This window comes from Bacteroides sp. AM32-11AC (assembly GCF_003603515.1).
GTDB classification, from domain to species: Bacteria; Bacteroidota; Bacteroidia; order Bacteroidales; family Bacteroidaceae; genus Bacteroides; species Bacteroides uniformis.
Map to the genome: position 1 here is coordinate 1 of NZ_QTNH01000006.1, position 57,671 is coordinate 57,671.

44 protein-coding genes (1 of these 44 running past the window's edge) are annotated in these 57,671 nt (G+C 46.1%); 17 read left to right on the forward strand and 27 right to left on the reverse strand.

The window, feature by feature from the left end; all coding sequences use genetic code 11:
• Window positions 1-51 precede the first annotated feature (51 nt).
• From DW800_RS07615 to DW800_RS07630, 4 genes are all read right to left on the reverse strand, one after another.
• A complete protein-coding gene (locus DW800_RS07615; RefSeq protein WP_374937105.1) occupies window positions 52-1,962 on the reverse strand; it encodes a family 43 glycosylhydrolase in 1,911 nt (636 codons plus the stop codon).
• A gap of 140 nt (window positions 1,963-2,102) precedes the next feature.
• Window positions 2,103-3,230, reverse strand: a complete 1,128-nt coding sequence (locus DW800_RS07620) for a glycoside hydrolase family 88 protein (protein ID WP_119957947.1) — start codon at window positions 3,228-3,230, stop codon at window positions 2,103-2,105.
• Window positions 3,231-3,247: 17 nt separating this feature from the next.
• Window positions 3,248-4,579 carry a BNR repeat-containing protein gene (locus DW800_RS07625; protein ID WP_119957979.1) on the reverse strand — a complete coding sequence of 444 codons (1,332 nt, stop codon included), beginning with the start codon at window positions 4,577-4,579 and terminating at the stop codon, window positions 3,248-3,250.
• Window positions 4,572-5,825 (reverse strand): DUF2264 domain-containing protein, encoded by a 1,254-nt coding sequence (locus DW800_RS07630; RefSeq protein ID WP_005833273.1) that lies wholly within the window; start codon window positions 5,823-5,825, stop codon window positions 4,572-4,574. The genes DW800_RS07625 and DW800_RS07630 overlap by 8 nt, the downstream gene beginning before the upstream one ends.
• A gap of 505 nt (window positions 5,826-6,330) precedes the next feature.
• Here DW800_RS07630 and hemW point away from each other — a divergent pair.
• The 6 genes from hemW to DW800_RS07660 all read left to right on the forward strand — a co-directional run bounded on the left by hemW (window position 6,331) and on the right by DW800_RS07660 (window position 13,376).
• Complete coding sequence (gene hemW, locus DW800_RS07635) at window positions 6,331-7,461, forward strand: radical SAM family heme chaperone HemW (RefSeq protein ID WP_119957948.1); 1,131 nt, start codon at window positions 6,331-6,333, stop codon at window positions 7,459-7,461.
• 20 nt (window positions 7,462-7,481) lie between these two features.
• Window positions 7,482-8,027 carry an RNA polymerase sigma-70 factor gene (locus DW800_RS07640; protein WP_057097576.1) on the forward strand — a complete coding sequence of 182 codons (546 nt, stop codon included), beginning with the start codon at window positions 7,482-7,484 and terminating at the stop codon, window positions 8,025-8,027.
• 286 nt (window positions 8,028-8,313) lie between these two features.
• Window positions 8,314-8,832, forward strand: coding sequence for a DUF4974 domain-containing protein (locus DW800_RS07645; RefSeq protein ID WP_119957949.1), 519 nt, complete (start codon window positions 8,314-8,316; stop codon window positions 8,830-8,832).
• A 2-nt stretch (window positions 8,833-8,834) separates the two neighbouring features.
• The gene (locus DW800_RS07650; protein WP_243634911.1) at window positions 8,835-11,573 is read left to right on the forward strand and encodes a TonB-dependent receptor domain-containing protein; all 2,739 of its coding nucleotides are present in this window, start codon (window positions 8,835-8,837) and stop codon (window positions 11,571-11,573) included.
• Between the two features lie 15 nt (window positions 11,574-11,588).
• Window positions 11,589-12,731 (forward strand): DUF4249 domain-containing protein, encoded by a 1,143-nt coding sequence (locus tag DW800_RS07655; protein WP_119957950.1) that lies wholly within the window; start codon window positions 11,589-11,591, stop codon window positions 12,729-12,731.
• A gap of 291 nt (window positions 12,732-13,022) precedes the next feature.
• Window positions 13,023-13,376: a hypothetical protein gene (locus DW800_RS07660; RefSeq protein ID WP_005830102.1), complete on the forward strand. Its 354-nt coding sequence runs from the start codon at window positions 13,023-13,025 to the stop codon at window positions 13,374-13,376.
• Window positions 13,377-13,514: 138 nt separating this feature from the next.
• Here the strand turns inward: DW800_RS07660 and DW800_RS07665 are convergent, their stop codons facing one another.
• On the reverse strand, window positions 13,515-14,267 hold the full coding sequence (locus tag DW800_RS07665) for a LytR/AlgR family response regulator transcription factor (protein WP_005833286.1): 753 nt from the start codon (window positions 14,265-14,267) through the stop codon (window positions 13,515-13,517).
• A 132-nt stretch (window positions 14,268-14,399) separates the two neighbouring features.
• A complete protein-coding gene (locus DW800_RS07670) occupies window positions 14,400-16,430 on the reverse strand; it encodes a histidine kinase (protein WP_119957951.1) in 2,031 nt (676 codons plus the stop codon).
• A gap of 345 nt (window positions 16,431-16,775) precedes the next feature.
• On the opposite strand from DW800_RS07670, the gene DW800_RS07675 reads away from it, so the two are divergent.
• From DW800_RS07675 to DW800_RS07705, 7 genes are all read left to right on the forward strand, one after another.
• Complete coding sequence (locus DW800_RS07675) at window positions 16,776-18,221, forward strand: serine/threonine protein kinase (protein ID WP_119957952.1); 1,446 nt, start codon at window positions 16,776-16,778, stop codon at window positions 18,219-18,221.
• Complete coding sequence (locus tag DW800_RS07680; protein ID WP_119957953.1) at window positions 18,208-18,978, forward strand: BACON domain-containing protein; 771 nt, start codon at window positions 18,208-18,210, stop codon at window positions 18,976-18,978. Before DW800_RS07675 ends, DW800_RS07680 begins: the two co-directional genes overlap by 14 nt.
• A gap of 72 nt (window positions 18,979-19,050) precedes the next feature.
• Window positions 19,051-19,875 carry a double zinc ribbon domain-containing protein gene (locus DW800_RS07685; RefSeq protein WP_016273066.1) on the forward strand — a complete coding sequence of 275 codons (825 nt, stop codon included), beginning with the start codon at window positions 19,051-19,053 and terminating at the stop codon, window positions 19,873-19,875.
• A 12-nt stretch (window positions 19,876-19,887) separates the two neighbouring features.
• A complete protein-coding gene (locus DW800_RS07690; protein ID WP_005830090.1) occupies window positions 19,888-21,162 on the forward strand; it encodes an FHA domain-containing serine/threonine-protein kinase in 1,275 nt (424 codons plus the stop codon).
• A 16-nt stretch (window positions 21,163-21,178) separates the two neighbouring features.
• Window positions 21,179-22,921 (forward strand): FHA domain-containing protein, encoded by a 1,743-nt coding sequence (locus DW800_RS07695; RefSeq protein ID WP_005830088.1) that lies wholly within the window; start codon window positions 21,179-21,181, stop codon window positions 22,919-22,921.
• An 8-nt stretch (window positions 22,922-22,929) separates the two neighbouring features.
• The gene (locus DW800_RS07700) at window positions 22,930-23,988 is read left to right on the forward strand and encodes a PP2C family protein-serine/threonine phosphatase (RefSeq protein ID WP_016273068.1); all 1,059 of its coding nucleotides are present in this window, start codon (window positions 22,930-22,932) and stop codon (window positions 23,986-23,988) included.
• A gap of 16 nt (window positions 23,989-24,004) precedes the next feature.
• Window positions 24,005-25,483 (forward strand): serine/threonine-protein kinase, encoded by a 1,479-nt coding sequence (locus DW800_RS07705; protein WP_005833302.1) that lies wholly within the window; start codon window positions 24,005-24,007, stop codon window positions 25,481-25,483.
• Between the two features lie 59 nt (window positions 25,484-25,542).
• On the opposite strand, the gene DW800_RS07710 is transcribed toward DW800_RS07705, so the two are convergent.
• Entirely contained in the window at window positions 25,543-26,673 is a 1,131-nt protein-coding gene (locus tag DW800_RS07710) for a DUF2027 domain-containing protein (RefSeq protein ID WP_005830082.1), read from the reverse strand.
• A gap of 127 nt (window positions 26,674-26,800) precedes the next feature.
• On the opposite strand from DW800_RS07710, the gene DW800_RS07715 reads away from it, so the two are divergent.
• Together DW800_RS07715 and DW800_RS07720 are read left to right on the forward strand one after the other, a co-directional pair.
• On the forward strand, window positions 26,801-28,030 hold the full coding sequence (locus tag DW800_RS07715) for an S-adenosylmethionine:tRNA ribosyltransferase-isomerase (protein WP_005830078.1): 1,230 nt from the start codon (window positions 26,801-26,803) through the stop codon (window positions 28,028-28,030).
• 5 nt (window positions 28,031-28,035) lie between these two features.
• On the forward strand, window positions 28,036-28,539 hold the full coding sequence (locus tag DW800_RS07720; protein WP_005830075.1) for an NUDIX hydrolase: 504 nt from the start codon (window positions 28,036-28,038) through the stop codon (window positions 28,537-28,539).
• Between the two features lie 16 nt (window positions 28,540-28,555).
• Here the strand turns inward: DW800_RS07720 and DW800_RS07725 are convergent, their stop codons facing one another.
• From DW800_RS07725 to DW800_RS07765, 9 genes are all read right to left on the reverse strand, one after another.
• Entirely contained in the window at window positions 28,556-29,911 is a 1,356-nt protein-coding gene (locus tag DW800_RS07725; protein WP_119957954.1) for an alanine/glycine:cation symporter family protein, read from the reverse strand.
• A gap of 99 nt (window positions 29,912-30,010) precedes the next feature.
• The gene (gene glmM / locus DW800_RS07730) at window positions 30,011-31,399 is read right to left on the reverse strand and encodes a phosphoglucosamine mutase (RefSeq protein WP_005833310.1); all 1,389 of its coding nucleotides are present in this window, start codon (window positions 31,397-31,399) and stop codon (window positions 30,011-30,013) included.
• Window positions 31,400-31,424: 25 nt separating this feature from the next.
• Window positions 31,425-32,036, reverse strand: coding sequence for a DUF4827 domain-containing protein (locus DW800_RS07735; RefSeq protein ID WP_005830068.1), 612 nt, complete (start codon window positions 32,034-32,036; stop codon window positions 31,425-31,427).
• Window positions 32,037-32,139: 103 nt separating this feature from the next.
• Window positions 32,140-33,177: a DHH family phosphoesterase gene (locus DW800_RS07740; protein ID WP_005830066.1), complete on the reverse strand. Its 1,038-nt coding sequence runs from the start codon at window positions 33,175-33,177 to the stop codon at window positions 32,140-32,142.
• An 86-nt stretch (window positions 33,178-33,263) separates the two neighbouring features.
• Window positions 33,264-35,300 carry a ComEC/Rec2 family competence protein gene (locus tag DW800_RS07745; protein WP_117703979.1) on the reverse strand — a complete coding sequence of 679 codons (2,037 nt, stop codon included), beginning with the start codon at window positions 35,298-35,300 and terminating at the stop codon, window positions 33,264-33,266.
• Between the two features lie 58 nt (window positions 35,301-35,358).
• A complete protein-coding gene (gene rpe / locus DW800_RS07750; protein ID WP_005830060.1) occupies window positions 35,359-36,009 on the reverse strand; it encodes a ribulose-phosphate 3-epimerase in 651 nt (216 codons plus the stop codon).
• Between the two features lie 265 nt (window positions 36,010-36,274).
• The gene (fmt, locus tag DW800_RS07755; RefSeq protein WP_005833316.1) at window positions 36,275-37,246 is read right to left on the reverse strand and encodes a methionyl-tRNA formyltransferase; all 972 of its coding nucleotides are present in this window, start codon (window positions 37,244-37,246) and stop codon (window positions 36,275-36,277) included.
• A 173-nt stretch (window positions 37,247-37,419) separates the two neighbouring features.
• On the reverse strand, window positions 37,420-39,210 hold the full coding sequence (locus DW800_RS07760) for a chloride channel protein (protein WP_016273078.1): 1,791 nt from the start codon (window positions 39,208-39,210) through the stop codon (window positions 37,420-37,422).
• A gap of 8 nt (window positions 39,211-39,218) precedes the next feature.
• A complete protein-coding gene (locus DW800_RS07765; RefSeq protein WP_005830050.1) occupies window positions 39,219-39,782 on the reverse strand; it encodes an L-threonylcarbamoyladenylate synthase in 564 nt (187 codons plus the stop codon).
• Between the two features lie 80 nt (window positions 39,783-39,862).
• On the opposite strand from DW800_RS07765, the gene DW800_RS07770 reads away from it, so the two are divergent.
• Together DW800_RS07770 and DW800_RS07775 are read left to right on the forward strand one after the other, a co-directional pair.
• The gene (locus DW800_RS07770; protein WP_025834051.1) at window positions 39,863-40,297 is read left to right on the forward strand and encodes an acyl-CoA thioesterase; all 435 of its coding nucleotides are present in this window, start codon (window positions 39,863-39,865) and stop codon (window positions 40,295-40,297) included.
• A gap of 67 nt (window positions 40,298-40,364) precedes the next feature.
• Window positions 40,365-41,537, forward strand: a complete 1,173-nt coding sequence (locus DW800_RS07775; RefSeq protein WP_025834049.1) for a xylose operon transcription regulator XylR — start codon at window positions 40,365-40,367, stop codon at window positions 41,535-41,537.
• A 1-nt stretch (window position 41,538) separates the two neighbouring features.
• Here DW800_RS07775 and DW800_RS07780 read toward each other — a convergent pair whose 3' ends face one another.
• The 11 genes from DW800_RS07780 to DW800_RS07830 all read right to left on the reverse strand — a co-directional run.
• Window positions 41,539-42,987, reverse strand: coding sequence for a PA14 domain-containing protein (locus DW800_RS07780; RefSeq protein WP_119957981.1), 1,449 nt, complete (start codon window positions 42,985-42,987; stop codon window positions 41,539-41,541).
• Window positions 42,988-42,999: 12 nt separating this feature from the next.
• Window positions 43,000-45,321: a glycoside hydrolase family 20 protein gene (locus DW800_RS07785; RefSeq protein WP_119957955.1), complete on the reverse strand. Its 2,322-nt coding sequence runs from the start codon at window positions 45,319-45,321 to the stop codon at window positions 43,000-43,002.
• Entirely contained in the window at window positions 45,318-46,769 is a 1,452-nt protein-coding gene (locus DW800_RS07790) for a glycoside hydrolase family 125 protein (protein ID WP_025834045.1), read from the reverse strand. Before DW800_RS07790 ends, DW800_RS07785 begins: the two co-directional genes overlap by 4 nt.
• A gap of 14 nt (window positions 46,770-46,783) precedes the next feature.
• A complete protein-coding gene (locus tag DW800_RS07795; protein WP_119957956.1) occupies window positions 46,784-48,388 on the reverse strand; it encodes an MGH1-like glycoside hydrolase domain-containing protein in 1,605 nt (534 codons plus the stop codon).
• A gap of 19 nt (window positions 48,389-48,407) precedes the next feature.
• A complete protein-coding gene (locus DW800_RS07800) occupies window positions 48,408-49,550 on the reverse strand; it encodes an alkaline phosphatase (protein WP_119957957.1) in 1,143 nt (380 codons plus the stop codon).
• Between the two features lie 111 nt (window positions 49,551-49,661).
• Window positions 49,662-50,531 carry an endonuclease/exonuclease/phosphatase family protein gene (locus DW800_RS07805; protein WP_025834044.1) on the reverse strand — a complete coding sequence of 290 codons (870 nt, stop codon included), beginning with the start codon at window positions 50,529-50,531 and terminating at the stop codon, window positions 49,662-49,664.
• Between the two features lie 17 nt (window positions 50,532-50,548).
• On the reverse strand, window positions 50,549-53,479 hold the full coding sequence (locus tag DW800_RS07810; RefSeq protein WP_119957958.1) for a GH92 family glycosyl hydrolase: 2,931 nt from the start codon (window positions 53,477-53,479) through the stop codon (window positions 50,549-50,551).
• Window positions 53,480-53,704: 225 nt separating this feature from the next.
• Window positions 53,705-54,514: a hypothetical protein gene (locus tag DW800_RS07815; protein ID WP_119957959.1), complete on the reverse strand. Its 810-nt coding sequence runs from the start codon at window positions 54,512-54,514 to the stop codon at window positions 53,705-53,707.
• 12 nt (window positions 54,515-54,526) lie between these two features.
• Complete coding sequence (locus DW800_RS07820; protein WP_025834039.1) at window positions 54,527-55,348, reverse strand: endonuclease/exonuclease/phosphatase family protein; 822 nt, start codon at window positions 55,346-55,348, stop codon at window positions 54,527-54,529.
• A 20-nt stretch (window positions 55,349-55,368) separates the two neighbouring features.
• Window positions 55,369-56,958 carry a RagB/SusD family nutrient uptake outer membrane protein gene (locus DW800_RS07825; RefSeq protein ID WP_119957982.1) on the reverse strand — a complete coding sequence of 530 codons (1,590 nt, stop codon included), beginning with the start codon at window positions 56,956-56,958 and terminating at the stop codon, window positions 55,369-55,371.
• Window positions 56,959-56,991: 33 nt separating this feature from the next.
• Window positions 56,992-57,671, reverse strand: the end of a protein-coding gene (locus tag DW800_RS07830; protein ID WP_119957960.1) for a SusC/RagA family TonB-linked outer membrane protein. The gene runs 2,485 nt beyond the window's last position; only the last 680 of its 3,165 coding nucleotides appear in the window; its start codon lies off the right edge, out of view; it ends in the stop codon at window positions 56,992-56,994.

The window sequence follows — 57,671 nt, forward strand, 5'->3', positions numbered from 1 at the left end:
TAACCGACTAGTGACCAAAAAATTTTTAGTGGACACTAGTGTATCATTAAATTAAAAGGTAGGCACCACCGGCCTGATGGTTCCGTCTTCATTGAACTCCATCCGGTCTATGCAGACTTCACGATGAACGCCGGGGCCATCTTTCAAGTACCATTTATTAATACGGTGGTAAACGATTCTCCACTCATCTGTACCGGGAATCTGCAATACAGCGTTGTGTGCCGGACCGTAAATTTCCTTTTCCGGATTCTGAATCAGCACAACGGGTTGCTTGGCAACTTCGATAGGACCGAGCGGCGACTTGGATGTACCGTATGCCACATGGTAATTGGGCGAACCGGTATCGTCTACCGACCACATGAAATAGTAGAGCCCGTTGCGATAAAAGACATAGGCTGCTTCGCGGAAAGCATAGTCCTGCAAGGTGCCTCCCGCCGGTGTCATCACCGTAACGGTATTTTCCTTGATGGACACCATATCGTCGTTCAGCTCGGCACCTGCCATGTAGCCGTTGCCCCAGTAAAGATAGGATTTGCCCGAAACAGGGTCTGTAAACACATCCACATCAATCTGTTGCCCGCCACCGACGGGTGAAGCAGTAACGACAGGGCGTCCCAAATCGGTGAAAGGGCCGGCCGGAGAATCGCTCGTAGCCACTCCAATCTGCTTGCCGCCGCCATTCTTGGGGTTTCCACTGTAATAGAAGAAGTATTTATACTTACCGTCCACTTTTTTCTCTTCAATGCAAGGCGCCCAAGCATTGCCATCTGCCCAGGGCACTTGCTCCGACTTCAAGTCCAGCATGACGCCTTCATCCTGCCAGGTCTTCAAATCCGTGGAGGAGAATACGGTGAAATACCAGCCTCCCCAACCCGGCTGTCCGTCCGTAGTAGAATAGATGTAATACTTTTGGGTCTGATGGGAATAAAGGATTTCCGGGTCGGCATGGAAACCCGGCAATACGGGATTGTTGGGCAATGCGCCCAGTTCTGTCGGCTTGCCCCATTCATCGGTAATGCGCAACAGCTCATGGCGGGTAATGGGGATAATGGTCCCATGACGGGGATGGAAGTTCATCTTCACCTCGCTGTCTATCACCTTAAAATTCTTCAAGTCAGTGGTTTCCGTAAACTGATAGCTTCCTTTCATATAGACGTCGTACATCAGGATATACTTATCCTGCCCTATCAGTTTGAAAGTGCCCGCACCCTCTACGGCTTCCTTAGTCTGTTGCTTGTAATCGGGTTCTTCCGTCCATGCCCCGGAGGTCAGGGAACGGGTGGTGGCCACCTTTATGCCGTTTCCATGCCCTTCCGTCTTATAGAAAAGGTGGAAAACACCATCCTTATAGACAATGTCTCCATCGATGCACGATTTCCCGTTCTCCGGCAGAAACAATGGCTTGGGCTCTCCTTCCAAATCCGTAAACTCCGCATTGGCATAAGCATAATATATGACATCGGCTCCATCGCCATGCAGCATGGACCAATACACCATGTACTTTCCCGCCTCCGGGTCGTAGATAGTCTGCGGAGCCCATACACGCTTCAAATCCTCCTGACCTGAATAACGTTTCTGTATATTGATAACGGAGTGGGACCAGTTGACCAAGTCGGTAGATTTCAGCAAAACCATGGCACGGTTGGAACTCCATCCATTGGCTGAAACCATATCTGTCACTACCATATAGAAAGTCTTGCCATCCTCACAACGAAGGATATGCGGGTCGCGGACTCCCCCGGTGGAGCTGATGACTTTCGAGTCGATTACCGGTTCATTATCATTCAATGCCCAGTAGGTATAACCGTCCATGCTTACAGCATAGCGCACAGCCTCTTCATCGCCACTATTCCCAGTGAAATAAGTGAACAAATAAGCTACATAATCTTTTTCGGGAAAGGATTTTTGCCAGGAATATCCCGGAAGTGCAAACAACGACAATAACATTGCCGCCAAAAGCATCCGGAAAGTGTTTTTCATCCGTACAATCATAATCTTTTTATATTAAACCTTTTAACGGGTGTAAAATTAACACTATATACATTATAATACAAAGAAAGTGTATATGTTGTGTAACATATACACTTAATTAATCTCTCCAATCAGTCGGCATTCAAAAAACGCACCATCTCACAAGCTGCCAGCAGAAATGCCCCTACCCCAAAGTTAGCAGTAGAGTTGGCATCAACCACCTGTCCGGGAATGGCTTTCTCGCCAATCGGCTGTACATACCCTATGCGGCCATCGGGCTGCAAGGCTACAGTAGTCAGATAATTCCACGCCTTCATCACTACGGGTTGATAAGCAGCCTTGTCCAGCAAGCCGTTGTTCATCCCCCATAACAGACCATAGGTAAAGAAAGCCGTACCGCTGGTTTCAGGACCGGGAGCATGCTCAGGGTCGAGCATACTGCGTGTCCAGTAGCCTTCCGGCTGCTGGCAGGCAGCCACGGATTTGGCCATCGTCTGGAAGCGGTCTATGTACTCCTGGCGGTATTGGTCTGTTTCGGGCAGGTCTTTCAGTACCTTTGCCAAAGCAGCCAGCACCCAACCGTCGCCACGTGCCCAGAAGTCTTTCTTACCATTCACACTTTTGTGTTTTGGATAAATATATTTGCCGTCGCGATAGTATAGGCCTTCCTCCGAATCGTACATGATACTGTTGGCATAGGTCCAGTATTCATGCTGTTTCTCCAGATATAACGGATTGCCGGTCAGCTTGTACATCTTTGTCATAACGGGCATTACCATGTAAAGTCCGTCCGCCCACCACCAATAATCGTTCTTGTCCGTACTCATCTGGTATTCCATCACTTCGCGCGCACGGGCTATCTTCCCGGAATCCGGCTTCACGGTATACAAATCCGCATAAGTCTGGAAACAAATCTGATAATCACCGAAAAGCACATAATCATCACTCTCCCCATAGCTGTACTTCCACTCTTCCTTGTTGTCACTCTTCGCGCCTTTCCATTCATTATGTTCTGCCCACGCCTCGGAATAGGCATAGCATTCCGGATTACCGGTCAGGAAGAACACCTCCATGTTTCCCGTATGATAGGCGGCATTGTCCCAGAAAGAGCGCCCATGTTGCGGATGGGTCTCCTGCCAATAGTTGTTCACCCGATTGATAATCTCAATCACTTCTTCCGGTTTCGGCTGCTGAGCGGTGCATGAGGACAGTCCCCAGCAAAAAGCCAAACCCAATAAAAATAAGCATGTCGTTTTCATATACTAATACTGTTCTTTTATCTTATCACTTCCAATACATATACCGATTGCGGTGCAAACTCCACAACCCGCTCTCCGTCTCCTTGCTTGGCATGCTGCACAAACAGATGCAGCCGCTTCCTGCTCTTCCACAATTCCGTGTCATGAGACGGTTCCCAGGCATCGACAGTGAAGTCGGTCAAATCGCTGATGCTCCACTTACTGTTTGCCACATCCGTAGCGTGCGCCAAAGAGACTTTGCTCCCCCGTTCTTCATCCCTGAATACATAAAATATCTCCCCGCCATCTACTACGATGCGCGGACGGGCCATCGGAATCATCTTCGTGCCTCCACCTTTCAGGGAAAACGGAGTGGTACGCCCGGAGACCTGGCGGCTGTGCCACATCTGCCCGTCATGCCAGACAATCCGGTATTGCGGGACGTCGCTGTCCGGGTCGCGCCAATAGGAAGCAATGTACGGATTGCCGCCTGCATCGGCACTCATGCTGGTCTGGTTTATCAGTTCCGAATTCTGAGGAATGCGGCAGGCATACTCTGCATTACCCAGACGGATGGGCAAATCATATTTCTTGCCATTTGCCTTATACCATGTTACGCCATTGTCAAAGGAACGGGCATAGCATAGGTCGTGGTTGGTTTCCACATGCCAAGTCTCGCGCCAGACCCACGACAGATGGATGGTTCCAAGCTCATCTACATATAGCTGCCAGTAAGCATTGCGCTTGTTCTCGCCATCAATCAGTACATCCTGCACACGGCTCCATTTCTTCTCCTTCAAGGAATAGCGGTTCATCACCAGGTTGCCCCGGCCGGAAGAACCGGAACGGTATGCAAACAGCAGGTCGCCTCCGGACAGCAGATAAAACTCCGGATAGGTTACATTGCCTTCATCCACGCCCGTCATGGGCTCCTTCTCACCCAATTCCAGTGAATGGGGTGCAATGCTGCGACAGTAGTTCAAGAGCTGTCCGTGATGGTCGAAGGCTACATGAATATACCCGTCACCGTCCAGCATCATGCTGATGACGTTATGGGCATCCTTCACATTCCCTTTATACTGTGTGCGGTGCAGTGTCCACTGTCCGGCATGGAGGTTCCGTTTTCCAAGAGTCAGGAACCCTTCCGCATCATAGTAACTGATGTATTGCTCGTCACCTTGCGTCACCAGCGAATTATTACGGAATACGGCAGTGTTGACGGAAGTCTGGCTGTATCCTTTCCCCACTTCCACCAGATGCGTTTCGGGAAGGACACCGGCAGCACCCTGTGCACAGAGTGCCACCGGAAATCCACCAATCCCCCAAACAATTAATATAAATACTATAAAAAATGAATCAGTCTTACTCATAATAGGCATGGTCTTTGGGGAATTCTTCACCACCCCACGCCTTTTTCGAGGTCCATGCCTGCGGAGCATCTGTCCAGAACGGATGGTCGGCGGGCAAGCCCAGGGGCAAGAATGCCAGGGAAGCCATGTAAAGGCTGCCGTTGTTAGTATACCAGTCGGAGATATGAGGCTGGGAACCATTGAATCCCAATGTCAGAAAACCTTTCTCGTTGAAGTTCCGGTTGTCACCGAACATACGGTTGATGACAGCTGTCATGGCAGCACGTACCTGTCCGTTCGACAATTCCTTGGGCAACCATCCACGCCATGCCAACAAAGCCAATGGTTGGAGGGTACCGGTGCGGTAGGTAATGGAACGCCCGAATACGGGGAAGGCCCCCTCGGGAGAGATGAAACGTTCCAGAATCATGCCGAAACGCTGCATGCGCTTCTGGGCACGCTGGAAATTGCAATCCGGCGCATTCCATATCTTATTTTTTCCACTGTTCGTAAAGACTTCCAGACACTCCACATACATGGGATGGAGCACGAAGCTGTTGTAATAGTCAAAGGCAAATCCCGGTCCGTCGCTATAGAAGCCGTCACCTACATACCACTCTTCCACCTTGCGCAGAGCGGAGACAATACGGTAAGCATCACTCTTAGCACCAGCCTTGCGCAGGAAACATTCTACCGTAGACGAGAACAGCAGCCAGTTGGTATAAGGAGGGTCCACACGGCGCAACTGGGTAAACTCTTCAATGTAACGCCGTTTAGTCAAACTATCCAGAGGCACCCACAAAGCATCGTATCCTCGCAGGAAGCTTTCAGCAACATAAGCGGCATCGACCAGCGGCTGCCCCTCTTTCCGCCAAAGTAGGTAATCCTGACTTTCCGGGTCTACCGCCTGCGCATAACTTTTCAATGCCCATTCGCGGAGCTGCCTGCGCTGCTTGCCTTCGGCAGTGTCATCGTCCGGCAAAGAGAGCCAGGGCGCCAACCCCGCCATCAGACGGCCGAAACATTCCATATAGGTCACCCGTTTGTCGCGTCCATCCCAAGTGGGACTAAGCTCCACCTGCATATTTTTCTGGAGCTTCCCTTCACTCATATTGCTCAGTACCGGAGCAGCCATTTGATACAACACCCCGGCCCAAAGTTCGCGGTCTGTCACTTCCTTCTCTTTTTTCTTCTTGGCAGCCATTTCCTGAGCGGGCAGCAATAAAACTGCCACTAGCAGCAGCCATAAGTAGTTACTTTTTCTCATGATATTATTTAAGTTTGTTTTTCAATACTGCAAAATTACCCCATTCCCGGTAATTTCGGGGGCACTATTGTTTCAAAAAGGGGTAAATATCGGTCATTAGTACCCCAAAAGCTCAGAAATCACAAGAAAAAGCCTAAGATTAAGCCGTGCTACGACGGAAGTGAATAAAGTATTTGCCGCTATATTTGTTTCTTCATGAACTGCACCAGTACGAGGGCAATGCAATAAGCTATAATCTGTTCAAACCAAAAGTCAAGTCCTTCAAACATATTACTCATTATTTTAATAGACACCCATTCCTTTTTCTGATAACAAAGGAAAGGAGTTTATTCGGAATAATGAATTTCCATACGACTCAAAAAATGTTCTATTTTTCCGGATTACAGACAAAACTGAGAATATCCACCAAGACACTGACTACTTCCATATTACATTAAATGTCCCGAAAACCGATATATTCTCCTGCCAAAAGACTATTTTTGCAACAAATATCCATAAGCATACCATGGCAGGCATCTATATTCATATACCTTTTTGCAAGACGCGCTGTATCTATTGCGATTTTTATTCCACCACTCGCAGCGAATTGAAGCAGCAGTACATCCGTGCCTTGTGCACTGAACTGAAAACCCGCAAGGGTTATCTGAAGGAAGAACCGATAGAGACCATCTACTTTGGCGGAGGAACTCCCTCACAGCTCGCTCACGAAGATTTCGAACAGATATTCCGGACTATCAAAGAGGTGTATGGAACAGAACATGCCGAAGAAATTACCCTCGAGGCCAATCCCGACGACCTGACGGAAGAATATGTGTCCATGATGCGCACCCTCCCCTTCAACCGCATAAGCATGGGGATACAGACATTCGACGCCCCCACCCTGAAACTGTTGAACCGCCGGCACAATGCCGCGCAAGCCATCGCAGCCATACACCGCCTCCGCCAAGCCGGCTTCCGGAATATCAGCATCGACCTCATCTATGGGCTACCGGATGAAACAGACCAACGGTGGGAACGCGACCTGCAACAAGCCGTCGGCCTTGATGTGGAGCATATCTCCGCTTATCATCTGACTTACGAAAAAGGCACCCGCATCTACGAAATGCTGCAGAGCCATCGTATCAGCGAAGTGGACGAAGAGAGTAGCCTGCGCTTCTTCTCGGCGCTCATGGACACCCTGGGAGCCGCGGGGTATGAGCATTACGAAATATCCAACTTCTGCAAGCCCGGCATGTACTCACGCCACAACACTGCTTACTGGAAAGGCATTCCGTATTTGGGCTGCGGCCCTTCCGCCCACTCCTTCAATGCGGAGACAAGGGAATGGAACACAGCTTCTCTGGAAGGATACATAAAGTCCATTGAAGAGGGGCACCGTTCCTCCGAAACAGAAATTCTGGATAAAGTGACCCGTTACAATGAATACATCATGACTTCCCTGCGTACCATGTGGGGAATCTCCCTGACATATACGGAAGAAGCCTTCGGCACAGAGTTGTGCCAATATTGCACGAAAATGGCAGCCCCCTACCTCCAAAGCCACAAACTGGAGATGCAGGCAGACCGCCTGCGCCTGACCCGGGAAGGCATCTTTGTTTCGGACGGCATAATAAGCGACCTGATGTTCATTGATTAACAGCAAAACCGGGAGACTGCATGACCGAACAAGAAGTCAGACGCTACTTGCGCCAAATGAAGGAAGAAGACTCGGAACGGGCTTTCCACAGTTTCTACAATCTGTGCTACGACCGCTTGTTCCGTATTGCCTGCTATTTCGTGAAGCACGAAGAATGGGCGCAAGAAATTGTGCTCGACGTCTTCATGAAGCTTTGGGAACAACGCGCCCGGTTGCCGGAAGTGAACAACATAGAGGATTACTGCTTTATCCTTACCAAAAACGCCTCCCTCAATTACCTGGAAAAAGAGAACCGACACCCTACACTCTCGTCCGAACAGCTTCCCGAACTTTCCGGCCAGGCCGATTCTCCCGAAGACACTCTTATCAGCGAAGAACTGTTTGCCCGATATGTCAAGGCGCTCGACCGCCTGCCGGAGCGTTGCCGTGAAGTATTCATCCGCCTGCGCGAAGAGAAACAAAGCTATGCACAAGTGGCGGAGGAGCTGAACATCAGCACAAAGACAGTAGACGCGCAACTGCAAAAAGCACTCACAAGACTCAAGGAAGCATTGCTGACGGAGTGAACTCTGCTTCATCTTCCTCGCAAGAAGCCCCGTATGCATATATGAGATGCACATCTCGAACCGCATGAGATGCACATCTCGCACAACATGAGATGCACATCTCATGCAGACTTTCCCTATTGATTGAAACAGAGAAGCAAGGAAGTCACACGTAAGCAGGACGGACTTTCACGGACAAAGAGCTTCAGATTAACATTATTTCAGGATATAGGCATAGGGAATTCCTGAAAAGCAGCTGTCTTTACATACGGAAAAGGAGTCATAGGCTCTTAATAAATTGCCAAAAATGAAAGTGAATAACGAGAATTCCGACAAGGTACTGAACAAACTGGTTGCTTCTACCCGTTCCCCACGAGGACGCTTTACGGCAGAGAACAGCTGGAGGCTGCTGGAAAGCCGTTTGCTAAAGCGCCGCAGCATGAAGCGGTTCTGGATGCGTACAGCCAGTGCCGCAGCCGTAGTCCTGCTCTGTGTAACGAGCTGGGCAGCCTATCAGTTCTTATACGTAGCACCACAACGGGAAGCCATTCCCACAGAAGCCATACATACTACCGAGGAAACCCAAGTAATCCATAGCGTACTGACATTCGATCAGCACCCCTTGCAGGAAATCGTCCGTCAACTTTCCGAAACGTTCCGTACCGATATACGTATCGAAGGAGACAGCCTGAAGAACTATCATATGACAGCTACCTTCCGCGAAGGGGAGAGTCTTACAGAAATCCTCGACCTACTGAAGGACGCCGGCAACTTTACCTATAAAAAAGAAAACAACACTATTATCCTTACTACTAAACTTAACTGACAATGACCAGCTCTACTATCTGTTCGCACCACCGCATCAGAACCGTACTTCTGATGTGTGTGGTTCTTTTAAGCGCCTCACTCCATGCACAGGCACAAAACAAGGAAACACGTATAAACCTGAATATCCGTAACGCAACTTTAGAGAGTTTCGTGAAGCAACTGGAAAATGCAACCGGATTCTCCTTCATCTATGGGGAAGAAGTAAAGCTCACGCACCGCATCACACTGGAGATGAAACAAAAGAACATCAGTGAGATATTGCAACGTGCCTTTGAAAACGAACCCATCACGTTCGAAATATCCGGAAAGCACATTCTACTCCATAAGCGGCCCGTGCCGCAGAAACCCGTTAGCCGTAAGTTCACCATCAGCGGATACGTGACCGACGGAGCGTCTTCCGAGACGCTGATTGGTGCCAATATCCTTGAGAGTCGTCGTTCCACAGGTACTGCCACCAATCCTTTCGGTTTCTATTCCCTCACCCTGCCGGAAGGGGAAACGGAACTGGTTTTCTCCTACCTGGGCTACGAAAGCCGGCATAGCCGGTTCGAACTGACGAAAGACACCTTACTCAACGTCAGGCTGGACAGCAATAACCAGCTGGCAGAGGTCGTGGTGCTCTCGGACAAGCGGGAGGCCGGCATAGAAAGCACAGCCATGGGAGCGCATGAGATACCGATGACACAAATCAGGCATACCCCGTCCATATTGGGAGAAGCCGACCTGCTGAAGACCATTCAGCTGATGCCGGGTGTGCAAGCCGGTATGGAAGGTTTTGCAGGCATGTATGTGCGAGGGGGAGGTCCCGACCAAAACCTGGTTATGCTGGACGGAATTCCTGTTTACAACGCAGACCACCTGCTGGGAGTATTCTCCATCTTTACGCCCGAAGCGGTAAAGAACACCACACTCTTCAAAAGTTCTTTTCCTGCCCGCTACGGCGGGCGTCTTTCGTCTATAGTAGATGTACGGACCAACGACGGGGACATGCATAAATACCACGGCGCATTCAGCATAGGCCTGCTGACGGACAAACTGCATATCGAAGGCCCTATCTGGAAAGAACGGACCTCTTTCAGTTTCAGCGCACGAGCCATCCCCACCCTATTCTTCAAAAATCTCATTGTAGACAAAGACGACACCTATTCCGACAAATACAACTACTATTTTTACGACGTCAATGCAAAGGTCAACCATAAGTTCAGCGACCGTAGCCGCATCTTCCTCAGTTTCTACAAGGGGAAAGACCACTATCATTATGACAGTTACTACCACGGTGACAATTACGACAACAGCATTAAGAATTATTCCAAGGACAACAGCCATCTGAATTGGGGAAACACCATCGCCTACGGCCGCTGGAACTATGTATTCAACAGCAAGCTGTTTTGCAACACCACCGTCTCATACAACAAATATGAGATGGGGCTGGACGGAAACATGGAAGATACCTATACTGTCGCCAATAAAGTACAAGACAGATACTATTACTCCTCCAAGTTCAACTCCGGTATCCGTGACTGGAGTGCGCGTATGGACTTTGACTACACCCCCATGCCGCAGCACCACATCAAGTTCGGTGCAGAGTACATCCACCATACGTTCCGTCCGGGAATAGCTACCTCGAAAATACAAGATATAGATAATGGCGCCCTCCAGGAAGATACGGTTTACAATACCAGCAACAGCCATGCCATGCGCGGACAAGAAATCTCCCTTTACGCCGAAGACAATTTCAATGTAAACGCCAGGTTCAGTCTGAATGCAGGTGTACGCACATCGCTGTTCCACACACAAGGGAAAAGCTACTATTCGCTGCAGCCCCGCCTTTCCGCCCGCTATGACCTCGGACAAGGATATTCTGCCAAAGCATCCTATACGTGCATGGCACAGTATGTGCATCTGCTGTCCTCTACTCCGCTGTCTATGCCTACCGACCTCTGGGTACCCATTACCAAAGACATCAGTCCGATGTATGCCAACCAGTTCTCCATAGGAGGCTACTATTCCGGACTGCCGGGTTGGGAGTTCTCCGTCGAGGGATATTATAAACAGATGAAACACATACTTGAATATCAAGACGGTGTATCCTTCTTCGGCACCTCTACCAACTGGGAAGAAAAAGTGGAAATGGGCGAAGGCCGCTCCTTCGGTCTGGAACTGATGGTACAGAAAACATTGGGCAAGACTACCGGCTGGCTGGCATATACCCTATCCAAGACCGATCACCGTTTTAAGAGCGGAACCATCAACCAAGGCCGATGGTTCCCCTACAAATATGACCGCCGCCACAGCATCAGCCTCAATCTCAGCCATAAGTTCAGTGACCGCATTGATGCAGGAGCTTCCTGGATATTCAATACCGGTGGATGTATCACTATCCCCGAAAAGGCAACAATCATCATCCGGCCCGATGGCTCTATTGAGGAAACCGGTTACATCTCCCGGCGTAACAATTACCGCCTTCCCGCCAGCCATCGTTTGAATCTCGGCGTCAACTTCAACAAGAAGACCAAACATGGTATGCGTACCTGGAATATCAGTATCTACAATGCATACAATGCCATGAATCCGAACATCGTTTACAGCAAATACAAAAATGGATACAACGTATACTACGATGATTTCTACGAAAGTATTTATCATGGAAATACCGGGCAGAAGAAAGCTCAAACTGTCATCAAGAAAATAACAATACTGCCTTGTATTCCTTCTGTTACCTATACTTATAGATTTTAAAAACAAATCCGGCATATGAAAACAAAAATGAAATTACACCTTATTATATACATAACTATTGTAGGCTTCCTAACAGCCTGCGAAAACGAGATTCCTTACAATCCCGGACAACAAGATCCGCAAATCATCATGAACGCCTTGCTCGAAACCGGACAAGCTGAGAATGATGTCTATCTCCATTTAGGCGAGGGCTATAGTATTGAACATTTGAACGAAGCAACTCTTTTCCTCTACATCAATGGCAAAATAGCAGAAACTCCGAAAGCGGTTTCCCCGGAAGAAATTTATGGGCATCTGGAAAGAGAACTTGATAAGGACATTTATGAATCATTACTGAAAAGTATACGTTTCAAGAAATATCGTCTGACCAGCACACTGCATCCCGGCGACAACATACGTCTGGAAGCCACTGCCGAAAACGGGAAATACCATGCCAGTGCCGAGGTCACCGTGCCACAACCGATAGAGAGCCTGCACGTGGACACTTGCTTGGCCTACCTGCGCGAGTACAGCGGACAAACCCTTTACCGCCAATACAAAATTACATTGCAAGACCGCCCCAACGAGAAGAACTACTACCGGCTGGACATTTGGAATGACCGTAGTTACTATTGCAAATGGAAAGAATACCTGGAAGATGAAAACGGCAGCCTCATCAAAGTGGAAGACGAGGACGGCTCTTGGCATTGGGCCTCCATACCCAGAGACACTACCATCCTTGCTCCCCGACAGAACGAAATCATCAACCGGGAAGATGTTATACTGACTGACGGCCACCCTGGCAACTATGATGATGAAGAAAATGAATTGTTTCCCACCATAAATAACAAATACAACATATTCAATGATAACACTTTCCGTGATTCGTATGCCACATTAAAAGTATATACCCCTCTCTACCAAGAATATTATCCGGTAGAGGGACACTACTACTACCATATATCCCGCAAACAAACCATCACCGTACGGCTGCTTAGCATCACTGAAGCCGAATACCGCTACCTGAAAGCCTTAAACTGCCTGGATGATGGGGATTACGACGATACTTTAATGGAACCTATCAGTCTGCCTTGCAACGTCATAGGTGGATTAGGCTTTGTGGGAGTCTGCTCTGAAAGCAGAGTAATCATAGAATTGCCCGAAACTGTTTGGCAATAACATTTTGACTAATAAAAATCCTTTTATCCATTACAATAAACTGAATTTCATTTAACCTACATTACATTCGTATTACAAAAAGCATCCAAATAAAGCATTTTCACACTACAAAATTGATTTAAGTCAAGAAATGAAGGTATAAACTACACTTTTTTACGTATTCATTTTTGTGTTATAAAACATATACCTATATTTGCATAGGTAAAAAGAAAAAGCTAAGCGCTTAGAGAGTTTTCAATAGGTATTAGATTGAGATTAGTTTTTAGGAATAACAATTAAAAAGTAGGTATTATGAAACGTTTAGGATTAACATTAGTGGCAGCAGTCTGCCTGACTGCTACAACATTTGCAGCAGGAAACCAACCTACAACTGCAAAATGGGAAGGTAATATCAACATAACAAAGTTGAGCAAGTATTTGAATCTGGATTCCAACCAGCATGAAGAAGTGGCAAACATCTGCGAATATTTTACAGAACAGATGGAACGCGCTACAAATTCCAAGAAGAATCAGGAGAAGTTACTCCGTAATGCAGTTTATGGTAATCTGAAGTTGATGAAAAAGACTCTGAATGAAAAGCAGTATGCTGATTATGCCAGAGTATTGAACGTCACACTGCAGAACAAAGGTATCGAAGTGAAATAAACTTCGCTTCTGATAAATACGAAAATAGTATTTGATAAATAAAAAGGCATTGGACTTTAGAGGTTCAATGCCTTTTCTTTACGTCAACGCCACCAAAACCTGCGGCGTCAACTCCCTAACCAAATAATTCTTATCACTTTACAAGCAGAATCTGTCTTGCAGCTCTTTCTTATACTTTCTGGAAACCAGCAGTTCCGTCACTTTGTCAAATGGTGGATAAAGCATGCATTTGCTATCCTTTATAATCATCAGATAATCAATATTGATAATATACGATTGATGTATCTGCACGAAACTGGATGAATATTGAGTAATCTGCTCAGCAGTCATTCCGCGACGCAACACCAACGGCGGCTGGTTGTTTAGTATCACCTCCCATTGTTTACGCTCGGAACAATAGCGAAAAAAGCCGATTTCAGCCGGACGCAACGCACGCATATCATTAGTTGGCGTAAATACGATAAATGTCTGTCCGGTATGCAACGGTGCACCAATGGGATATGACATTCTCTGCCCGGCCTCTGCCTGCTCTACAAAACGCGCAAGAATATCCCGCAACTCCTGCTCTTCAAAAGGTTTCAGCAGATAGTCGAACGCAGCCTCCCGGATAGCCTGAATCATGTACTTATCATAAGCCGTATAGAAAACAATCCGCATATTCCACGAAACACTGTCACGTATTTCCTGCAGTAATTCCATTCCAGTCATGTCCGGCAGTTCCACATCCAAGAACAACAAATCCGGCTGTACCTTGGCAATGAGTTTTTTCCCTTGTTTACCATTACGGGCAGTTCCTTTCAAAAAGAAGCGTGCATCCTTTCCCAATTCAAAACTCAGATTCTCAAGAGCCACCTCATCGTCGTCAACTATTGCAACCTTATATTTATCCATGTTCCTTTTATGTTTTTCTTCTCGCGAATATATACATAATCCTACTCCCATACAAAGCAATAGAAGGCCATTTACGGACTATTTATCCGTAAACATGCCTATCCTTGCAAAAAATAAGATTAAACGGTTCTTTTAAATTCCGTAATCGTAGTTGTCAGGCAACCAGAAAGTCACCTCACAGCCCATCTCACCACTCTGTAGAGAGACATTGTGTACTGAAACATCAATGGCCTCCTTGTTCTTATTGTTGAGAATCTGAATGGTCTGCATAATGACTTTCATTCCCGTCCCCGTGCCCCGGTTCCGACTGTCCGGACGATAACCGCCACCATTATCCGTTATCTTTATACAGATACCGTTTCCCCGGCGACAGACCGAAACCCAAAGATTACGTTCACCTTCCTTCTCGCGCAACGCATGCTTCACTGCATTTTCAACCGGAATTTGAATCATCATAGACGGAATCCTTATTTGCTCCGGCTGCACATCCTTTTCTATCTTCAGTTCCGAATGAAAATCCGGACCTAAAGAACGGCGTTCCAGATTAATATATGTTTTCACAAAATCCAGCTCCTCTGCCAAGGTTACACACAGTTGTTCCGCCAATTCCAGATTGCGACGCATCAGTTTTACCAGCGACGAAAGCTCTTGCTTTTCTTCTACATTCCGCTCCGCCATCTCCCGGTTCAGCACATTGAAGATGAAATGAGGGGACAAGCGGTTACGGATATTCTCCAGACGAAGTGTAGAGACTGTGCGATGATTCCGTGCAAGCAACAAAGCACGTTTCTTTTTGCTGTACAGATAAAGGAAAACCGCCGTCAATATAGATACAACAGCTACAGCAAACACGACAAACTGTGTCTGCCTCAGCACCAGCACCTCGTTTTTCTGCTCTTGAAGCAAAACCCGATGTGCCATCAAGGTAGAATCCTGCTGATAACGCAAAGTCAAGTCTGCCGTACGCATCCGGACACGCTCATTCCTGATAGAATCATCAAGCTGGTTGTTCCTCTGCAGATAGTGATAAGCCCTCTTGTAGTTGCCGGTTTCCTCGTAAAACTGCTGAAGGTATTTATTACGGATATGTACCATATCAGGGTCGATGCCCGGAGGGACTACACTCTCGGACAATAAACGACGTGCCTCTTGAAAGTCTTTCTGAAGCAGAGCCAATTCTATTTTCTGCGTATCGATATAATATAGTGCAGTACTTACCCCCATTTCCTCAAAAAAAAGTTGGCATTCATTTATATATTTAACAGCCAAATCAACCATATTCAGTTGAAGATAACAGTCTCCTAAATTCAACCTCCCCAGATTAAGTTCAAAACTCATATCAGCATATCCTTCGACTAAATCAATAACCTTTTGGAAATATTTTATCGCTGTCTGGTAATCCTCCCTATAATAGTAAGAAGTCCCTCTATTATTCAAATAAATATATTTTTCATAAGGTAGCATACTGTCATAGCTTTCTCCTGCTAGATTATAATAGTAATCACACTGTTCAAAATCACGCATGGTAACATATACTTGTGCCAAACCATAATAAATGGGAGGTTTCTTGGTAGAAGCTATATGCAAAGAGTCGCACATCAATAAAGCTCTCCTATACCAAGCTGCCCCTATATCCAATTTTCCTAAACGGTTATTCGCATCAGCAAGATTCATCAAAATATCCGGCACCACTTCAATCCTAGTCCCTCTCATCCGTAATTCATAAGCCTTCCGGAAACAAATTTCGGCAGAATCCATATTCCCAACACGTGCAAAGATATTTCCCTTCATATTGAAACATTCAGACTCCAAATCTGCCATTTGAGAAGAACTATGCTGCCTTTCTATAAAGTCATGTATCTGCTGGATTACGATTTGTGCCGAATCAAGCTGTGAAGTAATCAAATATGTTTTCAGTGTCATTGCCAGATAATTATACTTGACCAAGCTATCCTTTGCCTCTTCCATCTTTTGAAAAGCCTTCAACCTTACCTTTCGGGGCACAATGGCCACAGAATCTCCATTTATATGGGAAAAATCCTCAAAAGCTCTCATTTCTGTGTATACGTCCTCTTTATCTCCGGGCGCACAAGCTCCTAGAAGCACAAACCCTAATATCCAATAAATATAAAATCGAATTCGCTTATCCATCCTCTCTCCCATGTTTCTCGTAATTAGATTATTTATTCAATACATCTGCAAACTTAAAATATTTTTGCGAAATACCGTCAAGCATAAGGCGTATTTCTCAACCACAAAAGAGCATACGCTACCGCTTTATTAAAACGAAACAAAAAATCACATCATAGTACAATATTTAGCTACATAAGCCATTAAAACAACATTTTAGTACATTTCAAACTTTTTCTCATTTTCTTATTTACATTTTTATTAATTACTTTGTGGATAAAGAATTGCGAATATACTCAATCAAACAAAATAATACAATCACACAAAGAAAGGCTGTTTCCAAAAGAAAACAGTTCTTTTACATAATTTATAAGTTCTATGTTAGACAGTGGACAAATCATAGCAGATAGATACGAGCTACTCAAACAACTAGGAAGAGGAGGATTTTCTGAAGTTTGGCTGGCACAAGACAAACTTACGGATGTTAAGGTCGCCATAAAAATATATGCTCCGGGGATGGGGCTTGACGATGCGGGGATATCCCTTTTCACACAAGAGTTCTCCCTCGTATTTGATATGAATCATACCAATTTACTGCATCCTACTTATTATGACTGCTGGGAACGGATGCCATACCTGATTTTGCCTTTTTGCAAAAATGGTTCGGCCTTCCAATACCTTACTGACAACAACCGGATAACAGAAACGGAAAGCTGGCATTTGCTCCATGATGTTGCAGAGGGACTGGCTTATCTTCATGCAAAAACTCCCCCGGTTATCCATCAGGATATAAAACCCGATAATATTCTGATTAATGATGAGAATAGGTATATGATTACGGATTTCGGAATCAGCGCACGGATTAGAAGTACATTACGCAGGAACCAAGGCCAAGAATCCAGTGGAGGAACTTTGGCCTATATGGGACCAGAACGTTTTGGTCCATCTCCCGCCCCTATTATGGCCAGTGACATTTGGTCATTGGGAGCAACAATGTATGAGCTTCTAACCGGTATGCCGCCCTATGGTGATCATGGAGGCGTATTGCAAAAAAACGGTGCAGACATTCCACTTATCAACGAAGACTTTTCTCAAGAATTAAAGGATATCATTTACAAATGCCTTGCCTTAAATCCATGGGACAGACCCACAGCCAGACAAATTGCAGACTACACTTCCCAACATATCAATGGAAGTCCCGTCCCCTTTAGTCTGTCAAACAACAGCCATGATACTTTGCAAGAGGAAGAGGACAAAACCCATGAGGATTCCATTAGCGCACACTCTTCTGACATAAATAAGATGTCACCCTATCAAGACAAAGGGAAACGCAAAAAAGTTATAGTCGTAGCAGCAATCACAGCTATATTCGCAACAATTGTCATCATCTTTTCGCTAATAAGCGGCAAAGAACCAGTAGTGGAATCCATACCGGAACCGACTCCAACGATTGATTACGACAAAATGTGTCTGTCAATCATTCAAGAAGGCGAAAACTCTAAAATACAAGGAGATGTTTTCCGGTTTGACATTGACACTTTAAAGCAAAACAATGATTCCGTATTTGAGGATTTTTACATAAATGCCATTGGCAAATACCGACAAATAAATTATTACAAAGATTCCATCTCCGCAAAAATATACTTAAATGCAACAGAACTGAAACAGCAAGTAGAGGCCATACTGGATTCTGCCTATCATGTTTTTAAAGAAAAGGCAAATATCATGAAAGACCTTGACCAAGCCGTAGCAGCCCAGACTTTTGAAGACCGTGCAAAAAAAATAGAACCATATATAAACATAGACAACAATGAAAATGAATAAACTTATCAGACTGATTGTTTTAGCGTTCGCTCTCTCTATGCCAATAAGTATATGGGGGCAATGCGCCTCCATCTATCAAAAGGGAGAGACATACATGAAAAGAGGAAGATACAGAGACGCTATTAAAAGTTTTAAAGCAGCCATGAAATGCGACAGCAATCTGGAGCAAGCATGCAAAAATAAAATCAAAGAGTGTGAGGAAAAAATAAATCCCGCTCCCAAGCCAGCGCCTCCTGCCGAAATCACCAGACTTACCATAGACAGAAAAAGCCTGGAATTTGGGTGTGAGACAAAGACTACAGAAAGTATAAAAATAGAAAGTCTTCCAGAACAATGGACTGCAATATCAGATGCAGACTGGTGCCAAGTGACTCCCGGTGAGAAGAAACTCTCCATAAGCTGCCAGACCAATTGGCTGACTACCGAACGTAAAGCCACCATTACAATCAGTAATGAAAAGATGAAAGCTACGGTCAGTGTTACCCAAGGTGGCCAAGAAGAATTCATTAATATCGCATTAGATAAATTGGAATTCGGTTCCAAAGGAGAAATTAAGGAACTGCAAGTAGACTCCAATGCCGAATGGGAAGTTGCAGATATTCCTGAATGGTGTGAAGCTATAGCAAAAGACCGTGGTAAACTCATTCTAAAAGTGGGAAAAACCAAGAAGGCCAGAGAAGGAACTCTCATAGTTAAAAGCAAAGGAGGAAAAATATCTTCAATTATTCTCTCCCAGAAAAAGGGAGGTCTATTCTAAATTCATGGTAAACCGACAATGGTGAGAAACTCTGATTTATACAAAGTAATTCCATTATTAAAGTAAAATCTTATGAGATGTATGAATTGCGGTTGGGACAACCTTTCCAACACAACAGTATGCCTAAAATGCGGGCAACCTTTGCGAATGCCGGAGAATTATGCCAATAGTCAGGACATTTTTATTTCAAAAGAAGGCCATGGAGAAGCTATACCCAAACCGACAGTATTGAATGTCAGCTCCAATGAAGAAAAATGCAGAAAAACTGTGGTGTTTTCCACAACAAATGAAGAAGAGAATCATTCTACTGTTGTACAGCCAATTATAGAATGTCCCAATTGCAATTACCCGGTAGTAGGAGATTTCACAAGTTGCCCTTGCTGCGGAACTCCATTAAAAAGAGCAAACATATCAACAAACAATGAATACAAAACAATAAGAGTAGAAGAGGAAGTACCTTCCGTTTCTGAAGAGAAAATGCTCTGTCATGAATGTGGAAGTAAGATAGCAATAACCTGCTCTTTTTGCCCGAACTGCGGTGTCCGCGTACATCGGCCAACCATACGCCGGCAAATAAAGAACATCACAGAGACAGAACCGGAAACCAAACCTCACTGTTCATTAACAATTATACCGGAAGAAGAAGAGAACATTCTTCCGGAAAGATTTGAATATGAAGGGAACTCCATCATCTTGAACCGGGAAAATACAGAAATGTCTAATCGTACAATCACCTCAAAGGAACAAGCTGAAATAGTTTTCGATGATGGTCATTGGTATCTGCTTGACCGAAGTATGCTCCAAACGACCTATATCCAGGTAAACAGAAAAATAGAAATCATACCGGATGATATCATTGTACTAGGTGACCGAAGATTCAAGTTTGAATGTGACTAAATATAACCTCTTGTGAATAACCGGACTGTCGACAGATGTGATTATAATGTAGGGGAATATATCAATAACCGTTATAGGGTTTCCCAAACATTAGGCGAAGGTTCATTCGGTAAAGTATATCGGGTTACGGACAGCGCAAGCAAAGATTATGCGCTTAAACTACTGAGATTATGGGAAGTTCCTCCTGAAATACGTAAACCATTAATGGAACGTTTCGAGATGGAATTCAAAACTGGGCAAATTGATTGTGACTATTTAGTGCGTTCATTGGACTACGGTACAGTTGGAGGCAACCCTTATATTGTAATGGAATACTGTTCCGGAGGAGATTTAACACCTTATTTAGGTTCTGGAAGCAGTAAGATTCCTCTGATTTGCCAGCAAATTCTAATAGGTTTACATGCTTTGCATACCAGAGGCAAGGTTCACCGTGACCTAAAGCCGGAGAATGTCCTTTTCAAGAGTAACGGAATCGCTGCGTTGACAGATTTCGGTATAGCAGGGGATAGAAACAAACGTATGACCGAACGCAATATTTTTGGTAAACCCAACCAAATTTTCGGGACTTATGCATATATGCCGCCAGAACAAGTGAACCGCATGCGAGGTGAGGCCACTGTCCTACCCACTACGGACATTTTTTCTTTTGGAGTATTAGCCTTTCAATTATTGACTGGTAGTTTACCCTTTGGCGAATTGAGCAGTCATAATGAATTGGCACTATATCAGAAACGTGGGAAAAATGGAGATTGGAACCGGCAGAAATTGACACAGTTGAAACATAGAGAGCAGTGGCAGCAACTCTTTGCAGGATGTCTTAATCCAGATTTCAAAAAACGTTTCCAGTCTGTGCAAGAGGTATTGGAACACCTGCCAGCAATAAGCCAAGTCCCTATGGAAAGAGGATATTGTCCACCACAAACAGTCAATGGTTTCTGTATACGTATTATGCAAGGTGAAGAGTACGGAAAAATATATCAATTAAGTGAACTTATAAAATATGGCAATAGAATCCTTACTATCGGGAGAGAACGCGACAATCTGCTACATATAACAGAACAGCAAAGTGCCTATATATCACGCCATCATTGCACAATAGAAACAAATCCCGCCACTGATAAATGGATTATTCGGGACGGGCAATGGCAGAAGGAGTTAAAGTTGTGGCAGGAGTCCAGTAATGGGACTTATGTCAATTCCACCCAAGTCACCAAACAAGGGCATATACTGAAAATTGGAGATATCATCTCCATTGGAGATGTAAAAATGAGATTTGAAAACTATTAATTATATATCAAGTAGTATGGATACACAAAATTACAAACGTACCTTAGCCGGCTCAGTAGGGGCTGGTATGGGGGCATTAATGGGTGCTTCCGGTAGAACTTACTTTATTTTGGAGCACAAGACCTCTTCAAAGTATCATCAAGCGGGAGAATCCCAAAAAATCATTGTCGACCAAGTAGAATTAGGTAGAGACGCTTCCTGCCAAGTACGCTTTGATGAAAGTTTCGAAACAGTTAGCCGCAAACATGCTGCAATTGTACGCGACGGTGAAAACTGGAAACTTATCCACCTTTCACACTCCAATCCGACATTGGTCAACGGACATCCTATAAATGGGTCCTACTATTTACAAACAGGAGATGAAATACAATTATCCGTTGGCGGACCACGCTTGGGATTCATTGTTCCACAAGGTCGCCAAGCATTAACTTCCAGCATTGGATTGACTGAGAGAATGAGCCTTTTCCGCAAACAAGCCTTACGCCCCTACAAGACCGCATTAACAATCATGGGAATTGTTTTCGTACTGGCGGTGGCAGGATTGGCTGCCTGGAACTACAGTTTAGGTGTAAAAAATGATTTGTTGGCACAGAAGACAGAAGAACAAGAACTTCAACTGAAAGGATACCAAAACCAATTGGATTCACTGGGGACCGAAAGAGCATCTCTAGAAGCACAGCAACGGGAGTTAGAGACCAAATTACGAAACAGTGACGGTAATGCAGAGGCCTTAAAAACACAGTTGGACAACGTTAATAGTCAATTAAAGAATGTCAATGCAAGTTTCTATAAGGTCAAATCAGACTTGGACAATCTCTCGAACAGCATAAGCACTAAAAGCATTGAGAATTCAAGCAATGCCATTAACGCAAATATACAAGAAGGCACCAGACTCTCCAAAGACCAATATTATGAAGACCCTGATATAGCAGATGAACAAGACAGTAATGCTTCAGGAGATTTGAAAGATTATTATGATTATATCTATACAATTAAAGTCGACCGTATTGAAATCGAATATAATGGAACAAAGTTTGATCCGGGCATACAAGTTTCAGATATAATCTGCGGAACTGGCTTCATGCTATCAAACGGAATGTTTGTAACAGACAGGCAGAATGTCGAGCCATGGATATACTCCAACACAGAGTGGAAAGACCCATGGCGTAAACTATTGGCTGTATACAAAGGAGCAGGATGTAATATCATTATCCATTACCGTGCATACAGTACCAAAGGAACAGGAAAGCCTCTGACATTTACCAGTAGCGATTTTGCCAAAGACGGACGAAATGATGTACAAGTGACCGAAATAGAAGTAGATAAATCCATCAGGGTACAACTAAGGGAACATGGGATAAAATTGACCTATACACGTAGGAAATATATCAGTGTCAGCATTGTTACCCCTGCTGCCAACAGTTGGGCATACATTAGAGGAAAAGGCGTTTATGGTGAGGGATTGCCTTACGACATTACCGCCGCAGACAACATGAGTGGAGGTACAGAAGTTCAAATGGTGGGCTATGCAGGTTATGCTGATATTCATAATCTTACTCCGGCTCATTTCAATGACCATACCAATATAGCCGACACAAAATATGAGACTACCATATTACAGAATCGTGTGGCAGAGCCCGGTTATTATGGTTCTCCAGCATTCCTTCTAGAAAATGGTTCTTACAAAGTAGTGGGTTTCATGGTAGGAAGCATAGAGGGTAAGGATCGTTTAGTACCAATCAGAAATTTAATACATTAAAATTAAACATGTCCGAGATAAGCATTAAATTAGCGGCAGGTACCAATGTTGGTTTAGTCAGGAAAAACAACGAAGACAATTTTGTTGTCAATCGTGATTTATGCCAATCAGAGTGGATTATCCCCCAATCGATAGAACCCATTTCTTTAGGACGGTATGGCAGCATATTGGTAGTGGCCGACGGAATGGGCGGCACCAATGCCGGAGAAGTTGCTTCTGCCATAGCCATTGAGACGGTGCAAAATGCATTCACCCCCGAGAATTTAGGAGATATCGTTACGCAGGAAGGCATTGTTACCTCAGAAGAAGCCGTTGAAGAATTTCTGAGCAGAACTGTCAAAACCGCTGATTTAAATATTGTCAATACAAGTAAAGAAGATAGTAGTACCCAGGGAATGGGTACTACTATTGTCATTGCTTGGATATTGAACGATAAAGCCTATATCTGTTGGTGTGGCGACAGTCGTTGTTATGTATTCAATGGCAATTCAGGTTTTTGCCGTTTATCTAAAGACCATTCCTATGTACAAGATTTAGTAGATCAGGGAAAACTAGATCCTGAAAATGCGTTTGACCATCCTTACAGTAATATCATTACCCGCTGTTTGGGAGACCCGACCAATCGTTCCAATCCCGATTTCCGTTCCTATAATTTAAAGGATGGCGATACTCTCCTACTGTGTAGTGATGGGTTATGTGGTTTATGCCACGACGAAGAGATAATGCAAATTATAGAAGAGAACCAGGATGATTTAATGACATGCAAGGATAGGTTGATAGAAGCTGCTCTTGAAGCAGGTGGATATGACAATATTACGATTGTGTTATGCCACATCATGCTACAGGATACCGAGCCCAAAGTAAAGTTGAATAATACAGTGTTCAGCAAACCCAACCACCACAAAATCCGGAAAATTCTTCTGTTACTCCTGGTACTGGCTTTAGCGGCAGGCTTCTATTTATATAGAAATCCACAGCAATATGCAAAATGGAAAACGATACTATATCAGGCAGATACGGTTCTAGTTACAGAGACAGACACTACTAACACTACCCTAACAGATTGATTACTATTGTGAAACTATGCAACTGAAAAATGGTGATATATTTGCTGAACACTATCAGCTGAAGAAACTATTAGGAGTCGGAAGCTTTGGTGAAGTCTGGCTTGCCCGAAATATATTAGCAGATGTAGACGTTGCCATAAAGTTGTACGGACTGTTGGATGACAACGGCATAAAAGATTTCCGGGAAGAATTCAAACTTGCCTACAAATTACACCATCCCAATCTACTGCACCTTAATCATTTTGATGTTTTTGGACAGTGCCCTTTTTTGGTAATGCCTTACTGTCCCAAAGGGTCCTCAGCGAGCTTGAAAGGCAAAATGTCTGAAAAGCAAATCTGGCGCTTCATACGCGATGTATCATGCGGATTGATGTTTCTTCATAATCAGAATCCTCCTATCATTCATCAAGATATAAAACCCGATAATATTTTGATAGGGGATGATGACAAATTCATCATCTCAGATTTTGGCATCAGCCGTAAACTGGAGCATACTTTTCGTAAAAGTATCAACAAAGTAGAAAGTTCCGGAACACTTGCCTATATGGGACCAGAACGTTTTGCAGAGAAACCACTGATTGTGGCTACCAGCGATATATGGTCTTTAGGGATGAGTGTTTATGAATTATCCACTGGTCTTGTATTATGGGAAGGTATGGGAGGTTGTGTCCAACTGAATGGTGCACATATTCCAGCATTAGATGAGAAATATTCTTCCCAATTGTCCCAGTTTGTTCACGCATGCCTTGCCCTCAACACTTGGGACCGCCCCACAGCCCAACAAGCCTATGAGTTTGCTTGCTCCATACTAAAACAAACAAAGACAGACTCTCCTTCAGTACAGCTGAAGCCTATTGCTCCACTTTTTCCTAAAACAACATCACCACGCCTTAAAGAAAAGTTCTGTCCTTCGAACATGCATAAACGCATAGCAGGATGGACCGGCCTTGGTATAGTATTGATTCTATTGCTTGTCAAAGGAGGTTCCATATACTTTAGACACCTTGAAGAAGAGCGCAAGTACGCTGCATGCCGTACAGAAGAAGACTACAGAGATTTTCTAAAAGAATACCCCTCCTCATCTCATGCAAACTTTATAAAACAATTTTTGGGAAACAAGGTAAATCCAATCTCCCCAATAAATAGAGAAGAAAACATCGTTATGGACTCGGTAAAAACGGATACTGCAAAACTTGAACAGTTCCAAGAGGAACCTAAAAAACAGATTGTCCACCCACATCCACAACCTTCTTCACAGCCAGTTCTTCCCATTACTGATATAAGAGAAGTCAGAAGAGAAAATGAAGAACGCCTCTTCTATAGTTGCCAGTCGGTAGCAGATTACGAAGAATATTTGCGAAAATATCCCAAAGGCAGGTTTGTACACAAAGCCAAAAGAGCAATCCAGCAAATAGAATCAGAAATGATGCAGTCCAATCCTTCCACTCAAGAAATACACATAAGAAAAAATACAAGAGTCAATGTCAGACTATAAATAATGAATAGGGCATTCCAACGTTTGAACTGCCCTATTCACTATTCAAATACTTGATTTTATTTAATCGTCACCATCGTCGCCCCAAATCCGTACTCCTGGAACGAAGCATCCTGATGGCGGCAGTCAGGATATTTACGTTTCAGCTCGTCCAGCAAGGCTTTACGCAGCACTCCATCTCCCTTGCCGTGAATAAAGACGATGCGTTGTTCGCGCCTTTTTTTGTATTGTTCCATCACTTCACGAAACTTATCCAGCTGGTAATTCAATATTTCGCTGTTGCTCATACCGCAGGTGTCATCCAGTAACTCGCCGATATGCAGGTCAATCTCGACAATCCCATTCTTGCCGCCACGCTTGATGACCGTCTGCGGTTTGGACGGAGTATCTGCCGTTTTTTTCTGTATCAAAGCCTCCTTCAGTTCCTCTGCCGAAACATACACCTGCTTGACAGGCTGGTCATTCCGGACAATATCATACACCAAGGCCGGTGTTTCAAAGAAAACCGTCTGCTGGAATGTATGCAGTTTATAGAACTTTACCATATCTATGCGGACTTCCACACTGACAGCCGGTTTCATTGTGAACGCACGGTTATCTTTGAATGCCACCAGCTGTACCATCACACGTTCACGGTCGTTCAACTCGGACTTTTCGAACTCCTCCAGCAGAAGTTTCGTATTCGGCTCTATCAAACCATGCGAACGGGCTGTCCAGGACTTTCCTTCGGCACTCGAATAGGTATAATACATATAATAATTACTATCGTTCACCAAATATGTCTCGAAAGGTGTAGTGCTGACAGCCTTGATATCCTCCGGAACAAAAGCCAGAAAAACATTCAGGATATCTCCGCCTTTCATCTCGGGCTGACGATAAACAGATATCTGCGGTTTCTCCAAACGGACCGATTGAGGCTCCGAAACCTGAGACTCCATAGCAGACGGCCTTGCCGCAGTAGCGGCCGTGCGCAATTGTTGCTCTTCTTCCCGCTTCTTCTTGGCAGCCGCTTTGGCTGCCGGAGTGGGGATATTATAATCATCGGTCTCTATCACCACACATTCGTTTATGGGCATCGGTATGTCAAAACCGTCGGCATCTTCCACCAACACGATGTTTTTCCCTTGAAATCCTGTCACAACACCGCCCCCAACTTCGCTGAGGAAACGAACTTTATCTCCTATCTTCATAGTAACTTATCTTTTAGTTTGTCTTTTCCTACTTTCTTCCTGCAAAGTTAGGAATTATTTCCCTTATTCTTCAAATCTTCCCAAATATCCGTACCTTTGCAGCCGATATAATAAAGAGAAAGCCATCATGAAAGAAGACCCCAGACATATCAGAATCAGCGAATTCAACTACCCGTTGCCGGACGAACGCATTGCAAAGTTCCCATTGTCCGTACGTGACCAGTCCAAACTGTTATTGTATCGCCACGGAGAAGTTTCAGAAGACAGATTCACTTCACTGCCGGAGTATCTGCCATCGGGAAGCCTGATGATATTCAACAATACCAAAGTCATCCAAGCACGCCTGCATTTCCGGAAAGAAACGGGAGCACTGATTGAAGTATTCTGCCTGGAACCCATACAGCCGAACGACTACGCCCTCAACTTCCAGCAAACCGAGCATGCCGCCTGGCTCTGCATGGTCGGCAACCTGAAAAAATGGAAGGAAGGCATGCTGAGACGTGAGATGACCGTGAAAGGCAAGTCACTCACCCTGACCGCCGAACGGGGTGAATGCCACGGAACCAGCCATTGGATAAACTTCCGCTGGAATAATCCGGAAGTGACTTTTGCCGACATTCTCGAGGTCTTCGGTGAATTGCCCATCCCCCCCTACTTGAACCGGGAGACCCAGGAAAGTGACAAGGAGACTTACCAGACTGTCTACTCCAAAATCAAAGGTTCGGTGGCTGCCCCTACAGCGGGACTGCATTTCACCCCACGCGTATTGGACGCATTGCGCAATAAAGGAGTAGAATTGGAAGAGCTGACACTCCATGTGGGAGCCGGAACCTTCAAACCGGTGAAAAGTGAAGAAATAGAAGGGCACGAAATGCATACGGAATACATCTCTGTCTCGCGCAACACATTGGAAAAACTCATAGTACACGGCGGCAAGGCAGTGGCCGTAGGAACAACTTCAGTGCGCACATTGGAAAGCCTTTATCACATCGGAGTCACTTTACTGAATAATCCAGAAGCCACAGAGGAAGACTTGCACGTCCACCAATGGCAACCTTATGAAATGTCTGCCAAGGCCACCGCCACCTCTGCAGTAGAAGCCCTGCAAGCCATTGCTGCCTATCTGGACAGACATAGCATGGAGGCTCTGCATACCAGCACTCAAATCATTATCGCTCCGGGATATGAATACAAAATCGTGAAGGCTATGGTGACTAATTTCCACCAACCGCAAAGTACCTTGCTGCTGCTCGTATCAGCTTTCGTACACGGTGATTGGCCGAAGATTTACAACTATGCACTGGCACATGATTTCCGCTTCCTGAGCTATGGAGATTCATCATTATTAATACCCTAAGCACAATGAACCACGATAACAATCAAGAGATGTTCCCCCTTGTCGACGAACAAGGCAACATCACAGGTGCCGCCACCCGTGGCGAATGCCATAACGGTAGCAAACTGCTTCATCCGGTAATCCATCTTCATGTATTCAATTCCAAAGGTGAGTTGTATCTACAGAAACGTCCCGAATGGAAAGACATACAACCAGGGAAGTGGGACACCTCCGTAGGCGGACACGTCGATTTAGGTGAAAGTGTAGAGATGGCGCTAAAACGCGAAGTACGCGAAGAGCTCGGCATTACCGACTTTATTCCCGAAACCGTCATGCATTACGTCTTCGAGTCTGCCCGCGAAAAGGAACTGGTCTTCGTACACAAAACTGTCTACGACGGTGAAATACATCCCAGTGACGAGCTGGACGGAGGACGTTTTTGGAGCCCCGATGAAATCAAGGCAAATATCGGCAAAGGTGTATTCACCCCGAATTTTGAAGGAGAGATAGGAAAGGTCATCAACTTGTAGTGGAAGCTGCTTTCTATCAGTTCGCAAAATATTCCTTCATCTTTCTCCTGACCCGTGGAGCAAGTAACAGCAGTGACGTCATCGTAGGCAATGCCATCAAGGCAAAAGCCAAATCCATGATGGCAACCACTGCTCCCAACGGAATCATGGCAGCCACAACAATCATCACCAAATAGAAGTAGTTATAATACTTGGCATTCTCCGCACCAAACAAGAAGTTGGTGCACTTCAGTCCATAATACGAATAAGAGAACATGGTAGAAAAGGCAAAGAAAAAGACCATCACCATCAACAGATAATGCCCATAGCCGGGAAGGAGCTGCTCAAAAGAATTCAAAGCAATATAAAGGCCTTTTATGCCTCCTTCCGACGCATAGTTTCCAGCTATAAGAATAGGGAAGGCCGTCAATGTACAAACAAGCCCCGAGTCGATGGCCGGTCCAATCATGGCTACCAGCCCCTCACGAATGGGATTGTCATTACGGGAGGCGCCATGCATCATAGAGGCCGTACCTACGCCTGCTTCATTGACGTAGGCAGCACGGCGGGCACCAGTCAGTGCAGTTCCCAAAATTCCACCGATACCGGCTTCCAGGCTGAAGGCAGACTGGAAAATGGAAGCCAACACTCCCGGCAACTTATCAAAATTCAAACAAAGAATAACGAAGACAAGCAGCATATAGCAAGTAACCATCACCGGCACTATTTTAGCCGAGATAACCGAAATGCGCCGGATGCCACCGATAATGACTGCCCCTACCACCAGGCTAATGACAATACCCATCACAAAACGCAGACCGAGTGTATTCTCTATTCCTGCCGGAGTAGTAAATACCGTAGTGACAGACTCGACCAACTGATTGGCTTGCATTACACACAACGTACCTATCAACCCCACCACCGCAAAGAAATAAGCAAACGGTTTCCAGCGTTCGCCCAACCCATGAAGAATGATATACATCGTCCCCCCTTGCGGTTCTCCGGCAGAATCGTATCCTTTGTACATAATGGCAAGAGCCCCTTCAAAGAATTTGGTGGACATACCCACAACGGCACTTACCCACATCCAGAAAATGGCTCCGGGCCCTCCTACTGTAATAGCGATAGCCACCCCCGCAATATTCCCCATACCCACTGTTGACGCTATGGCGCTCATCAAGGCCTGGAAAGAACTGATTTGTCCTTCGCCCGCCACTTCCGATTTATAGCGTAAGGCCTTTATCGAATATCCGATGCGGCAGAGGGACACAGCTCCGGAATAAAAGAACAAGAAAAGTCCTCCCCCTATCAGAAGGATAAATAAGGGATACCCGCAGACAAAGTCACTGACAGTGGTTATTGCTGAGCCTATAGAATCTAAAATACCATTCATAGTAGTAGTTTGATGGAGGAGTTCATGGGAAGGTTTAAAAAAAGTCCCACTTCTCTTTCACGGGAAAGTGGGACATTCATTATAACATTTCGTTCGGCCTTATTTAGCCAGGTCTTCAATCACCTTCATAATCTGCTGGCCGATTTCCTCGGCAGCCTCCGGTGTGGCAGCCTCACTATAGACACGGATAATCGGTTCCGTATTGCTCTTACGCAGATGAACCCATTTGTCGGGGAAGTCAATCTTCACACCGTCTATATCATTGATTTCTTCATTCTTATACAGCTCCTTCACCTTGGCAAGAATAGCATCTACATCTGTTTCAGGAGTCAAGTCTACACGATTCTTTGCCATGAAGTATGCAGGATAGGATGCACGGAGTTCGCTCACCTTCTTACCTTCGTGTGCCAGATGGCTCAAGAACAAGGCAATACCTACCAAGGCATCACGTCCATAGTGGCTGGCCGGATAGATTACCCCACCGTTTCCTTCGCCACCGATAACGGCACCTACTTCCTTCATTTTGGTAGTTACATTCACTTCACCTACGGCAGAAGCGTAATATTCTTGCCCATACTTGCGAGTTACATCGCGCAAGGCACGGGTCGAACTCAAATTGGATACCGTATTGCCCGGAGTATGTTTCAATACGTAGTCGGCAACAGTAACCAGTGTATATTCTTCACCGTACATCTTGCCGTCTTCGCAAATCATTGCCAGGCGGTCTACATCAGGGTCTACAACAAATGCAACATCTGCCTTCCCCCCTTTCATCAGATTCATGATGTCACCCAAGTTCTTTTCCAGAGGCTCGGGATTATGCTGGAAGTTACCGGTCGGTTCGCAATAGAGCTTCTCTACGTGCTGAACGCCAAGTTGTTCAAGTAGTTGCGGCAGAATAATACCACCTACAGAGTTTACACAATCGATGGCTACACGGAAGTTTGCCTTTCGGATAGCTTCCACATCTACGAGGTCAAGTGCCAATACGCTGTCGATGTGTTTCTGGTTGTAGCTTAAATCCTGACGGTACGAGCCAAGTTGGTCCACTTCGGCATAGTCGAACTCTTCGGCAGCTGCAATGCGGAGTACTTCCTGGCCTTCGGCAGCGTTCAGAAATTCGCCCTTTTCATTCAGCAGTTTCAACGCATTCCACTGCTTGGGATTGTGTGAGGCAGTCAGAATAATACCTCCACTGGCACCTTCCATGGTTACAGCCAGCTCGGTAGTCGGAGTAGAAGCCAAATCAATATCCACTACATCCCAGCCCATACCCATCAAGGTACCGACTACTACGTTCTTGACCATCTCGCCAGAGATGCGGGCATCACGCCCTACCACGATTTTGTTACTTTTTACAGTACACGTCTTACGAATCAGGGTAGCATAAGCTGAAGTGAACTTCACAATGTCGAGCGGATTCAATCCCTCGCCAGCACCACCGCCAATTGTTCCGCGGATTCCAGAAATAGATTTGATTAGAGTCATAGGTTAATGATTTAAAATTTATCGGTTAGTTCCAAATTTGGAGTTTATGTAAATCGTAATAATAAGGATGAACGTCCCGCATAGCATCCGACTGTCCCATCTTGGAAGGAACAATCAGCTTCACATGTGCTCCGTTACGAATATAATTCAACGCAACCAGCCAGCCAGCAGGTACAGACGAACCATGATATATAAGCATATAGCCTTGAGTGAAAAGTCCGGCAATAGACGAAGAAGTAACAGAATATCTAAACTCATCCACAACAGTCGGACTATTCATATTGGTTATATACGATTTCACCCCTCCAACAGCTATCAACCCTTGTTCTTCAAAGCGCACCAAAATCAAATCATTCGGTTTAACTGTATCTGCAGGATTCGTCGAACCTTTATCCACAATCTGCATATACACCCCGCTTGCCAGCTGCACATACTCATTCCTGCTTACATCCGTTGTCGAATCTTGCGCATAGAATTCACTTTGAGAAATAACGACAATGCTACTGTCTTTGATAAATGCTTTGATGGCATCTTTTTCTTCCTCAAGCATTTCGGCATAAGTTTTAGAATTATCGCATGCCTGGAAGGCTAAACAAACTGCAAGTAAGGCAAAAAAGAATAAAGTAAGTTTCTTCATTTCTGTTATTTAGTAATTTCGTACAAAAGTATCTGATTTCCTTGAAAGTTGAAAGCTGCGGATAGAAAGTTCGTAACTTTTAACCTTTACAACTGAACTTTTTTTATCCTTTGGCATTCAGCAGCGGTTTGTATTTCTCCAAAGCCTGCTCAAAGACCTTGCGGGCCTCATCCATCGTTCCATAAAATTCACCGCCGGAAGCATTCAAATGACCGCCGCCGCCAAAGAACTCGGCAGCCAGCTGATTGCAGGGGAATGTACCGACCGAACGTAAAGAAATCTTTATCATCGGCTTCTCCGTATCTTCACGCAGGAAGCAAGAGAAAATTACCCCTTTGATGCTTAAAGGAATGTTCACAAACCCCTCACTATCTCCACGCACATAGTCGAACTGGCTTTGTTCGGCTTTAGTCAGAGAAATTAAGGCTGCATGATAGTCCGGATAGACCTTCATTTGTGACAAGACATATCCCATTAGGCGCAAACGGCTTTCTGAATAAGTATTGAACACCTTGCGGTAAATCTCGTCCTTGTCAATACCTTTCGACAACAGTTCGCTGATGATGAAATAGATTTCCCGGTTATTGGAATTGTAAGTAAACCCGCCGGTATCCGTCATCATACCCGTATAGATGCACTCTGCTCCTTCCCTTGAAATGTCACTGAAATAGCCCATACGGCAAATCAGGCGGAAAACCAGTTCCGAAGTGGAAGATATCTCCGGATGGGAAATGATAATCTTGCAGAAATCCTCCGGATGGAGATGATGGTCTATCAGTATTTTTCTTGCCGGGGATGCAAGAACAGCGTCACCCATGGCATCTATACGATGGATAGCATTAAAGTCCAGACAACAAATGACATCCGCCTCGGCAATCAGCTTGTCGGCAAACTCCTTGTAGCGGTCGTACAGAAGGACGTCCTTGCTCCCGGGCATCCATTTCAAGAAGTCGGGAAAGGCGTTCGGCACAATAACATTCGCCGTCTTTCCCTGCGAGCTGAAGAAGTGCCACAAGCCCAGAGAAGAGCCGATGGCGTCCCCGTCGGGACCCACATGTGAAACGATTACTATCTTGTCTGCACGGTCAAACCATTTGGTGAAATGGTCTATCTTGGATTGTTCTATTACTTTGGTCAACATATTTTTATTTACTATTTGACGATTGACTATTTACTATTTGGCGTTTATAACAAATTGAAGGGGCAAAAGTACGAAAAGTTTGTGATTTATAACAATATGCGGTAAGAACCTTTTTGAGAAAGAAGAAGATAGGGAATACCTAAGCGAACGCAATCATTGGCAATCTTATTCTGATAATAGTCTGAAAGAGAAGCGTCAAGCACCACCATGCCCATGGAAAAGAGCGAAGTAAGTTCCTCTATCCCACCTTGATACCCCTTGGAGACATACAGATAATCAACTGAAAGGGGACGGGAAGAGCTCTTGTTTCTCCAACGGTTGTCGGAAAGAAGACAGATGCGCTTACCGGCGTAAGAGACAATCTGGTTGCGCATGGATAAGCCGGAAGTGGTATAATCTCCGGCAACCAGTCGGGGAGTCTCCAGACGCAGGCGGTTCCAATGCGGAGAAAGGACACGGCACAGACGCGGCATATCCGGCAAGCTATCGGTACATGCCAACCAAGAATGACGGTTGTCTGCCATACAATGGACAATGGGACAACCTCTCACGCTATAAAAAGCAATCCTCTGCCGGGGAGCATTGGACATGATGGAAAGGGAATGCCAGGAAACCACTGCCAACAATGCCAGCAACGCAAAGCAGACTCTACGTACCGTAAGGCGTAGAAAGCCATAATATGCCATCCCCAAGAACAGATAGACGAGCAAAACACCCCATATATCCAGCCAAATATCATCAACAGCAGCGCCGGGAAGATGCTCTATCCAGCGGAGCACTTCATTCTGGACATGTACCAATGCCTCTACTACCCTTGCAAACAGATGTTGTACAAAAGGCAGCGGCGTAAGCATCAACAGAAAGACAGCCGAATACAGAACGAGCGACACCATGGGAATTACCCAAAGATTAGTCAACAGAAAATGAGTGGAAAAACGGGAGAAATAGAAAATGACCAAAGGGGCCGTACCCAGCTGAGCCGCCATGGACACTGTCATAAGTCCCCACAAATATCGCAGGAAACGATTGTCAACCTTCCAAAGGGCATATAACTTAGGCTGTACAAGTACAATAGCTGCAACCGCCGAGAATGACAACTGAAAACCGACATCAAACAACCAGACCGGCTTGCACAGCAGCATCAGGAAAGCAGTTGCCGCCAGCGTATTCAGAGTCAGCGGCTTTTCCGGCTGCAAACCGGCAAACGCCAACAAAGAGAACATGATGACCGACCGCACCACCGAGGAAGACAATCCCGTGAAAAAAGCAAAACTCACCAAGAAAAGGACCAGAAGCAAAAGCAACAAAGGTTTCAACCGCCGCCATCGCCTCCACAAAGGACGAAGCACAAACAAGAGCAAAGCATACAGAAACCCTATATGCAATCCCGAAAGTGCCAGTACATGGCTGGCTCCCGAGACAGAGTAGGTCTCCACAATATCATCGCTCAGTTCCTCTTTATCCCCCACCGTCAACGCAGAAAGTACGGCCAATTCATCAGCTTCAAAACCCAAACTCCGGTATAAGCCAACTACTTTCGCCCTATAATCCAGTGCCACCTGGCTGACAGTGCGGGAGGCATCATGCCCCGTCTTCCGCCAATGTCCGTCAGCCACGTAGGCCGTGCCGCTATAACCTTTCCGCCTCAGGTAGCGAGCATAGTCAAACTCGTCGGGATTACCATTGTTCGCCAGAGGAGCAAGCCGGACAGATACCAACAACTCATCACCACGGCACAAAGTGACCGTAGCAGAATCTTTCGGGAAATAAGCCAGAAAAAGATGATTCCGGGGACAACCCGTAACTGTATCCTGCTCCACCTCTCCCAGCAGGGCAACCCTGCACAATATGCTGCGCTCCCTCTCTTCTGGATGCTCGCGGATACAAACCCTATAAACAGCAGGTTTGCCCGAAAAGGGAAATACCGTCTTTCCCTGCTGCCAACTCATCAAGCAGCCCCCCGTACCACCCAAGAAAAGGTATACCGCCGCTCCATACACCCATCCGGTATGCTTGTATCTACCTATAATAAAAAGAAAAAGCAGAAAACCTGCCACATACTCCCATGCAGAAAGCACGTGTGGAAACGCATCTCCACACAAAATACCAACTACCAACGGCATCAACAGTCGAAGGAAAGGATGCCGTTGCCAGCTGTCGATTATCAATCCAGAAGACGGATTACAGATTCCTTAATGCACGGATGGCCTCCTTCGGATCGGGAGCCGAGAAAACGGCATTGCCTGCCACCAGTACATCTGCTCCAGCTTCTACCAGACGCGAACCGGTTTCCAAGTTTACGCCACCGTCCACTTCTATCAAGGCCTGCGAACCGGTAACCGTAATCAATTCACGCAACTCGCGCACTTTATCAAGAGAATGCTCTATGAACTTTTGTCCGCCGAAGCCGGGATTTACGCTCATTATCAGCACCATGTATACATCATTAATAATATCCTTCAACAAGGACACGGGAGTTGCCGGATTAATCGTTACCGCCGGCTGCATCCCTGCTTCGCGGATTTGCTGCACCACGCGGTGCAGATGCGGACAAGCCTCGTAATGCACATTCATGACATGTGCTCCCAGAGCCTTCACCTCCGGAATAAACTTCTCCGGCTGTACAATCATCAGATGCACATCCAAAGGCTTCTGCGACAGTTTTGCCACATACTTCAGTACCGGGAATCCGAAAGAAATATTAGGGACAAACACACCGTCCATGATGTCGATATGTACCCACTCCGCCTCACTTTCGTTAATCATTTCAATGTCTCGTGCCAGATAACCAAAATCGGCAGAGAGAATAGAAGGGGATATGATTGGTTTCATAATGTTATGTTCTAAAGTTTACGAACTTTGTTATGTACAAATATAGAGAAAAGATTTAATTCAGCCTAACATTGGAAATCAAAACTCTCACTGCAAACTTACTGCATACCTTTTGCAGCGTCACTGCAAACGTGTTGCAGTAGCACTGCAAAGCAGTTGCAGTCACACTGCATATTAGTTGCAGCAACACTGCAAAGCGGTTTGCAGTGACGCTGCAAAACGAGTGCAGTAGTTTTGCAGTAGGAAGTCATTGAATGACAATCAGTTATTTCATCACGTATCCTTCCGTCAACCGGAAGCCGCGCAACAGTTCATCCGTTTTCAGTTTCTTCTTGCCCGGAAGCTGGAGGGAGCAGATGCCGACAAAGCCATCTTCGGCAGCAACGCGGATATAGGTCTTCCCGTCTGTCTGCAAGGTTCCGGGAACCAGTTGATGGGATTCCCCTATTTTCTCCGTCTCGAAGATTTTTACCACAACAGATTCTCCACCGGGTTGGACCAGCTCCGTCCAAGCGGCAGGATAGGGAGAAAGGCCGCGTACAAAATCGTAAATACGCTTCACCGGGCGGTTCCAGTCAATACGACAAGTATCTTTGAAGATTTTCGGTGCCGGACGCAGTTCACCCACGACGGCCATTTCTTCTTGAGGAATACTTTTCACTGTACCGGCAAGAATGGCATCTACGGTTTCTACCACCAGGCGACCGCCCAACAGCATCAGTTTGTCGTGGACGATACCCACGTTGTCCGTATCGGCAATGGGTACCCGTACCTGCTGGATAACCTCACCGGTGTCAATCTCATGTTTCAGGAAGAAAGTGGTGATGCCCGTTTCCGTATCACCATTAATCACCGCCCAGTTGATGGGGGCTGCGCCGCGATACTGCGGAAGCAGGGAAGCATGCAGGTTGAAGGTGCCCAATCGCGGCATGTTCCATACCACCTCCGGCAACATGCGGAAGGCAACGACTATCTGCAAATCGGCCTTCCATGCACGCAACGCCTCCACAAAAGCCTCATCCTTCAGCTTCTCCGGCTGAAGAAGCGGAAGATTATGTTCCAGTGCATACTGTTTCACCGGAGAGAATTGGAGCTTATGTCCCCGTCCGGCAGGCTTGTCGGGCATCGTAATGACACCCACCACATTGTAACCTCCTTCTACCAGACAACGAAGAGCCTCCACCGCAAAGTCGGGAGTACCCATATATACAATCCTCAAATTCTTCTTTTCCACCATTTCATTTACAATTTACCATTTACAATGTACCATTTGCGAGGCAACTCATTTGCCCATTTACAATTTACCATTTACAATGTACGAAGCATCTTCTTTGCGATTTACAATGCCCCATCACCCCGAACGGCAAATAGTAACTTGTAAATAGTAAAATAGTAAATACCAAAAAGTCCTCAGTCTTCTGAAAAATGTACCAATACTTCACGGTACGAGTTGAATATCTTCGACTTGGACACGAAGCCCAAGTATTTGTTTTCCGCATCCACCACCGGCAGATTCCACGCCTTCGTATCATCAAAGGTGCGCATCACCTGCTCCATACTGTCCGTATCATACAGACGTGCCGGAGCCGAAGTCATCAGTTTTCCCACCGTGAAGCGATGATATAACTCCTGGCGGAACATAATGTTCCGGATATCGTCCAACAAGACAATGCCAATCAACACCCCTTCCTTATCCGTCACGGGAAAAACATTGCGATGCGAGGCGGAAATAGCCTTTACCAGTTCACCCAAATCCATTTCGGGATGCACGGTCACAAAATCCTTTTCCACCACATTCTCCATTTTCATCAGGGTAAGGATAGCCTTGTCCTTATGGTGCGTCAACAGTTCTCCTTTCTTGGCCAAACGCATGGAATAGATACTATGAGGCTCGAACATGATGATGGTAAGATAGGAACTGACGGAAACAATCATCAGTGGCAGAAACAGGTCGTATCCTCCCGTAAGCTCGGCTATGAGGAACACGCCGGTCAGCGGAGCGTGCATGACCCCACTCATGACCCCCGCCATTCCCATCAAGGCAAAGTTCTTCTCGGGCAGATAAGCCGTCATCTCTATTTCATTGCTGAAATGTGAAAAGACAAAACCGGCAATACAACCCAGATACAACGAAGGTGCGAAGATACCGCCGCAACCGCCACCGCCATTCGTGGCACTCGAAGCAAAGACCTTAAACAGAATAATCAGTATGAGGTATATCAGCAACAGGTTGCCGTGCCCGTAGAAGAAGGAATTATTCATCACCGTGTCCCATTCGGCATTGCTCATCCCATTCAGCAACAACTCTATCGTATCGTAACCTTCGCCATACAACGGAGGAAAAAGGAATATCAAGATACTCAGCATGGCACCACCCATTATCAGCTTCTTATATGGAGTTCTCAACCTTCCGAACACGCCTTCCACAGAGTTCATGGCCCGGGTAAAATAAAGGGAAACCAATCCACAGAAGATACCCAGCATAATGACATACGGAATACGCTCCAATTCGAAAGCTTGGTCCAGATGGAATTTGAACATGGCATCCGTACCCGTCACGATATAGGAAACAGTTGCAGCCGTCACCGCAGATATCAGCAACGGCAACAAGGAGGACATTGTCAAATCTATCATCAGTACCTCCAGCGTAAATACCAGACCGGCAATCGGCGCCTTGAAAATGCCTGCAACCGCACCGGCAGCACCACATCCCACCAATAGCATCAGCGTACGATGCTCCATCTTGAAGATGGTTCCCAGATTGGAACCGATAGCCGAACCCGTCAGCACAATAGGCGCCTCCGCCCCGACCGAACCACCGAAACCGATGGTAATGGAACTGGCTATGATGGACGACCAAGTGTTATGCCGTTTGATGCGTCCCTGCCGCCGCGAGATGGCGTATAGGATTTTGGTAACACCATGACTGATGTCGTCCTTCACCACGTAGCGGACAAACAATCCGGTCAGGAAGATACCCACTACCGGATAGACCAGATAAAGGTAGTTGGCTTCCGTCGCATTGAAATTATCCGTCAGGAAGTTCTGTATCCAGTGTATGATGACTTTCAGTATCAGTGCGGCGAATGCCGTAAAGATACCTACAAGAAAACTGAGAATCAGTATGAACCGCTTTTCCTTGATATTCTTTTCGCGCCATATGATGAAGCGCTGCAACAAACTCCTCTTGTCCTCTGCCATTTTTCCTTTTATTCGCGAATAATCTTAATGACTCCACCCTTGCCCAACTTGATGATACTGGACGGTTTCGGGCGTCCCGTTTCCTCCTGGCGGTATCCTACTATATAATCCACCGCAGACTTGATGTCTTCACTTATTTCACTGAAGTTACCGGGAGACGGTTGCCCGCTGACATTGGCAGAAGTAGAGACTATCGCCTTGCGGAACTGCTGACAAAGCCGTTTTGAAAATGCCTCACTGGTGACACGGATACCTACACTACCATCTTCGGCAAGCAAGTTAGGAGCCAGATTACGCGCTCCGGAATAAATTATGGTAAGGGGCTTGTCAGCCAGTTCTATCAAATCCCAGGCAACCTCCGGAACATCCTGCACATAGAAATCCACCTTTACCGGAGAATCTACCAATACCAGCATCGCCTTACTGTCAGAGCGTTGCTTGATTTCATATACACGGCGCACCGCTTCTTCATTGGTAGCGTCACAACCTATACCCCAAATCGTATCTGTCGGATACAGAATTACCCCGCCCTCGCTCATTACCTGGCAGGCTTTTTTGATGTCTTCTATCATTTCTTGATATATAAGTTCACGGATTAACACGCAAAAATAGTATTTTTGCAGCGATTATAAACAAAGTTTAAGAGAAAACAATGGAAGAAATTCAATTTAACCACACCCTGCCCATACAATTACGCTTTAATGACATCGACAAATTCGGCCATGTAAACAACACTGTTTACTTCTCTTTCTATGATTTAGGAAAAACAGAATACTTCGCTTCCGTATGCCCGAATGTAGATTGGGAAAAGGATGGCATTGTTGTCGTCCATATCGAAGCAAATTTCCTTGCACAAATTTATGGTTCGGACCATATTGCCGTGCAAACAGCCGTTACCGAAATAGGGACCAAGAGTTTCCATCTGGCACAGCGTGTCATCGATACGGAAACTCAAGAAGTAAAATGCGTTTGTACTTCCGTCATGGTAGCCTTCGACCTTGCCAAACACGAATCCAAGCCACTGGAAGAAGAATGGGTTGAAGCAATCTGCAAATATGAGGGAAAAGATTTGAAGAAAAAGAAATAAAATCCTATATTTGTCAATTAAGCTAACATTTGTATAAGTAACAATCAGTTACATTTAGTCAACTGCTATGATTCGATTGATATTATTGACCGATTTTACAGAGTCCTTTTCGTACAATCTGCTAAAGGGGGTATTGGCCTATTCCAAAAGCCATGAGCCATGGGTAGTATGCCGTATGCCGCCCTCCTACAAAAACAGTCATGGTATAGAAGGAGTCTTGAAATGGGCAAAGACATGGCAGGCAGATGCAATCATCGGCAGATTTGACAATGATGACAATGTGGAGCTATTCCGTGAAAACGGAATTATCGCGTTGGCCCAGGATTATAAATCAAGGTTCAGCAATATTCCAAACATCACCGGCGATTACCGCAAGACCGGCAGAATGGCAGCAGAGTTTTTTCTGAGTAAAGGCTTTCAGAATTTCGCATTCTACGGTTATCGCGATACGGTATGGTCACAAGAACGTTGCGAGGGTTTCTATGAATGTATAGCAGCCCAAGGGTTTGGAAACAATTTCTATTCTTATCAGGACCAATCCCTTGATGACTTATGGTTTTATGAGGCACCGCCCCTGCTCAATTGGTTAAAGTCATTGCCACAACCTACGGCACTCATGGCTTGCGATGACAATCAAGGCAACCGCATTACGGAAATCTGTAAAGTCAACAACATCAGAGTGCCCGACAAGATAGCAATATTAGGAGTCGACAATGATGAGATTATATGCAATCTTTCAGACCCTCCCCTATCCAGTATCAGCCAAAACATTGTAAGAGGCGGATTTGAGGCAGCCGCCCTCATAGAACATCTATTGAATGATGAGGAGGCCACTTATCAGGACGTTGTGCTCCAACCGGTTAATATCATCAACCGGCTTTCGACCGACTTCTATTCTACCACCGATACCCATATCCAAACCGCTCTGAAATATATCCATCAGAATATAGCGGCTGATATCACTGTATCGGATATAGTGAAACAGGTACCATTATCACGCCGTTTATTGGAGATTCGTTTCAAGCAAGTCACCCAGCAGTCCATCCACAAATATATCTTCAACCTTAGGATGGAACGCTTTGCCCAATTGCTGTTGGCCAGTGATGCTCCGATTGCAGATGTGGCGGAACAAGTCGGAATAAACAACCTGAAGAACTTGTCCCGCCAATTCAAAGCTTTGAAGAAAATCTCTCCCAATGAATATCGGAAAGAGTACCGGACAAAGAGTTACCAGCGCTGATTTAATCCGGTACAAACAACATGGTATCAGGCAACACGGTTTCCAGAACATTCCGTCCCGAATACCCGACTTCCAATTCCTGGCCCATGTAATCTTCGAAATACAGCAGGTGCAACTCGTGGTATCCTGCTTCAAGAGCAACTTTCCCTTCGGCACGGCGTCCGCTGTGTCCGCCGTCGTTATCAACAATCAATTTACCGTCTATGTATAGTTTAGAACCATCATCGGAAAAAGTATAGAAACGGTATACTCCCCTTTCTGGAATTTTCACCAACGTACGGAAATCATAAGCAAAATGATCAGGGACGGCTGCTTCTTCAATCGAGAAGTTCTTCATCACCCCTTCCTTCACTTTATTGCAGGCGGCAATATCGGCAACACGTTTACATTTGCCTTCATAATAGGTATATGCCACACCCTGCTTCTTGGGAGAAGTTCCCGTAGCCGGCAAATAAGCCATACTCTGCTCCTCATCCGAATTCAGACCTGAAGGGTAATAGTAGGCAGCCTCCCTGCCCGAAGGAGTGGAAATCCATGTGTCAAATTTGAATTGGTCTTCGTACAGTTCAATGATACGGGCTCCTCTCGTCAACTCTCCATACGCATCCGCACCGGTCACCCGTCCGTATCCCAATGCAATACCTTTATCTATTCCTATAAAGTCGTTATCATGGTCATGTCCCACAAATACTCCCATTACATCCCTCATGTCAAGGAAGGCAGCAAACATACCGGAATTGATGTTAGCGGAGGCAACTCCACCTTCTTTGTCATTGCCATAAGTTTTCCCGTCACCTCTGATTTCGTTGTATTCAATCAGCGGAATATGGAAAAAGGCCAAAGCAGGGACGGGATTACCACCGTTTTTCTCCGCAAAGTGTTTACTTTGCTTTCTGTACCATTCTATTTGGTCGAAATGAATCCAGTCGTAAGCACCATAGATTTTATTAGGCTGATAGTCGTTGGAATCCATGCAATAGAGCAATGCCTCTACCTGGTCCTTCTTCTCCGGACTATAAATAGGAATCACGCAATTGCCGCATCCCATAATATCTTCAGGGCCTTTTGCCCCCACATAGTAGGGAGACTTCAAGAGGAAATCATAGATTTCATTGCGCGTCAAGTATTCGGCATCATGGTTTCCCATCATCACCACAAAAGGCATCTTGGCCTCATTGAAAATAGCCACTACGCTTTTCCATCCATCCATAGCAGGGTCATCGGTCACCACATCCCCACTCAGTACAGCAATGTCCGGATGTTCGGCTGCCAGGACAGCACGGATAGTAGCTGCCGTTTCGGCACACTTTGCAGAACCCGGCATCCAGTGCAAATCTGTAAACTGTGCTACTACAAACTTGCCATCCTTAAAAAAGAATTGCTTCTGCGCAAAAGCCGTTACCGGCATACAGCCCAACAGTACAACTAAAAGAACAACTATTTTCTTCATCATTTCTTGAGATTAATATATTTCTATTTCATCTATTGCCAACTCACTCTGCAACCCTTCATGAAAATATCCTTTCGGGCACAAGCCACCACTCAATAATTCCAAGCGGACAAATGCAGCTTCCGTTTCGGCAAATGAAAGAGATGCCGGGAAGCGGGTACCTTCCGTCAAGGTAAAATCATAAGTCAGCCGTTTAGTGCCCACCGGAATAAAAGTCTGACCATCCATTGAAACAGAGGCACCCATCGCTCTTGCCGGCCATATCTCATTTACCGGCCGCCATAAAGAAGAAAAGGCAACTTCCTTGACTTTTTGAGGTTTCTTCAGTTCCACTACAATCTGTACGGTATCCTGGTAGAAGCTAATCCAGCGACGCATGTCGCGGGCATAGCCACGTCGTCCATCAGTCAGCCCGAAGCCTTTATTCAAGTGTTCCCATCCTGCTTCAGGATTACAAGTATAGTCACATCCGGTTGCCTTGTTTACAGCAAAACTCTTGCGGGTCACTTTCCCCAGCGGCTTACCGTCTCTGTAAACTGCCGAATAAACAGTTGCATCCTCGTCCAACGGTATCGGAGTCTCATAAAGGGAAGATGAAGTGTTGACCGTTGAATCATTTACGGCATAGTAAATATCAGCATCCGGACAGAAGGTGTTCAAAGTCACCTCATAAGTCTGTTGCGACTTGTTCCACGCACCAGTCTGATTGACTTCATAGAAGTTGCGGCAAGCATTCACTCCGCAATCATCCAATCGTTCAAACTCCTTATCCAGCCTGCGGGCAAACGATTCGAAGTCCTTATGTTCCGGCAGTGTCCATTGCACCTCTGACATAGCCAGCAAACGGGGGAAAGCCATATATTCAAAATACTCGGGATTCTGTATATACTCTCCCCAGATATTGGCTTGTACACCTATTATATAAGCTTGTTCTTCCGGAGTCAGCTCGGCAGGAAGCGGGTTATAATTGTACACCGTATCCAACGGAAGGAAACCGCCGATAGCCAACGGGGCAAATTCCGGACTTTCCTGGTAGTAATCCAAATAACACTTTTTGCCGGGTGTCATAATGACCTTATGCCGTTGGTGAGCCGCTTCGATGCCTCCTTTTTCGCCACGCCATGACATGACGGTAGCATTAGGGGCAAGCCCTCCTTCCAGAATCTCATCCCACCCGATGATGTCACGCCCTTTGCTGTTCACAAATTGCTCAATCCGATGGATAAACCAACTTTGCAGAGCTTCTTCATCGGGCAGACCTTCCCGCTTCATCAAATGCTGGCAATGGGCACACTTCTTCCATGCTTTCTTGGGGCACTCATCTCCACCAATGTGGATATAATGGCTGGGGAAGAGTTCCATAACTTCCGTCAGCACATCTTCCAGAAACTCAAAAGTATGCTCTTTGGGACAATAGACCTCATCAAAAACATCAAAATAATCACGCACCACATAAGTCTTTCCCAGTCCGCAAGAAAGTTCCGGATAGGAAGCCAGTGCTGCGGATGCATGTCCCGGCATTTCAATTTCGGGAATGACCGTAATGAAACGGTCGGATGCATACTTCACAATTTCCTTTATTTCTTCCTGCGTATAATAGCCTCTCTTTTCTTTTCCATCGTAACGCCGTGGAAAATAATAATCAGAGTGTCCTATCTGAGTCTGTTTACGATAAGAACCTATTTCAGTCAGTTTCGGGTATTTCTTTATTTCTATTCTCCATCCTTGGTCATCTGTCAGATGAAAATGGAATTTATTCAATTTATAGAATGCCATCAAATCAAGAAACTTCAGCACTTCCTCTTTTGGCAGAAAATTACGTCCTACATCCATCATAGCCCCACGATGAGGAAAACGGGGAGCATCCGTAATGCTGACAGCAGGAATCCTAATCTTTTCCTCGTATTTCCGGTCACCATCATAAATGGCTGCCGGCATGAGTTGCAGCAAAGACTGGACACCATAAAAAAATCCGGCGGCAGTTTCATTGGAAGATATATTTATCCTATCGGAAGAAACCTCCAATGTATAGGCCTCATCGGGCAAGGAATTATCTATGGATAAGCAAATATCAGCCTTTCCCGTTTCCGAAATACCCTTCAGCGTTACAGAAGTGTTTTTCAACGCATCCTCCAAATAATGAAAAACTTTCATCGCGGCTTCCCCGGAAGGGACAGCCACTGTTTTTTCCCCTTGCAGGACATACACTCCCTGCATTGGAGCAAGTTCATTCGGCATGGGTATAATACCATAGTTTGTCGCTACATCATCAGCCACTCTCCCACAAGAGAGAAAAAAGAATGACATAGCCAGTAACCAATATCTTATCTTCATAGTATTTGGGATAATAAGTTGGGATATTCCTTGACTGTCTTCAGTATCAGTTCACCGAACAAAGTATTTGTCCAGGCAAACCAGGAACGAGTAAAGTCCGCGGCATCCTCCGAATGGAAAGACTCATGCATAAAGCCCGTCCCCCCGTCCGTATCACGAAGTTGCTTCAGACAAGCACGTATTTCTTCGGAATCATCCGTTGTAAAAGCCTTCATAATGATGCTCATCGGCCAGATATAATTCAGTCCCACATGAGGGCCTCCTACCCCTTCGCCGGCTTTTCCTTTAAAGAAATAAGGATTATTGTCACTCCATATCATTTTGCGGGTATTCTGGTAAATCGCATCTTTAAAAGAGCAATAACCCAGATAAGGCGCAGCCAACAAACTGGGTACATTGGCATCGTCCATACAAAGCGCGTTACCAAAACCGTCGACCTCAAAAGCATAAATACGTCCACAAACCGGATGATTGAAAGTACCATACCTGCGGATAGCTGCATCCACTTCATCTGCCAGTGCTATACATTCGCCGGAGAAGTCCTTGTTTCCATAAACTTTATCCTCTATCTCAGCCAATTGGCGCAATGACACAACCGCAAACATATTAGAAGGAATCAGAAAACCGTATTGTGTAGCATCATCTGACGGACGGAAAGAAGAAACGATTAAGCCGACCGGCTTTACCGGTGCCCCCCATCCGTTGTTAATCTGCGAATCTGTAGGGCGGTCGCAATCGCGCGTAAAGCTATAAGGTCCTAAGTCTTGTTTCCTCTGTTGCTCTTTAAAGGTCTTGACCACCAGCAGCATAGCTTTATGCCAATTTTCATCGAACACAGACGTGTCTTCCGTGTATTGCCAATAATGATAGGCCAAACGAATGGGATAGCACAAAGAATCTATCTCCCATTTGCGTTCATGCAGTTCCTTAACCATATGTTGTGTATGGTCGGTTTCCCAATAGCTGCCCAACGGCCCGTCGTTGAAGGCATTGGCATACGGGTCTATCAAGATACATTCAGTCTGTCTGTTGACAAGTCCTGCCACCATCAGCTGCAAGTCCTTATCTTTCTTCATCAACGGCAGATAGGGCCATACTTGCGCTGAAGAGTCGCGCAGCCACATGGCATCTATATCACCTGTAATGACGAAAGTATCTGGTCGGCCATTTTTCACTCTATATCTGACAGTAGTGTCAAGCGTATTGGGAAAACAGTTCTCGAACATCCAACGCAACTTCTCGTCCTTTATTTTAGGCTTTGCTTCTTCAATGGCAGCATCTACTGCCTTCGAAATGAAGCTCCTTTTGCTTGCAGAAGGACGCAACGAAACATATCTCCGGCTCAAAATCCCGGATGAAGATAATACGGAAGCGGGCTGAAAGGTCATAGCAGCCAAGGCAAGCCCGCCAGTCTTCAGAAATTGGCGTCTTGACATATTGTTTTTCATGATTGATGTCTTCTTTAATAGGTATGCTTACCGGATGTCACATTTATCTTTTTCTCTTTTCCACCATAGAGTACACACAGTTCAAAATCTATATTGGAATCTACTGTAATACGAGGTTCATCACTTGCCGAACGGCGTGCCTCAGCTTTTAAGGAGATAAGCCCTTCCGGACCAAAAGGATAGCGTTCTATGCCGTTAGTCTCCGTCAAATTCATATCCCAGATAATCTGCTTTTTGGCATAATCTCCCCGAATACCGATAATAAATTCTATCAATTCGGCAATAGGAGGAAGTCCTGCCCAACCCACAAAATTATCCCTTGCCATAAATCCCGGCTCAGCACTTTCCGGAGCATAATATTCCCAAAAAGTTCCAGTCTTCTTATAGACCTCAAATACCTGGGCATAATGATTCAAACAAATCTCCCGTGCCAGTTTACCATAACCTTTCTGCACAAGACCCTGCATCACCATGTAATTAGTTCCCGGCCATACGCCACCCTGCCAATAACGGCCATTCTCCTTGTACTTGGGATTATCGGCAGACAAAGAAGGAATACGGTGTTTCCGGTTGAATGTGGCAGGATTATCCAATTCCTTCACCATGCGGTCCAACTGTACAGAATCCAATACATCAGTAAACAGAGCCCAATAGGCACCTATTCCCTTGGTTGTACAGAGCGTACCGTCAGCATACTGGTCGTAGAGGAAACCGGTCTTTTCATCCCAAAGATTGTCATGGATATATTTTCCCAGCATCTTGGCTTCGTCTTCAAACTCTTCTATCTCTTGCCAACGTTCCAGATAAAATCCCATCTCAAGTAGTAAATTGGCAGTAAATAATTGCTGTAGGTTTGTATCCAGCCAAATCATATGCCCGTGACTGTAGATAGGGCTATATTCCGACGGAACACGGGGCATATTATCCATACCGGTTCCCCATCCGCTTGACCAGTAGGTTCCATTTCTCCAGGTATGGTTCAATTTCAGCCACTTATAATAAGCACAAAGTACCGGAAATATCTTGTGCAGGCGTTCCGTATCACCAAACTGATGGAAATAGACCATCTCACACCAAGGCATCAAGTTCGGTCCGGTACTCACCGGATCATAGCGTTCGAAGCAATCGGCACCATCCGCCTTTATTTCACGGCAAATGAAACCGTCGGGATGCTGCTTGGCGTAAAAGTTGTTCAGCGTATTCTGGAAAGGAAAGAAACGGGTACCATAACGGGCAAACATCAGAATGAAAGAGGAATCCCACATAAAGATATTACCATTATAAGCTGTATCCAAATAGCTTGAGACAAAACCCGAGCCTGCTTGAGGAGCACGGATATTGCCGATAGCTATTTCCCATGCCTTCCAATACATTTCAAGTTCTTTCTCGTGTCCGCCCCAAATGGGATTGGGAAGAATCTGCCGGGCTTCCTCGAAGCTTTTCGGCACAATCGTCTCAGGTTTTGCCACACGATATTCGTTTTCTGTGACCAACGGTTCTTTTACATACGTATTTTTATAAGGCAAATGATACTTTTCATCATTGCCACAGCTCTGGGCATTGAGCGACGAACCCGCCGAGAGCGACAACAGACCTGCCAATAAAACATGTTTCAGCATGGGAAATAGAGTTATTTGGTTATAATTTAAGCAACTTCTTTATTTTATCAAAGATGGCCGTATTCTCATAGATTCCGGTAAAATCTTCCGCTCCGGGACCAAAAGCATATACAGGCACCATCACACCGCTATGGCTGCCGGTGGAAAACTTGCAGACAATCTTGCCTTGTTTCAAATCGCCGTCCACAAGCGTAAGTCCTCCGGTTTCATGGTCGGCCGTCACTACAACCAGCGTTTCGCCGTCCTTGGCAGCCCATTCATAGATAGCTCCGATGGTACGGTCAAAGTCGTGCGTTTCCTGCATCAGCAAGTCCAGGTCGTTGAAATGTCCGTAATCATCCAACTGCGAGCCCTCTATCATCATGAAGAACCCTTTCTTGTTCTGATTCAGTAATTCGATACCTTTCAAGGATGCACGCGCCAAGAGGTCGCCACGCTCTGCCGGAAGAGGTGTATCCTTTGGATAAGGCACTGCAAACACCTTGCCACTCCCTATAGCCGCCAGTTCGTCCCAAGTGCGGGGTGTCTGGAAGCCCTTCGTACGCAGTTCTTCAAACAAATTGCGTCCGTCCTTCCGGTTCTCGAAGTATTGTGCACCGCCACCAAACACATAGTCGGCCTTGCAATCCACATATCCCGTCACCACATCCTCTTCTGCATCCCTGTCCTTGTTGTGACAGCAGAAGTCGGCAGGAGTGGCATCCCACAGGCGGCAGGTCACTGCCAGACCCGTTGATTTTCCTTTTTCCGAAGCCAAATCAATCAGAGATTTCAAAGGTCGCCCTTCCGTATCCACTCCCACATAGTGGTAATTGGTCTTTTGTCCGGTGGCAATCGCCGTTCCTCCGGCACCGGAGTCCGTAATCAGCTTGTCGGCACAATAAGTCTTAGACAAACCCACCGCCTGGCAGTTGTCCAGAAAAAGCTTTCCCCTGTTTGCGGTCCATGCCGAATAGACGTGCATCAAGCTCATCCCGTCGCCAATCATCAGGATGACGTTCTTCACCTTCTTGCCTTGCGGAGGTGTTATTTTGGTCACTTCATACGGTTGTTCCAACACGTAGGTCTGTTCTTTGTCACGGCGGCTTTGTGCCGATGTTCCAACGGGCAGCAACACGATTGCCAAAAGTGCCCATACACTTATCTTTGCTATTCTTTTCATCTTTTTATTTTTTATTTTTCACCACAAATTTCCAGATTGACACAAATTCTTCTCTTAATTCATAATTCAAAAAAACTCTGTGTCCTCTGTGGTGAATTACGACATATCATTTCATTCTACCGTCACCAGCACCGGAGCATGGTCCGACAAGAAAGCCCCGTTTTCCGTCTCGGCCAGCACACCATATTTCAGCACTTTCCATCCGTTGCCCACAAACACATAATCTATCAGTGAACGACGTTCGTAGGGAATGCTGCCGAAATCGTGGAAACTCCATGCAGGTCCATATACCACGGGCGACACCGTGCGTGCATCCGTCAGATGTCCCGGGTCTTCCGGGTTGGTGATATGCTTGATGACATCCGACTCCGGTGTAGAGTTAAAGTCTCCGGTCAGCACCACCGGCATCCCGTTACCCAATTCTTTCACTTTATTCAAGATAAGGCTGATTCCCTCGCGGCGTGCCACAACGCCCACATGATCCAAGTGCGTGTTCATGGCCAGGCACTCCTTGCCCGAAACCTTGTCCTTCAATTTCGCCCATGAGGCAACACGTTCACAAGCACCGTCCCAACCTTTGGAACCTGCCACTTCGGGCGTTTCGCTCAGCCAGAATGTGCCGGAATCAAGTACCTCAAAACGCTCTTTCTTATACCAGAGCGCGCTATATTCTCCTTTTTCCTTACCATCTGTGCGACCCACACCTATCACTCCATAATCCGGAAGGCGCTGCTGCAAGTCCTGCAACTGGTTGTGCAGCACCTCCTGCGTGCCCACAATGTCCGCATCATAAAAGCGGATGGCATTGGCCGCACGGTCTTTCCTGTACTGCCAATTGTTCAGGCTGTCTTCCGGATTGTCATACCTTATATTGAAAGACATCACATTCATAGTAGATTCCTGTACGGCAGGCTTGTCCTGTTTCTCCTGTCCGCACGATGCGAGCAGAAGCGGGAAAAGTAATAAAGCTATTTTCTTCATGGTTATCTGTTTTTTGACTATTTCACATACAATGCAGAAGCAGGAATAGGTGACAGCTCCTGTGCCGAAGGAAGTTTCCAGCCCCAACCCAGCTCTTCTCCTTCGTAATCCTCAAAGTAATACAGCTTGTAAGCATGGAATCCTTTCTTCAGTGCCACAGCCCCCGTAGCAGGAATAGCGGCGTGCGAACCATCGTTATTCACCACCATCTCATCATCAATGTACAATACGCTGCCATCATCCGAACGAGTCATAAAGGTGTAGATTCCATCTTCGGGCACCTCTATCAAGCCGGAGAAGATATAGCCGAAGTGGTCTTCCTGACGTGCCTCCTTGATGGAAGGTTCTGCCATGATACCGGTGTCAAGTAACGGACTCTTCTCTATATCCGCCACCTTCCGGTAAGTACCCTCGAAATATTTGTAGGATGTGCCGTTCCGCACAGGACGGACGGCAAGTGCCGGTTTCATCTCAGCCTTGGTGGCCATGATGGAGAGTGTATGGCTTGGGCGGAATCCGTCCTTGAACCCTTTCGCCTTTATGGGAGTCGTCCTATCCAGTTCCAGCGGCTTCTCATAGAGCGGTGACAGTTCTGTAGGTTCGCTTCCATCCAGCGTATATCTCACTTCCGCTCCTGCCGTTACCGTGACCAGTGCTACCGTAATCTTGTCCATAAACAGATTCAGGTCTTTGTCCACGTATGGCACAGATACCACCTTTTCTTTCGTATAAGAGTAAGGTGCCGATTCTTCCGAAACTCCCCGGGACATGTCCGGCTTGTCTGTCAGCGTAAAACGCAATTCGCCCCCTTCCATCAGCTGTTCATAGGTAATGAAGTTACCCTCTATGGCTTCTCCATTCAGTTCTACCTTGTTTACGTAGATATTCTTTTCCGGATTGTTGGCAAGCACAGACAATGTCTTTCCGTTGGCCAGCCTTATCACCGCCTTATCAAACAGCGGCGTGGTCAGTGCAAATTCATTGCTACCGGGACACACGGAATAGAAGCCCAGACTTGAAAGGATGTACCATGCCGACATCTGCCCGCAATCTTCGTTACCGATGATGCCTTCGGGAGTGGGTGCATACATCTCACGCAGCAACCGGCGTGTCAGCTCCTGGGTTTTCCAAGGCTGGCCGACATAGTCATACAGATAAGCGATATGATGGCTCGGCTCATTGCCATGCACATACTGGCCTATCAAGCCGGTGATGTCCGAAAGTTCCCCTTCCAGCTTCAAGTCCGAAGAGAATATGGAATCGAGTGCCACTACAAACTCATCCTTGCCGCCAAACAGCTGCATCATGCCGTTCACATCATGCGGCACAAAGAAACGATATTGCCAGGCAGTGGCCTCCGTATAGGCACGTCCCACCGCCAACGGCTTGAACGGTGCTTCCCAATTGCCATCCATCCGTTTGGGACGGAAAAACTTGGTAGCCCCATCAAACACATTCACATAGTTTTGCGAACGTGCAATGAATGTCTTGCAAATATCTTCTTTCCCCATCTCTTGCGCCATGCGGGCTATGCACCAGTCATCGTAGGCAAATTCCAGCAGGCAAGAAATAGATTCCCGCTTGATGTTCGAGGGGATGAAACCGTTCCGCACATAGTAGTCCGCCCCTTTTTCGTTCTTCTCGGCAGAGGCTACCATTGCTTCCAGCGCTTTCTCGGCATCAAACCCACGAATGCCTTTCAGATAAGCATCTGCTATGACAGAAGCGGAGTGATAGCCTATCATCGTCCCCGTCTCCCCGGCAGAAAGGGGCCAGATGGGAAGTTCGCCCGAAGCGTCATAAATATCCAGGAAAGAGTTCACCATGTCATTCACCAATCCGGCATCGAGTAGTGTCATCAGCGGATTCCAAGCACGGAAAGTGTCCCACAAGGAGAAAGTGGAGTAATGCTTCCTGCCCTCGGGCATCCTGCCTGTCGTCATGTCGTGACGGCGATACTCACCATTCACATCGCTCACCACATTGGGCACCACCATCGAATGATACAAAGCCGTATAGAAAATCTTCCTGTCGTCCGCATTGCCGCCTTCTACCGCAATGGTGGAGAGTGCCTGTTCCCAAACAGTACGGGCAGCACTGCGCACGGCATCGAAATCGAAATCTGCCACTTCGGATTCCAAATTTTCACGTGCATTCTTTTCGCTGACAACGGACAGCCCGACTTTTGCCACCAACGGTTCTCCGTCGCTGTTGTCAAAAGCCAAGCAAGCCTGCAAGTGGGTACCGGTCAATTTTGCCTGTGCAGCAACCGGTTTCCGTTCCTGCACAAAGTCCACCGTCTTAAAAGGTTTAGAGAATTGCGCCACGAAATAGACATACTGGTTATCCGTCCATCCCCTAGTGCGGCGCATACCGGCAATCTCATGGTCGGACGTCTGTTCCAGTGTAGCTTCATAGATATGTTCGTTATCGAGCAGGTGTGCCAAGTCGATGATGACAGCCGCTTCCTTTCCAGCGGGGAATGTGTAGCGGTGCACACCGGCATGGGCGGTTGCCGTCAGTTCTGCCTTTATGCCTTCTTCTTTCAGCACGACGGAATAATATCCGGCGGAAGCCTCCTCTTCCTTATGGCTGAAAGCCGCAGGAGGACAAAGCGTTTCGACCGTCAAGTCCGGCTTTTGTGTAGTGGGGCGAAACAGGACGTCGCCCAAGTCAATGCAGCCGGTGCCGCTGAGGTGGGTATGCGAAAATCCCTTCAAAGTGGTGTCGTCATAGTGGTACCCCGCACAGGCATCCCAGTTTCCGGCACGCGTGTCGGGACTCAGTTGCACTGCCCCGAAAGGCACAGTCGCCCCCGGATAGGTATGTCCGTGGAAGCCGGTACCGATGAACGGGTCTACGCAATCAACAGGCTGTTTCACATCGGACGAACAAGCCCCACACACTACACCGACAAAAACGGCATACAGAAGTTCTTTCAAGTTCATTGAGATGAATGTTTTTCAAGTTATTGTTTACGATGTTTTCCTACTCTTACAGACACAAAAGTACATAAAAAGCATGAGTTTTTTACACCGCCATAATAAAGAAATCATTTTTTTCTTCAGAGGAAAGACAACAAAACCTTCCCATATAAAAAAATTCTGCAAGAGCCGATATGCCACGCACACCAACCCTTGCAGATCAGACCAATGGCAATGAGGTCTATTTTATCATTCCACACCCGGTTCAATGGCCAGACAATAATCTTTCACATTGCCGGACACTGAATTTGTGGTAGTCTCACGAAGAACCCACGATTTGTCTGCAACCATAAAGATAGCATATTCTCCGGCTGCAATATCAGCTTGGCTAAACTTTACGTTGCTAATGGACTCTGCAACACTCTTCAAGTCCTCCACAAGATTGCTTTTCACAGTACCAATCAACACACCATTGTGCCTGCTGTCCACAACGGTTCCCAGTGCCGATTTTGCAGCATTTATCTGCTCTTTAGAGCTAAAACGTGCCGTAGCGAAAGGCACCAATATGTCCTTCTGGTTCTCCTTCACCATACTCTTGCACATAATGCTGATAAACTTGATGAAGCAATCGTTACTCATCTTGAATCCTTCTTCAGCATTGTTCTTGTGATTGTACAAGATGAGAGAGCCTTCCGTAGCAATGCCATTTCCATTCTTAACAACCTTATTCAATGCATAACCGGGAAAACGGCTGGTGGCAAAAGAGATATGAGTGGCCACATTGCTGCCACCGCTTACGTCCGCACGGTCTATCACACCAATGGAACAATCCTCGCCCAACGCGTTGATATGATTGACAATCGCATCGGTTTCCCCGATGTTGGCGTCATTCAGTGCCGACAAAAAGTGGACTTCCACGCTTCTGGTTTTATTCCAGTCGGAGTTAGCGTTCTCTTCCTGCTTGATATTGCCCACTCCAAGGTCCTCTGCGATGCAGGAGCCTGCCAGTACTGAGCAGAACCCCAGTGCGGCGAATGTATATAATATATTCTTTTTCATATCGTTATCGTATTACTTTTTAAGTTCAACCTCAACTATTACCGGATCATGGTCAGAAAGCTTTCCTGCATCCACTGACTTTTCACTAATTTTATTCCAGCCGCCTTTGGAAGCAAAGATATAATCTACCCAATGGTTTCCTACCTGGTCAAATTTAGTTCCAATAAGCCCTATGGGCGAAGCGCTGGGATAAACGTTCAAGTCACCGGCCAGAAGAGCAGGCACCTTGGTATCGTTCAAGAATGCAATCAATGCTTCTGCCTGTTCCTGCTGCCCTCCGGTATGGTCGAAGTGAGTGGCAACCACAGCAATGATGTCGCCCGAAGGCAACGCCACCTCGGCAACCACGGCACCACGCTGGTCAGAAGAACCTGCCGGACGGGGAAGCTGCATTGTACGAGAAGCGATAATAGGGTATCTGCTCAAAATGGCGTTACCATAAAGCTCGTTCATGCAATAGGTATAGTTCTCTTCGGGGTTTTGTCCCTGCTTGTTATTCAGGTTGTAAGAGTAGCCATAGATGGCAAACATACCCAACTTATCGGCAATTTCCTGCACTTTATCTATATATTTTCCATCTCTCATCTGGCGGGAACTTCTGTTCTCCACCTCATTGAGTATGATAAAGTCCGCATTTTCATCTTTCAAGAAGTCGGAATAAGGAGTCACATCAAAAGAGTTACGCTCCCCCCATTTATCCTCCTGTTCGAAGGACAGGACATTGAAAGTAATCACTTTAAACCGGTTGTCCTGCGCCTTGGCTTTGGAGGAAAATCCCCCAAAGACCATCACGAAGAGCACCAATATGATATAAGGATAAAATCTCGTATTCATTTTATTGATTTATTTAAACATTAATAAACATTCTGCTTCAAGTTCTTGCTGTTTGCCACCTCTTTGGCAGGAATCGGGAACACATGGTTTACATTCGGATTGAATGTACGTGCAGGCCAGATTTCAACCTCCTGCACATTAAATGAGCCGTCAGGGTTAGTAGTGGTCTTCACCCCATGCAACGGCTTGGCATAAGCTTCCTGTGCATCGTGCCATCTCACGAGGTCAAGGTGGCGGCTGGGTTGGAACTCAAATGCAAGTTCACAACGGCGTTCGTTCTTCAATTGCACCTTGGTGGCTTGGCTGTTTTCAGGCAATCCGGCACGCTTGCGAATCAGATTCAGCAGAGACTTGGCCTCGGCATCACCTTCGCCGTTCTTCCAGATAAGGGCTTCTGCCTTCATCAGCAGAATGTCGGCATAACGGATAAGGCAAGTGCCCAGTACGTTGCTGGCATCGTTCATATTGGAATTCACTTTTTTTCCTATACAGTCGGCGTTTTCCCAAGGAGACATGAATTTTCTCCAGGTCAAGCCTGACGTGCTTGATGTAGCCCATGAGCCTACCGCCCATGTAACATCCTGTCCCACAAACCGGATGTGGTCGCCCGGATAAAGGATAGTAGCGTCACGGCGCTCGTCACCTGCTTCGTAAGCGTTGTAAAGCTCAAGCGTAGGCTGGAAGTACCCCCACGTATTATACAATCCCCAGCCACCGTTCTCAAACGACATGCCATGGAATTTAGGACCTTCCACTGCATTACCCAGCAACGAGAAGATGTATTCTTCGCAGAAGTTGTTCTCTTCGCGCCACAGACGGGCAAAGTCGGGATAGAGGCCACGTTTATCCGCGCCTGTCATGCCCATCACCTTGTCGCACATCTCGATAACCGTGTCGTAATACTTAGCATCGAACTGCGAAGCGTAAAGTGCCGCACGAGCTGCAAATGCCCAGCATGCAGCCTTGTGAGGACGACCATAGTCTTCGTTGGCCATTTCGGACAAATAGGGAAGCAAATCGGCGGCAGCGCGCATGTCTTCTATAATCATGTCATAGTTGGCAAGCACCGAAGTCGGACGCGGTTGGTCTATTTCGGCAGTCGGCGTTTTTTCCGTTACGATAGGAATACCGCCGTTCACACCGTTGTCGCCATACCAAGGAGCCAGCCACAAATAGCAGAAACCACGGTAGAAGCGTGCCTGACCGATGGCGCGGTTCTTTACACTCCCGGAGATGGACATGTCGGGCACATTGCGCAACACATCGTTGGCACGGGCAATGATGCGGTACATCCACGGCCAATTGTCTTTTTGGTCGCGACCGTTTTCCGGGGTCATTTGGAAATTCTTGATGGCCTGCGCCTCACTCTGTGAACGACCGGTCACCATATTGTCGCTACAATTCTCAAGCCACATGAATCCGCGCCCCGTCACTCCTTCTTGGTAAGTGAACTCATGGAAAGCATTCAATGCCTTTTCCACATCTTCTTCTGTTTTCCAGAAACTGGTACTTCCCTCCAATCCATAGGGATCGAATTCCAGAAAATCACTACAACCGGTCAACGAAAAGCCCAGCAAGAGCGACAATGCTATGTTTTTATATTTTTTCATTTCAATATACTGTTTTTGAGGTTTGATTTTCATTTAGAAACTAAAGTTAAATCCGATGCTGAAAGAACGTGACACAGGATATGTACCGCCATCAATACCGAAGTTTCCTACTTCAGGATCGATACCGCTATAATCGGTAGCCGTAAAGAGGTTTTCGCCGTTCAGATAGAAACGGGCCGTGCTGCCCGGCAGACCGATGGCTCTCATCACATTGCCGGGCAATGTGTAGCCGATGGTAACATTCTTCAGACGGAGGTAGCTGGCATCTTCCAGGAAGAAGTCGTTCAGGCTGTTGTAGTTTCCGTTAGGGTCGGAAATCAAGCCGATTCTGGGCACGCCTGAAGTCTTGTTATATTCCCAGGAGTTCTTCACGTCGGCAAGCATATTGCCACCCTGTCCGCGACCGGTGTAACCCATCTGCTTGAAGCCGTTGTAAACGGTGGATTTTCCCACACCTTGGAATTGGAAGCTGAAGTCAATGCCTTTCCACTGCAAGTTGCCGCCAAAGCCGAAAGTAATCTTAGGCATATAGCTGCCCAAGTATTGCTTGTCCTCATCGGTAATCTTGCCGTCGTTGTTGAAGTCCACATACTTGAAGTCACCGGGCTTGGCATTGGGTTGCACTTTTTGCTTGATGCCCGTTTCGGGGTCTCTCCAAGTGAAGTTGTCTATCTCTTCCTGGCTCTGGAAAATCCCTTCGGTCTTCAGCACGT

Bases quoted from the DNA above. Each gene is read 5' to 3' on its own strand.
- DW800_RS07760 (WP_016273078.1), bottom strand. From the start codon at position 39,210: ATGGCAGAGGACAAGAGGAGTTTGTTGCAGCGCTTCATCATATGGCGC.
- DW800_RS07735 (WP_005830068.1), bottom strand. From the start codon at position 32,036: ATGAAGAAACTTACTTTATTCTTTTTTGCCTTACTTGCAGTTTGTTTA.
- DW800_RS07680 (WP_119957953.1), top strand. From the start codon at position 18,208: ATGAAAATGAATAAACTTATCAGACTGATTGTTTTAGCGTTCGCTCTC.
- hemW (WP_119957948.1), top strand. From the start codon at position 6,331: ATGGCAGGCATCTATATTCATATACCTTTTTGCAAGACGCGCTGTATC.
- DW800_RS07815 (WP_119957959.1), bottom strand. From the start codon at position 54,514: ATGAAAAAGAATATATTATATACATTCGCCGCACTGGGGTTCTGCTCA.
- DW800_RS07655 (WP_119957950.1), top strand. From the start codon at position 11,589: ATGAAAACAAAAATGAAATTACACCTTATTATATACATAACTATTGTA.
- DW800_RS07765 (WP_005830050.1), bottom strand. From the start codon at position 39,782: ATGATAGAAGACATCAAAAAAGCCTGCCAGGTAATGAGCGAGGGCGGG.
- DW800_RS07670 (WP_119957951.1), bottom strand. From the start codon at position 16,430: ATGGGAGAGAGGATGGATAAGCGAATTCGATTTTATATTTATTGGATA.
- DW800_RS07805 (WP_025834044.1), bottom strand. From the start codon at position 50,531: ATGAAGAAAATAGCTTTATTACTTTTCCCGCTTCTGCTCGCATCGTGC.
- DW800_RS07620 (WP_119957947.1), bottom strand. From the start codon at position 3,230: ATGAAAACGACATGCTTATTTTTATTGGGTTTGGCTTTTTGCTGGGGA.
- DW800_RS07685 (WP_016273066.1), top strand. From the start codon at position 19,051: ATGAGATGTATGAATTGCGGTTGGGACAACCTTTCCAACACAACAGTA.
- DW800_RS07810 (WP_119957958.1), bottom strand. From the start codon at position 53,479: ATGAACTTGAAAGAACTTCTGTATGCCGTTTTTGTCGGTGTAGTGTGT.
- DW800_RS07720 (WP_005830075.1), top strand. From the start codon at position 28,036: ATGAACCACGATAACAATCAAGAGATGTTCCCCCTTGTCGACGAACAA.
- DW800_RS07770 (WP_025834051.1), top strand. From the start codon at position 39,863: ATGGAAGAAATTCAATTTAACCACACCCTGCCCATACAATTACGCTTT.
- DW800_RS07660 (WP_005830102.1), top strand. From the start codon at position 13,023: ATGAAACGTTTAGGATTAACATTAGTGGCAGCAGTCTGCCTGACTGCT.
- DW800_RS07645 (WP_119957949.1), top strand. From the start codon at position 8,314: ATGAAAGTGAATAACGAGAATTCCGACAAGGTACTGAACAAACTGGTT.
- DW800_RS07780 (WP_119957981.1), bottom strand. From the start codon at position 42,987: ATGAAGAAAATAGTTGTTCTTTTAGTTGTACTGTTGGGCTGTATGCCG.
- DW800_RS07800 (WP_119957957.1), bottom strand. From the start codon at position 49,550: ATGAAAAGAATAGCAAAGATAAGTGTATGGGCACTTTTGGCAATCGTG.
- DW800_RS07820 (WP_025834039.1), bottom strand. From the start codon at position 55,348: ATGAATACGAGATTTTATCCTTATATCATATTGGTGCTCTTCGTGATG.
- DW800_RS07745 (WP_117703979.1), bottom strand. From the start codon at position 35,300: ATGCCGTTGGTAGTTGGTATTTTGTGTGGAGATGCGTTTCCACACGTG.
- DW800_RS07775 (WP_025834049.1), top strand. From the start codon at position 40,365: ATGATTCGATTGATATTATTGACCGATTTTACAGAGTCCTTTTCGTAC.
- DW800_RS07705 (WP_005833302.1), top strand. From the start codon at position 24,005: ATGCAACTGAAAAATGGTGATATATTTGCTGAACACTATCAGCTGAAG.
- rpe (WP_005830060.1), bottom strand. From the start codon at position 36,009: ATGAAACCAATCATATCCCCTTCTATTCTCTCTGCCGATTTTGGTTAT.
- DW800_RS07795 (WP_119957956.1), bottom strand. From the start codon at position 48,388: ATGCTGAAACATGTTTTATTGGCAGGTCTGTTGTCGCTCTCGGCGGGT.
- DW800_RS07740 (WP_005830066.1), bottom strand. From the start codon at position 33,177: ATGTTGACCAAAGTAATAGAACAATCCAAGATAGACCATTTCACCAAA.
- DW800_RS07665 (WP_005833286.1), bottom strand. From the start codon at position 14,267: ATGGATAAATATAAGGTTGCAATAGTTGACGACGATGAGGTGGCTCTT.
- DW800_RS07615 (WP_374937105.1), bottom strand. From the start codon at position 1,962: ATGCTTTTGGCGGCAATGTTATTGTCGTTGTTTGCACTTCCGGGATAT.
- DW800_RS07790 (WP_025834045.1), bottom strand. From the start codon at position 46,769: ATGAAAAACAATATGTCAAGACGCCAATTTCTGAAGACTGGCGGGCTT.
- DW800_RS07700 (WP_016273068.1), top strand. From the start codon at position 22,930: ATGTCCGAGATAAGCATTAAATTAGCGGCAGGTACCAATGTTGGTTTA.
- DW800_RS07695 (WP_005830088.1), top strand. From the start codon at position 21,179: ATGGATACACAAAATTACAAACGTACCTTAGCCGGCTCAGTAGGGGCT.
- DW800_RS07640 (WP_057097576.1), top strand. From the start codon at position 7,482: ATGACCGAACAAGAAGTCAGACGCTACTTGCGCCAAATGAAGGAAGAA.
- DW800_RS07785 (WP_119957955.1), bottom strand. From the start codon at position 45,321: ATGAAGATAAGATATTGGTTACTGGCTATGTCATTCTTTTTTCTCTCT.
- DW800_RS07710 (WP_005830082.1), bottom strand. From the start codon at position 26,673: ATGAAGATAGGAGATAAAGTTCGTTTCCTCAGCGAAGTTGGGGGCGGT.
- DW800_RS07630 (WP_005833273.1), bottom strand. From the start codon at position 5,825: ATGAGAAAAAGTAACTACTTATGGCTGCTGCTAGTGGCAGTTTTATTG.
- fmt (WP_005833316.1), bottom strand. From the start codon at position 37,246: ATGGTGGAAAAGAAGAATTTGAGGATTGTATATATGGGTACTCCCGAC.
- DW800_RS07825 (WP_119957982.1), bottom strand. From the start codon at position 56,958: ATGAAAAAATATAAAAACATAGCATTGTCGCTCTTGCTGGGCTTTTCG.
- DW800_RS07675 (WP_119957952.1), top strand. From the start codon at position 16,776: ATGTTAGACAGTGGACAAATCATAGCAGATAGATACGAGCTACTCAAA.
- DW800_RS07725 (WP_119957954.1), bottom strand. From the start codon at position 29,911: ATGAATGGTATTTTAGATTCTATAGGCTCAGCAATAACCACTGTCAGT.
- glmM (WP_005833310.1), bottom strand. From the start codon at position 31,399: ATGACTCTAATCAAATCTATTTCTGGAATCCGCGGAACAATTGGCGGT.
- DW800_RS07650 (WP_243634911.1), top strand. From the start codon at position 8,835: ATGACCAGCTCTACTATCTGTTCGCACCACCGCATCAGAACCGTACTT.
- DW800_RS07715 (WP_005830078.1), top strand. From the start codon at position 26,801: ATGAAAGAAGACCCCAGACATATCAGAATCAGCGAATTCAACTACCCG.
- DW800_RS07625 (WP_119957979.1), bottom strand. From the start codon at position 4,579: ATGAGTAAGACTGATTCATTTTTTATAGTATTTATATTAATTGTTTGG.